We start from the raw sequence: 57,671 nt of genomic DNA, 5'->3' as shown, positions 1-57,671 counted from the left end.
AGATGCAGGCATTTTTTCATAACGATCCAATTCTTTTAAAGCCTTCGCTTCAATACTTTCAGGCATGTTAGCTTCAAGTATTTTATCTTTTAATGACGCTATTTCACCAGTGCGGCCTTCTTTATCGCCTAACTCTTTTTGAATTGCTTTCATTTGCTCTCGAAGGTAGTATTCCTTCTGTGTTTTTTCCATCGATTTTTTAACACGTTGGCCGATTTTTTTCTCAAGACCTAATACTTCTTGTTCATTATTTAAAACCTCGATGATCTTTGTTAAGCGTTCTTTAACAGCGGTCATTTCAAGAAGTTCTTGCTTTTCAGCAATCTTTAATGGCAGGTGCGATGAAATAACATCTGCAAGCCTATCTGCTTCCGTAATGTCAGCAACTGATGCTAACGTTTCATTTGAAATCTTTTTAGATAGTTTGATGTATTGTTCAAATTGATGAAGAGTATTTCGCATTAAAGCTTTTTCTTCGAGCGTGTTATCCATGTGCTCTTCTTCAAGAATTGAAATTTCAACCTCAAACATTTCCGCATTATCAGTAAATCGTTCAATTTTTGCACGGCTAATACCTTCAACAAGAACGCGGATTGTTCCATTCGGAAGCTTTAACATTTGCTTTACTTTTGCTAATGTCCCGATCGAATAAATTTCATCTTCACTCGGTTCATCTATTGAGATTTCTTTCTGGGTAGAAAGTAAAATTTCATGGTCTTCTAACATTACTTTTTCCAGAGCATTGACTGATTTCTCGCGTCCAACATCTAAGTGCAGAACCATTGTTGGAAAGACAAGCAGTCCTCGTAAAGGTAGAAGTGGAATCACTCTTGTATTATTATTTTCAACCATTTTAACAGCACCTCCGACCACCATAGTTAGTTCATCGATACTATGGAGATGTTCACAATGAACGATAGGATTAGTTCCTAACACCTAATTAAATATGTAGAAAAGTTTACCAAGATTTCTTTTATACAATTCTATCCTATTGACCTTTCTTTGTCTAATTTAAGTTCATGAATAGCTTTTTGATAACGAAGAGGATATTGACGACTATCCAATCGCCAAACCCTTTCCGTTTCCATTAGATTAAAACCTTGTCAAAGGAAGTAAGGAGCGAGTCTTATTTGCATCGCTCCTATTTTTAATTCATTATACAGATGCAGCTGGAGAGGAAACTGCCCCGCTTGCAGGGATGACTTCTTCTTCTTCTTTTTCTTGCAATAATGCGATATCAAACACCTCTTGAATAGTTGTTACAGGAATGATATTGACCTCTCCTAATTCTTTTAAGATCGCTTGTTCATTTTCTTTCGGGATAATGACCGTTTCCGCACCCGCTTGGATTGCTGCTTCTACTTTAGCGACGACTCCACCGATAGGTTTTACCGTTCCGTGAATACCAAGCTCACCTGTCATCGCAACTTTATTACTTATTTTAACTTCTCTAATCGCTGAGAAAATCCCTGTAGCGATCGCGATACCTGCTGATGGACCATCAACCGGCGTTCCTCCTGGAAAATTCACATGAATATCGAAGTCACTAGTAGGTATACCCATTTTTCGTAAAACTGTAACTACATTTTCTACCGAACCTTTCGCCATACTTTTTCTTCGTACGGAACGGGCTTGGCTTCCTGAGCTTTCTTCTTCTACGATACCTGTAACGTTGATCGTACCTTTACCTTTTGTTACTGAAATAACATTTACTTCAATTTCCATGAGAGCGCCTAGATTAGGACCGAATACTGCCAGACCATTGACGATACCAATTTGTGGTTCAGGATAAATTTTTCGTTCTGGTCTTGGTGATAATTGACTTGATTGAATCACCCATTCAACGTCTGCAAGGGTGATCGCTTTTCGATCTTCACCTGTTGCTATTCCGGCTGCGATTTGTATAACATTTACTGCTTCCCGTCCGTTCGTTGCATATCCGCCTATTTTTTCTAATACACCTTCATCCGCATCAAAACCAATCTTATCGACAGATTTTTTCGCGATTGTTACGATTTCTTCTTGCGTTAGAGCTCTAAAATATACTTCTAAACAACGTGATCGTAAGGCTGGTGGTAACTCTTGAGGATTACGCGTTGTTGCCCCGATTAAACGAAAGTCTGCTGGCAATCCTTTTTGGAATATTTCATGAATATGTCTAGGGATATTTTGATTATCTTCGTTATAATAAGCACTTTCTAAAAATACTTTTCGGTCTTCAAGTACTTTTAGCAGTTTGTTTAATTGAATTGGGTGTAATTCACCAATCTCGTCAATAAATAGTACCCCGCCGTGCGCTTTCGTTACTGCCCCTTGCTTCGGTTGCGGAATACCAGCTTGTCCCATTGCTCCAGCCCCTTGATAAATCGGATCATGGACAGAACCGATTAAAGGGTCTGCGATACCACGTTCATCAAAACGAGCCGTTGTTCCGTCTAATTCAACGAAGACTGCATCTTGTTTAAATGGTGTTTTTGCGTTTTTCTTTGCTTCTTCTAATACGAGTCGTGCAGCAGCCGTTTTCCCGACACCTGGAGGTCCGTAGACGATGACGTGTTGAGGGTTAGGACCACAAAGGGCAGCGCGTAATGCGCGGATCCCTTCTTTTTGCCCGACGATTTCGTCAAAGTTCCCTGGACGAACACGCTCTGATAAAGGTTCACTTAATGTAATTGATTTAAGCTTCCGGAGATGATCCATTTCTTTACGTGACTCTCTATCAACCGACGTCTTCTGATTGCGCTGGCTCTTTAATAAATTCCAAAAATACAGTCCAATAATTGTCCCGAATACTAATTGTATGAGTAGTGCAATGCCTGTCCAATTCATTCAAGTACCCCCTGTTTGAGTTTATGTATGACATTTTCTTTTAGTATGCTTTGATGTCTTTGGAGGTAAACGCAGAAAAACTTGCCTATTTCTGTTAATAATAAAAAACGCATAGAAGTGGCGGAAAAATGCGAATGAATGAAAGGAAGAAGTAAAATATCTGTGCATTAAGTCAATAGAGCAGTGGATAAGAAGGAGAGCACCATTAATTGCGGCAGCCTCTCTTTTTATTATATTCGTTTAGTTATGCTTATTCCCACATATAGGGGAATTCCTGATCTAAATATTGGTTTAACATTAATATTATCCATTATAAGTAAAATTCCGTGTCTAAAATACAGTTTAATTAAATTGATATCTATAATTAGGAGAATGCAAACATAAGCCTCAACTTAGTCAACTTAGACTTATATTGAAGCGAGTCCAACCCACACCCAAAGTAAATTAGCGGACACACAGGCCCTTATTCCTGTCGAAAGTCTAGCTTTTCCTAATTTAGAGGACTCAGAAGCCCTTATTTACTACTATTCGTAATATTTGTTAATGATTTTGGTTAAATAAAGGCCTGTGAGACCGCGAAATATCTAAATATGAGGCTTTCATTAATATAAAGGCCTCTCAGTCCGTAAAAAAGTTATAAGAAAAAATGATTACAATGAACGTCTTCTTTCCTTCCACCGGAAAGTAAACGCAATCACGGTGACATTTTTAGTAAGCCATACTGACGTATCATAAGAAGGTTGAGCGAAGTGTTGCTAGTCACTCACTAGGGCTGTAACTAGGCAGCTTCGATTTTATAAACTCCTTCTTTCATAAAGAGAACTCGCCGACTGGCGGGCCTTAGGGACGGACAAAGATTAGGCGCAGTTGCCCTTATACTTGGTACTTTAAAATTTTCACCCTCGTCGAGAACCATCTATGTTAAAATTTTTTACTTCTAATGTGTAAAAAAGAAGCTGACGGGGTCAGCTTCTTTAATGTTAGTTTTAGGCGCTTTCTTTTGGTACTTCGATTTCGTCGCCATCTTTTGTGAGCAGTTTTGGCATTTGGTTATCTTCAACTGCTTCTTTTGTGATGACACATTTCGCAATATCTTCTCTTGACGGTAAGTCGAACATTACGTCTAACATGATTCCTTCAATGATAGAACGGAGACCACGTGCACCTGTTTTTCTCTCAATTGCTTTGTTCGCAATTGCACTAAGTGCGTCTTCTGTAAATTCAAGTTCAACATCGTCCATCTCTAATAACTTTACATATTGTTTGACTAGTGCGTTCTTTGGTTTCGTTAAGATTTCAATAAGAGCTCCTTCATCCAAAGGCTCCAAACTTGAAATAACTGGTAAACGACCGATAAATTCCGGAATTAATCCAAAGCGTAATAAGTCTTCTGGAAGAACTTTTGTTAAGTATTCACCTGGCTTTAAGTCTTCTTGTTTCATATCTGAACCGAAACCGATGACCTTTTTACCTAAGCGACGTTTAATAATTTGTTCGATTCCATCAAACGCTCCACCACAAATAAAGAGAATATTTGTCGTATCAATCTGAATGAATTCTTGATGTGGATGCTTTCTGCCGCCTTGTGGAGGTACACTCGCCGTTGTTCCTTCAAGAATTTTAAGTAATGCTTGTTGAACACCTTCACCAGATACATCACGAGTAATCGATGGATTTTCTGATTTACGTGCTACTTTATCAATTTCGTCAATATAAATAATTCCTTTTTCTGCTTTTTCTACGTCGTAGTCAGCAGCTTGAATTAATTTCAAGAGAATGTTTTCAACATCTTCCCCAACATAACCTGCTTCAGTTAAAGAAGTCGCATCTGCAATTGCAAATGGAACATTTAAAATTCTCGCTAACGTTTGAGCTAATAATGTTTTACCACTACCGGTAGGTCCAATTAGTGCAATGTTACTTTTAGCGAGCTCAACATCTTCTGCAGATTTACCAAGAGAATTAATACGCTTATAGTGATTGTACACAGCTACGGATAGTGACTTTTTCGCACTATCTTGACCAATAACATAGTCATCTAAAATTTCACGAATCTCATGGGGTTTAGGAACTTCTTGGAACTCAACTTCTTCTTCTGTTCCCAATTCCTCTTCAACGATCTCTGTACATAACTCGATACATTCATCACATATATAAACGCCTGGTCCCGCTACTAATTTACGAACTTGATCTTGCGTTTTTCCACAAAAAGAACACTTCAACTGTCCCTTTTCATCATTAAATTTAAACATCGTATCACCCCTTACAGAATTGTACCACTCCGATGCATCTTTCCATCATTGGCTTACCGACATCACATCACCAATTTATGAATGAGAATACCTCAATCTTAGAAAGTCACCAATCAAGTGTTTTATTATAGAAACATTCTAATTTGCTCCAATTATGTATAGCATTGTATCACAAAATTGTAACGAAGCGTTAATAGTAAAGCTTATGTAATGAAACAAAAGAAATTGCCTTACAAATTGATGTCAGTAAAAATTTCTATGCTATAGTACATTCAAGATTACTGGTAAAAAATCCTCTTTCTTTTTTACCTTTTAAAATTATGTATCAAACAGAAGACGTTTCTATTCATCTTGTTCAACTAAAGCGAAAATCATACTTGCATTTTCCAGTTCATTACTTTTTTAAGATAAGAATATTCGAAGATGTCTAGCTCCAGCGCCCAACGACTAGCGTGACTTCGTTCATCTCCTTACGATAAGTCAACATCGACTCACTACCAATCGCCGTGTTTCCTTTATCTCATACGATGCCCTCCAGTCCGTACGTCGCTAAACGGGCGCTTCCGCTTTTCCTATATATGTATAACATAACACATTATCTCTTAATATATGTAAAACAAGGCACGATACTTCGCGCCTTGTTCTTTGTTTATTATTCTGCAGTTTTACTATTTTCTACAAGTAGTTCTACTGCTTTTTGTACTTTTAAGTCTTCTTTAATCGCGTCTGTACCGCCTTGAGCAGCAAGTAAAGATTTAATTTCCTCTACAGAACGCTTGTACATTTCAGACATTTTCTCAAGCTCTTTGTCAACATCTTCGTCAGTTACTTCGATATTTTCAGCTTGTGCAATTGCCTCTAATGTTAAGTTAACTTTTACACGCTTCTCAGCGTCTGCTTTGAACTGTTCACGCATACCAGCTTCGTCAGTACCTGTGAATTGAGCATACATTTCAAGGTTCATACCTTGCATTTGCAGGCGTTGTCCAAACTCTTGAAGCATACGGTCTGTTTCCGTCTCAACCATTGCAGCTGGGATGTCAACCGTTGCGTTTTCTGCTGCTTTTTCAACAACAGTATCACGTTTTTGATTTTCTGCTTGTTGAGCTTTAGATGTTTCTAATTTTTCTCTTAAGTTTTTCTTTAAGTCCTCAAGAGTTTCAACTTCTTCATCTACATCTTTAGCAAACTCGTCGTTAAGCTCAGGAAGCTCTTTACGCTTAACTTCGTGAAGTGTTACTTTGAATGTAGCAGCTTTTCCAGCTAAGTCTTCTGAATGATATTCTTCAGGGAAAGAAACTTCAACATCTTTTTCTTCACCAGATTTTAAGCCGATTAATTGCTCTTCAAATCCTGGAATAAATTGACCAGAACCAATTTCTAGTGGATAGTTATCACCTTTTCCACCTTCGAAAGCTTCTCCATCAATAAATCCTTCAAAGTCGATAACTGCTGTATCACCTTCACCAACAGTACCCTCTTCAACAACAACAAGCTCAGCTTGACGCTCTTGAATTTGCTTTAACTCTGCATCTACATCTTCATCAGTAACTGTAGTGTCAACAGCTTCAACTTCTAAGCCTTTGTATTCACCAAGTTCTACCTCCGGTTTTACAACTACTGTCGCTTTGAAAATTAGGCTTGAACCTTTTTCCATTTGCTCGACATCGATGTCAGGACGATCTACAGGCTCAATACCTGTTTCTTGAATTGCAGCCATATAAGCTTCTGGTAATAAAATATCAAGAGCATCCTGGTATAAAGACTCTACACCAAAACGTTGCTCGAATAATGGACGAGGAATTTTCCCTTTACGGAATCCAGGTACATTTACTTTTTGACTAACTTTTTTAAATGCTTCATTTAAAGCTACATCTACTTTTTCAGCGTCAACTTCGATAGTTAAGACACCGTTGTTTCCTTCTAACTTTTCCCATTTAGCAGTCATTAATTATTTCCCTCCAACTTATAAATACATTCATTCCGACTAATATATATACTTGACAACCACTCTATTATAACATACTAGAGAAGCATTTCAAGAAAAGTTCAATACAGATTTACATCTCAACCCCTTGAAATACCTGCTCTTCGACTTCAACGAGTTCATTGGCCGCCTTTACTAACTCTTGTACATTAACATTGTACAGGTCTGAAATTTCATTTTCATCAAATTCGCCACCTAAGCTTTCTATCACTACTAGATGAACAGCCCCTGCCCAAATGTTCTCATCTTGTGGCTGCGGGAGAAAGGGAACTAGTGCAAATAAAAACTGCCACCATAATTGCAACACCATGTCTTTTAAGCTCGGATTGTCTTGTTCTAACTGATATGTAATAATACTAGCCACTTTTTGACCAAAAGGATTTTCAAATAGATCATTTAATTGTTGAGGATTTATGTATTTAATTTGGCCTAGTTTCCTAATTTCAACTGGTTCTTCTATTTTCTTATCTTTTAGACTTTGTAAGATAAATGTTTTAAGGACTAGATCTTTTTCTTCATCTTTAAGGTATTCTAAGTATTTTTCTAAGACATGTGGATGGTTGTATTTCTTCAGCTTTTGAATAGCTGCCCATTGTTTTTTTACATCGGGATCTTCTAGCAAGTTCAAAAGCTCAATTGGCGGCTCCTCCTCTTTTTCTTGGAGGTTGATCACTGTATCCTCTATAATAGGTTCATCTTCACTCATTTGACGACTAAAGTGTAATAATTGGTACAACGTCTCAGCTTGGTTTGAAGGGACTTTTCCTTCAGCTAACACTGCTTCGAGCATCGTCACCACTTCTTCGTAACACGCTAATTGTACTAGTAAAGAGACATGAACTTGTAAAACATCAAAATAATCTCCGATCCCCTCTTGAAGCATTCGCTTACTCTCTGCTACCGCCTCATCAAGCTGACCTAATTCAATATATGTAAGAACAACTCCGTAACGAGCTTGAGGGTGTATTTGATCGTATTTTAATGCTTGTTGAAAATCGTCTAATGCATCATTTAAACGTTTCTCCTTTAGTGAAGCCATTCCTTTCTCAACTAGTTTTTCACCAACTCCAGGGAATGGAATCACATTTTGTTCTTTACTTTTCGTTTCATCATTCATATGAACGCTCCACTCTTGGATTTATTGATCATTTACTAATAAGTCTAACAGGTAGTAACTTGAAATACAAACCTTTATATAGTAGAAACTAGTGTAAAGTCTAGCTTAAAATCTCGAAAAAAATATAGAGAAAATTAAATAACTCTCAACATGTACCCTTTGTATGGAAGCGTTTACAATATACCGTTTTATTTTACCTCCTAAATCGAGGATCTAGAAGGTATTACGCTTATTTTCCCATTTTTTGTTTATTTTATGATCTGCAATAGAACTAAAGAGACTGAAAAGCTGAGGAAATACTCCTCAGCTCTGTCTAAATTAAGCATTTGCTTTTTCGTATTCAGTGATCTTATCTTCATAACGTAATGTTAATCCGATTTCATCCCAGCCGTTTAAAAGCATTTCTTTCCAATATGGATCGATTTCAAAAGAAGCTTCAAATCCTTCAGCATCTGTAATCTTTTGCTCTTTAAGATTTACAGTCAGTTCGTAAATATCTTTGTCTGCTTTTTCAATCAGTTCATAAACTTGATTTTCATCTAAACGAATCGGTAGGATCCCATTTTTGAAACAGTTATTGTAAAAGATATCCGCAAAGCTTGGTGAGATAATTACTTTAAATCCATAGTCTTGCAATGCCCAAGGCGCATGTTCACGAGATGACCCGCACCCAAAGTTATGTGCTGCTACTAGAATCGTTGAACCTTGATTATGAAGCTGGTTTAATTCAAAGTTCGGGTTGTCTGTCCCGTCAGCATTATAACGCCAGTCAAAGAATAAAAACTTTCCAAAACCAGTACGCTCGATACGCTTTAAAAACTGTTTCGGAATGATTTGATCCGTATCTACATTAACACGATTCATTCCTGCCGCTTTTCCTGTATGAACAACGATAGGTTCCATATATTCCACCTTCTTCTACTATTGATAAAGATTGATTTTATTAGAATTACGCCTCAGCGATTTTTAGATAATAAATTAAACTGGGGATTTTTCTAACGTACGAACATCGACAAATTTGCCGTTGATTGCCGCTGCTGCAGCCATCGCTGGACTTACAAGATGCGTTCTTGCCCCTTTACCTTGACGCCCTTCAAAGTTACGGTTTGAAGTAGACGCACAACGCTCTCCTTCAGGAACAAAATCTGGGTTCATACTTAGACACATACTACATCCAGATTCACGCCATTCAAAACCGGCCTCGATAAAGATTTTATCTAATCCTTCATCTTCAGCACGTTGTTTGATTTTTTGTGAACCAGGTACAACAATTGCACGAACACCTTCTGCCACTTTTCTTCCTTTCGCAACTGCTGCTGCTGCTCGAAGGTCACTCATGCGGGAGTTCGTACATGATCCGATAAATACGTGTTGAATAGCAACTTCTGACATTTTTGTTCCAGGCTTTAGCCCCATGTACTCAAGCGCTTGCTCAATTGCTTTTTTCTCTGATGTCGCTTCAACGTCATCTGGACTTGGGATCGGCTGATGGATGCCAATACCTTGTGCTGGGTTTGTACCCCAAGTTACCATTGGTTGAATTTCATCTGCTTCAATCACAACAGATTTATCATAAACTGCACCTTCATCTGTCGCTAAGGCTTTCCATTTTTCAACTGCTTTATCAAACTCTTCACCTTCAGGAACATACTCGCGGCCTTTTAAATAATCATATGTCACTTGGTCAGGACTAATTAAACCAGCCTTTGCTCCAGCTTCAATTGACATATTACAGATCGTCATACGTTCTTCCATCGTCATTCCGTGGATTGCTTCCCCTGTATATTCCATAACATATCCAGTTCCGAAATCTACACCGAACTTAGAGATGATTGCTAAAATCACATCTTTTGCTGTAATTCCTTGTGAAAGACGTCCATTAACACGTACTTCTAACGTTTTCGGTTTACTTTGCCACAACGTTTGCGTTGCTAACACATGCTCTACTTCACTCGTACCAATTCCGAATGCTAATGCACCGAAGGCACCGTGGGTAGCTGTATGACTATCACCACAAACGATCGTTTTTCCTGGTTGTGTCAAGCCGAGCTCTGGTCCAATAACATGAACAATCCCGTTATCAGGACTATCAATACCGGCAACCGTAATACCAAATTCATTACAGTTGTTTTCTAACGTTTCCATTTGCTTTTTCGCAATAGGGTCTGTCACATTAAATCGGTCGACTGTCGGCACGTTGTGATCCATTGTAGCAAACGTTAAATCCGGACGGCGGACTTTTCGACCATTAATTCGAAGACCTTCAAACGCTTGCGGTGAAGTAACTTCATGAACCATATGCAAATCAATATATAATAGATTCGGTTTACCGGGCTCATCTAGAACCGTATGGTTTTCCCAAATCTTTTCGATAATTGTTTTTGGTGTCATTCTCCTCTTCCTCACTTTCATATTTTCCATATAGAGAGGTCCAAAGATCCGAGATCCTCATTTACTCTCGGACCTTCTTCCCTCTGCGGTAAACGAACTTTATACGACTACTTCCCCTTTGATTAACTCTATGACTTTTGCTGTCATTTCTGTCGTTGAAAGAACTTCTTCCCCTGGATTTGCGATATCACCTGTGCGGAAACCGGCTTCTAGTACTTCACTAATTGCTTGATCAATTGTATTTGCTTCTTCAGCCATTCCAAAAGAATATTTAAGCATCATAGCAACCGAAGCGATTGTGGCAAGCGGATTCGCTTTGTTTTGTCCTGCAATGTCAGGAGCTGATCCGTGAATAGGTTCATATAGACCTGGTCCACCGCTTCCGATACTTGCAGAAGGAAGCATCCCTAGTGACCCCGTAAGCATCGAAGCTTCATCACTTAAAATATCTCCAAACATGTTCTCCGTTACCATTACATCAAACTGTTTTGGATTGCGGATTAACTGCATCGCTGCATTATCCACAAGCATATGATCTAACTCAACATCTGGATATTCTTTTCCTACTTCAATAGCAACTTCTCGCCATACACGGCTTGATTCTAAGACATTCGCTTTGTCTACTGAAGTTAACTTCTTATTACGGACTCTTGCTAATTCAAACCCTTGCTTCATAATACGTTCAATCTCACTGCGTTTGTAAGCTAACGTATCTACAACAACTAAATCGTCACCTTCTTCGCGACGTTCACGCGGTTCTCCAAAGTATAAGCCACCTGTTAATTCACGAACGATCATTAAGTCTACACCGTCAATAACTTCCCTCTTTAATGTTGAAGAATCAGCTAGACTGTCATGTGCAGTTACTGGGCGTAAATTAGCAAAAAGGTCTAACTCTTTACGGATACCGAGTAAGCCTTTTTCAGGTCTCATATGACCAGGCAACGTATCCCACTTCGGTCCTCCAACAGCTCCAAGAAGAACCCCATCGCTTGCTTTACAAGCATCAATCGTTTCTTGTGGAAGTGGAGTATCACACTCATCGATTGCAATTCCACCAATTTTAGCGTAAGTATATTCAAATTCATGATTGTATTTGTTTGCTATTGCGTCTAGTACTTGAAGAGCCCCTTGGATGACCTCAGGGCCAATCCCGTCACCAGGTAAAACGGTTATCTTTTTTTTCAATTCACTCATCTCCCACTCATCTCCCACTCATTCATCCATTACAAGTTCACTTGTTCTACTGGATCTAGTTCACGTGATCTTCGATTTAACACACGATTTACAGCATTTATATAAGCTCTAGCAGATGCTTCTAATACGTCATGTGCTGTTCCACGGCCACTTGTTTCTGTACCGTCGAAGCGAACTTTAACGTATACTTCTGCTAATGCATCTCTGCCACCAGTGATTGATTGAATACGATAGTCTAAAAGCTTAACAGGTGATGCAATGATGCGTTCAAGCGTGTTATAAATTGCTTCAACACTTCCCGAACCTGTTGCTGCTTCTTGAACGATTTCACCGTCAGGCATTTTCATTGTAATCGTCGCTGTCGGGATATTTGTAGTACCGTAGTTCACTTGTAAGCTGTCAACCTCATAGTATTGAACAGCTGCACCAATTTTCTCTTCTGTCATAAGAGCGAAAATATCATCTTCTGTGATCTCTTTTTTCTTATCTGCAAGTTCTTTAAATGCTTTAAAGACTTTATTAATTTGTTCGTCAGTCGCTGTGTAACCGAGTTCTCTAATTTTGTCTTTAAACGCATGGCGGCCTGAATGTTTTCCGAGTACCATACGGTTTGATGAAACACCCACTAGTTCTGGTGTGATAATTTCGTAAGTCGTTTTCTCTTTAAGGACACCATCTTGGTGAATACCCGATTCGTGAGCAAATGCATTATTACCGACAACAGCCTTGTTATTAGGTACGACCATACCTGTTAGTTTACTAACTAATGAACTCGTTCGTTTTACTTCTTTTAATGTCAGGCCGGTTGCTGCCTTATAAAAATCATTTCGGATATGAAGAGCTACTGCAACCTCTTCTAAAGAGGCATTTCCAGCTCGTTCACCAATTCCATTGATCGTTCCTTCTACTTGATCTGCACCTGCTTCAATCGCCGCTAGTGAGTTTGCTGTTGCCATCCCTAAATCATCATGGCAGTGCGTGGAAAGTTTGGCTTTGTGCATATTAGGTACGTTTTCTTTTAAATAGCTGAAAATATGCGTAATTTCTTTCGGAGTGATATACCCGACTGTATCTGGGATGTTAATGACGGAAGCACCCGCATCAATTACTTGCTCAATAATGCGAACTAGAAAATCTAGATCAGATCGACAAGCATCTTCAGCAGACCATTGAATTTTAGGGAACCTTTTGGCAGCATATTTTACAGAAGCAACGGCATTTTCGATCACTTGGTCTGGTGTCATCCGCAGTTTATGTGTCATATGAATAGGAGATGTTGCGATAAATACATGAATTCTTGGATCGACTCCACCTTTTAGTGCTTCCCAAGCTGCATCGATATCCGATTGTACACTTCTTGACAATCCAGTTACCGAACTGCCTTTTACAAGGTCTGCAATCGCTTTAACAGACTTAAAATCTCCAGGGGATGAAGCCGGGAACCCGGCTTCAATGATATCGACCCCTAGTCGCTCTAACTGTCTAGCAATCTCCAGTTTTTCTTCAAAGTTTAAATTGACACCTGCGGATTGCTCACCGTCTCTTAAAGTTGTATCGAATACATCAATTTTTCGCACTACCTACCACTCCTTTTGATTTGGCCTTGACGAAAGGCATCATTTCACGAAGCTCGCGACCAACCACTTCAATTGGATGTTTTTTCTCACTTTCATTGATTGCTGTAAACTCTGGACGATTTGCTTGGTTTTCTAAGATCCAGCCTTTAGCAAATTTACCTGTTTGGATATCACTTAAAATCGATTTCATTGCTTTTTTCGTATCTTCTGTTACGATTTGCGGCCCAGCAACAAAGTCACCCCACTGAGCTGTGTCAGAGATTGAATAACGCATGTACTCAAGTCCACCTTCGTACATTAAGTCAACGATAAGCTTTAATTCATGTAAACATTCGAAGTAAGCAACTTCAGGTTGGTAACCTGCTTCTACTAACGTTTCAAAACCAGCTTTTACTAGAGCTGAAGTTCCTCCACAAAGTACTGCTTGCTCACCGAAAAGATCTGTTTCTGTTTCTTCTTGGAATGTCGTTTCAATTACTCCACCGCGTGCAGAACCAATTTGTTTTGCGTAGGCTAATGCAAGCTCTTTAGCTTGACCTGTAGCATCTTGATATACAGCGATTAAACCTGGTACACCAGCACCTTCAGTGTACGTACGACGAACTAGATGTCCTGGACCTTTAGGAGCTGCTAAGAATACATCTACATCAGCAGGTGGTTTAATTTGGTTGAAATGTACGTTAAATCCGTGTGCAAACACTAACGCTTTACCTGCTGTTAATTCTGGTAAGATAGACTCTTTATAAACTTTCGGTTGGTTTTCATCTGGAAGAAGGATCATAACGACTTGAGCTTTCGCTGCTGCTTCTTGAACTGTAAGTACCTCAAACCCGTCACTTACTGCTTGGTCCCAAGATTTACCTGGGCGTAAACCTACAACTACACTTACTCCACTTTCACGTAGGTTTTGTGCATGTGCATGACCTTGAGAACCGTATCCGATAATTGCAACTGTTTTTCCTTGTAATACGCCTTCGTTGATATCTCCGTTATAATAGATGTTTGCCATAATAAATCTCTCCTCTTTTATAGTAAATTTAGTTTTTATAAAATTAATAGTTAATTAATTAGCGTAATTCTGTTGGCATCAAGAGATCTTTTTGTCCCACGCTTAAGGGCAGTAATTCCAGTACGAGCAAGGTCTTGTATTCCATATGGTTTAAGAAGGTCTAACAATGCTTCGACTTTTTCGTGATCTCCAGTAATTTCAATGGTCATATTTTCACGACCAACATCAATGATTGATGCTCTAAATGGATTGACAAGAGCTCCAATTTCAGCTCTTTGTTGTGGTGTTACACCCACTTTTATTAATGCTAATTCTCTAGCAACGGTTTGTTCATCGGTTATGTCTCTTACCTTTAGAACATCTACTTGTTTGTTTAACTGTTTTATTACTTGGTCGATGTTTCCAATCGTATCTACTACTACGACAAACGTCATTCTAGATATCGATGGATTTTCTGTAATTCCTACCGTAATACTTTCAATATTGAAATTACGTCTAGCAAATAACCCCGTAATGCGATTTAGAACACCTGACGTATTATTTACAAGAGCAGTGATTGTACGTTTCATGGTTTAATTCCCTCCATTTCATGCTGTCCTTTACCAGGAGCAATCATTGGATATACGTTCTCTACTTGAGTAACTCTAAAGTCCATTAAGACTGGACCGTCATGTGCAAGTGCCTCTTCTAATGCTCCTTTGACATCCTCAACTTTATCAATTCGCATTCCTTTTACATCATAAGCTTCTGCTAGTTTTACAAAGTTAGGTTGTGTGTTAAATACTGAATTAGAGTAGCGCTCTTCATAGAAAAGCTGCTGCCATTGACGAACCATACCGAGTGAAGAGTTATTTACGATAATGATCTTTACTGGTAAGTTTAAATCTTGCAGGATAGAAAGCTCTTGAGCTGTCATTTGAAACCCTGCGTCTCCTAATATAGAGATAACAGGTGTATGAGGTTCTGCGAATTGTGCACCAATCGCTGCAGGGAAACCAAAGCCCATCGTCCCTAAGCCACCAGATGTGACCCAACGATTTGGTTTATTAAACTTAAAGAACTGTGCAGCCCACATCTGATGCTGGCCTACATCCGTTGTGACAATCGCTTCACCATTTGTTGCTTCATAGATTAACTCCATAAGCTTTTGTGGCTTAATCGTTTCTCCATCTTCTTTGTACCAAAGTGGATATTCAGCTTTCATTTTGTCTAACTCAGCTAACCAAACTCCTGTTTCACCAGCAGATCCATTTTCCTCCAACAACATTTTCAATGCCGCTTTCGCATCTCCAACAACCGGAATGTGTGTTTCCACGTTTTTCCCAATTTCAGCTGGATCGATGTCAATGTGAGCAATTTTTGCATTTGGTGCAAAATGTTGTAATGCTCCGGTTAATCGATCGTCAAAACGTGCACCTATGCTAATAAGTAGATCACTTTGATGTATAGCCATATTTGCCGCGTATGTTCCGTGCATTCCTGCCATTCCTAAAAACAGTTCATTTTCACCTGGAAAAGCCCCAAGCCCAAGTAACGTACTGGCAACCGGAATACGCATTTTTTCAGCATATTCAAATAATTCATCGTAAGCATGTGCATGAAGAACCCCAGCCCCCGATAAAATACATGGCTTTTTCGCTTCTGCAACAGCTTCAGCAAGCTTTCTAATTTGCAATTTATTTGGGACTACCGTCGGTTGATAACCTGGTAAATCTACTTCTTTGTCATAATCAAATATACCTGTAGCCACCGAAACATCCTTAGGTAAATCAATAAGGACTGGACCCGGTCGCCCTGTTGTTGCAATGTGGAATGCTTCCTTCATAATTCTTGGAAGGTCTTCTATCGTTCTTACTTGAAAGTTATGTTTTGTAATTGGCATTGTAATACCAATCATATCTGCTTCTTGAAAGGCATCTGTTCCAATGACCGAAGTAGCAACTTGACCTGTGATCACAACAAGTGGTAAAGAATCAATCATCGCATCGGCAATTCCTGTAACTACATTTGTAGCGCCTGGACCTGATGTTACAATACAGACTCCTGGTTTTCCTGAAACCCTTGCGTACCCTTCTGCAGCGTGAATAGCTCCTTGTTCATGGCGAGCTAGAATATGACGAATACCTGATTTATAGATTTCATCATATGTCGGTAAAATTGCACCACCTGGATAGCCAAAGATAACATCTACACCTTCTTTAGCTAAAGCTTTAATCAACATACTAGACCCTGATACTGGCTGCTTCTCCTCTACTACATTTAGCTCTTTGTTTCTCAACTTGGTACTCACCTTTTCTTCCTCCCTACTACCAGTTGATTTTTTAAGTCATTAAAAAATTTATATATTTTAAGAAAGAAAATACCTTTCTTATTACCAAATAAAAAACACCTTCTCACCCCATCATGAACCCATCGGTTCTAGCAGAAGGGGTGAAAAGATGTTCTCTTTCCACGGTACCACCCTTTTTTATGACACTTTTACAAATGTCACCTCATGGACGTTAGTATGACTTACCGTCCAGTTTTAATAACGAGTGCAGTGAACACCCGACCAACCCTACTAGCTTACGTTCGAATTGGCACTCCGAGGTGAGTTCATCGAAAGGAGCATCGCCGCCTCTCAGCACAAGCGGCTCTCTGTGGATGCTGATCCTTTTCAACTACTTTTCCTCTTCAACGTTTTTATCGATATTTTATCTTAAGTTTATATTTTCATAACTCCACCTGTGTTAGCAGATGTGACAAGCTTAGAATAACGAGCGAGGTAACCTTTTTTAATTTTAGGCTCAGGCTCTTTCCAATTTTCTCTTCTATTGGCTAATTCTTTGTCATCGACATTTAATGTGATAGAACGATTTATTAAATCAAGAGTAATCTTATCTCCATTTTCAACAAATGCAATCGGTCCACCTTCAGCAGCTTCTGGACTAATATGTCCAATTGAAATTCCTCTTGAAGCACCAGAAAAGCGTCCGTCTGTAATGAGAGCAACCTTTGTACCTAGACCGCGTCCAACAATCGATGAAGTCGGCGCTAGCATTTCTGGCATTCCTGGACCACCTTTAGGGCCTTCATAACGAATGACTACGACATGACCAGCTTTTACATCCCCATTATTGATCCCTTCAAGTGCTTCCTCTTGTGAGTTGTAGACAATTGCTTCACCTTCAAACACTTTAATCGAAGGATCAACTGCCCCTACTTTAATTACTCCACCATCTGGAGCGAGGTTCCCAAATAGGACGGATAATCCACCTACAGGACTATAAGGGTTATCTTTTCTGCGAATGACATCATCATTCGTAATTTCAGCATCCTTAACTGTTTCGTAAATCGTTTTACCTGAAATCGTAATACGATCAGGATGAATAGCTCCTTCAATTTCACATAGTTCCTTAATAATTGCACTTACTCCTCCCGCTTTGTGAACGTCGTCCATTGAATAATCTGAGGCAGGACTAATTTTACTTAAATAAGGAACTCTTTCCGCTACTTTGTTAATATCATTTATGTTGTATTCTATTTCAGCTTCATTAGCGATGGCTAATATGTGTAATACTGTATTGGTAGAACCACCCATTGCCATATCTAACGCAAATGCATCATCAATGGTTTCTTTCGTAATAATGTCACGTGGACGAACATCCTTTTCAATCAACGTCATTAAGTGCTTCGCAGCGTCTTTAATTAACTGATGTCTACCTTCAGAAGTTGCAACTAATGTTCCATTTCCAGGTAAGGCAACACCTAGCATTTCCATTAAGGTATTCATTGAATTGGCTGTAAACATTCCTGAACAGGATCCACATGTCGGACAGGCAGATTGTTCAATCTCTAGTAATTCCTCACGCGACATACTTCCTGAAGCAAATGCTCCAACTCCTTCAAATACAGATGCTAATGATAAACTCTTTCCATCTTTCGTTTTACCTGCTTCCATTGGTCCGCCAGAAACGAAGACTGCAGGAACATTCGTACGAACGGCTGCCATCAGCATTCCCGGTGTAATTTTGTCACAGTTTGGAATGTAGAATACTCCATCAAACCAGTGAGCGTTAATGACCGTTTCAGCTGAATCACAGATTATTTCTCTACTTGGTAAGGAGTAACGCATTCCGATGTGTCCCATTGCAATCCCATCGTCAACACCAATCGTATTAAACTCGAATGGGATACCGCCAGCTTCTCGAATAGCTTGCTTTGCTACTTCAGCAAATTTATTCAGATGCATGTGTCCTGGAATGATATCAACGTAGGAATTACAAACACCGATAAACGGTTTATCCATATCTTCTTCTTTTACCCCAGCCGCTCTTAGTAAGCTTCTATGTGGGGCGCGATCTATGCCTTTTTTAATCATATTACTTCTCATATATTGTTCTCTCCCACATCTATTGTATTTTTTGCTAGTATCTTCAACTGTATTTTAGCTGACTTCTACTTGTGATTTCACTGCTGTGTATACTTTTTCCCCATCTTCTACTACCTTTTTACGGAAAGCTTTAAGTAACTTATTAGTCTCTTTACCAGGCTTTCCATCACCAATGACTCTTCCGTCTACCTTTACAACTGCAATAACTTCAGCTGCAGTTCCGGTTAAAAAGACTTCATCCGCTACATAAACATCATGCCTTGTGAATGGCTCCTCTTTCACGTCGTACCCGAGATCTGAAGCGATGTCGATAATCGCATTTCTCGTAATCCCTTCAAGTGCGCCTACATAACCAGGCGGCGTAAGAATTTTATTTCCTTTAACAATGAATACATTATCTGCAGATCCTTCGGCTACGTACCCCTCATTATTGAGCATTAATGCTTCACTAACTCCTGCTAATGAGGCCTCAATTTTTACTAGAATATTATTTAAATAATTTAAAGATTTAACTTTAGGGCTCAATACATCTGGACGATTACGTCTAGTCGGAACAGTAACAATTTCAAGACCATTTTCATATAGTTCTTTCGGGAAAAGGGTTAACTGTTCAGCAATAACTATGACGTTAGGTGTAGGACATGATGCTGGATCTAACCCTAAATTACCTACACCTCTTGAAACAACGAGGCGAATGTAAGCATCTTGTAATTCATTTACTTTTATCGTTTCAACGATGATCTGAGTTAACTCCTCAAGTGTATGAGGAATGTTAAGCATAATTGACTTCGCTGAATTATATAGGCGTTCTAAATGTTCTTTTAATTGGAATATATTACCGTCATAGACACGAATACCCTCAAATACACCATCACCGTATAAAAATCCATGATCGTAAACTGAGATTTTCGCATTATGTTTTTCGACAAATTCCCCGTTTAAATAAATCCATTGCTGACTCATACGAAACACTCCTCTTGATGCTACCAATTGTTAGAAAATTTAGAATTCTTTTTATAGACACGTACACAATTTTGACTTAACCACATGTATAAGTGATTAATTATAAGTGCTTGAAAATTTTCATGCACTGCTTTTGTTAATTTTCTTTTCAAACAATTTTGTATTTGAGGACTATAATACGCCTATTATCAGTGCTGGTCAACCACTTTTTCTAAAATTTTTTGACTATTTTGATTTATGAATATCATTGTATCCGCTTACATCATTACTGCATCTGGATTACGTAATTGGACACATTTTTTTCTCACTAAATTGAAAAGATTTTTTCTACTTTTGTAATAGGAAAAGAAAGAATAGTAAAAACTAGGGTCGGTGATGATTATGTTAAAAATAAAATGGAAAACTCAAAAATTGTTCTTTCTAAAAGTTTCTTTACCGACACTAGCTACGAGAAGAAAAAAACCACCTTTTCTCGTACCTGTAAATTTAGAGGAACATAAGTGTAAAAAAGAATGTGAGCGAAAGTTGTACCAAGCCCTGTTTTCTCAAAATTATTATGTAACACCTTATTTAGAATGTGGCCGGTTTGTCATTAATCTAGCACTTATTCCTTTTCGAATAGCGATCATTGACGAAAAGCAAGCCGGTGATGAAAAATTTGAAAGAGCATTGAAGAAAGATGGTTGGACAGTAATATATTATAACGAGGAAGAATTAAATGAAAATCTAAAGTCTACTCTTTTACGGATCCAACAAGAAGCGAGCAGCTATAGACAATTATTATCCTAGGAAGAAAGAGTAGAGGGTGAGACCGGTTTTCGGACCGGTCTTTTTTTGGTACATGTCTGTCGTTAAATAGCAAGATTGTTTAATAACCCAGGCGCTTGCGCTTTTCTAAATAGGCAATGAATTTTGTTTTAAAGTCTCGTATAGCTAGACATAGAAAAGTCCAAGGTGCCTGTTGATCGGCGACAACGCAGGAGGGCCAGCAATAAGTGTCTGCTCTTTAGACACGCTTGATGGACCGAAGCGACCTCGAGCCGATGGCATCTGGAGCTATACATCTTCAAATTCCTGAATAAATAAAAAACATCCTTATCTTCTGATAAGGATGTACTGAATACGTTATGTAGTGGCGTCCCAGGAGAGATTCGAACTCCCGACCGACGGCTTAGAAGGCCGTTGCTCTATCCTGCTGAGCTACTGGGACAGTTGGAGCGGGTGATGGGAATCGAACCCACGACATCAGCTTGGAAGGCTGAGGTTTTACCATTAAACTACACCCGCAGTTTATTCACTTTATTTGTTATGCCTCTTTCTCTTCTAGGAAGACCTTCCTCGAGGCAACTCGTCGCTTACTGACTGTTTGTAACGACAATTATTAGTATATAACGTTTCGGTATGAGTGTCAACTAATCTGTAGAATTTTTTTTGCATTGGCTGACTTTTTGATTTGGCGCTTCTTCCACTTTATCTAGTATATCATATTTCATAACATTTTATTAGTGTCTCTAAATTTTATCAATTAATCAGCCAATGCTAGCGGTCCATTCTAATCCTTACATGTTATATCGAGTAGATAACTCTTCTACTATATTGCCCTCTACCGAGTAAAACGTTACATCGACTGAGTTCTTATCGATTGTACATAAGCAATACGTATGTTCTTTTCGATTCCGAGGAAGTCTTAAACTCCCTGGGTTAATATAGATAACGTCATTTTCTTTAAAGGTTGTTGCTACATGAGAATGCCCGAAACAAACAATTTGTGCCCCTACTTCCTCCGCTCGATAGCTTAGCGGGACATATGTCATTTTTACATTGTAATGATGACCATGGGTTGTATAAAGTAAAATATCGTCCGTTATTTGGATCATCGCATCTTCAGGAAAATCCTCACCCCAGTCACAATTGCCTCTGACCACATTTACTCCCTCTAGTTGTTTTGCGTCCGCTTCTAATTCGGAGTCGCCACAATGGATCATGTAATTGACTTCATCGCGATGACGATCAATTACATTTGCTAATTCTGTTTTCCAGCCATGACTATCGCTAACAATTAAAATTCTAACCATTAACTCATCTCCCATCATCGCACCACTATTATGAGATCTCTTTCCATTTCTCTTTAAGTTGTTGAAGTGCCTTCGCCCGATGGCTAATCGCATTCTTTTCCTCAGACGTTAGCTGTGCCATCGTTTTTTGTTTTTCCTCTATGTACATGATTGGATCATAGCCGAAACCATGATCTCCCACTGGTTCTTCTGTTATTTTACCTTCACAATTTCCTTCAAAACATTCGGTTCGCCCGTCTGGATAAGCTAGTGCAATTGTGCAATGAAATCTTGCTGTTCTTTCACTTTCAGGGATACCCTTCATTTCTGCTAATACCTTTTTAATATTTTCGGCATCGTTTTTCTCTTCTCCTGCATAGCGGGCTGAATAGATACCAGGTTTTCCATCTAAAGCGTCAACAATCAGTCCTGAATCGTCTGCAACCACAGGCTTTTGAAGAGCGTTTGCGATCGTCACAGCCTTTAACTTTGCATTTTCAGCAAATGTTGTACCTGTTTCCTCAACTTCTGGCAGGCTAGGATAGTCAAAAAGTGAAGTAACCTTGTAGCCTAGTTCACCTAAGATGGCATCGAACTCTTTTACTTTGCCTTTATTTTTGGTTGCTACAATGATCTCCTTCATTCCGTTACTTCCCCTTTTGGAGCTTCTATTTTCTCTGCTAGCTTATTCGTAATTCCATCACCGAGTGCGAGCTTCTGTTTTGCAATTAAATCCTCAATGCCAAGTTCAGCTAAATACAGTAATTTGTCTAATTGACTTCGTGAAAAAGTCGCTTCTTCTCCAGTTCCTTGAAGTTCTACAAATTCACCTTTACCAGTCATTACTACATTCATATCAACGTCAGCACTAGCATCTTCTTTATAACATAAATCTAATATTTCACCATGCTCATGATCGATTCCTACAGAAACAGCAGCTAAAAAGTCGGTAACTGGTAATTCTGTTAGTTTCTTTTTCTCTACATATTTTTGTAATGCAAGTACCATAGCTACATAAGCACCCGTTATTGCTGCTGTACGTGTACCACCGTCTGCTTGGATAACATCACAATCAATCCATACGGTTCTCTCACCAAGCTTTTCTAAATCTATAACTGTTCGTAACGCTCTACCTATTAAACGTTGTATTTCCATCGTCCGTCCAGTAACTTTTCCTTTTGACGATTCACGAATATTTCTCTGCTCTGTAGCACGTGGTAGCATTGAATATTCAGCTGTAATCCACCCTTTGCCTTGATTTCTCATAAAGGGCGGCACACGATCTTCAATCGATGCAGTACAAATTACTTTCGTGTTTCCAAATGAAATAAGTACAGACCCTTCAGGATGCATTAAATAGTCTGTTATAATTTCTACTTTTCTTAATTGATCTTGTTCTCTATTATCAACTCTCATTTGATAAAACCCTCCCTTGAAAAGCCTTACTTATGTAGTATCAACTTTTTCTATCCATTCTATAAGAGAAATGCTCTTTTATAGTAAAAAAGCTTTAGCCACGTAAAAAGGCAGCAAGTTGCTGCCCCTTTTCGTTACTACTTCGTTATTATAGCAAATTTTTCTTCAATCTAATATGATAGTGTATTAAAACTTCCCTGTATTCACATTAACCGGACGTGAAACTGGCTCTGTTAATGGCTCTCCAGATACTTTTAATACTTTTGCTTCACCATTTACTTCGATTGCTACTTTTTCAACGCCAGGTTGTTCTGTTAAAGACAAGACGATTAAGTTTAATACCTCATCTGAAATCGCAGTGTTTTCCATTTGGTTTAAAATGGCTTCATTAAAATTCAGCGTTACAACACCGTTCTCATATTTCGGACTATCGAGCAATTCTGCTCCGTTGCGAATGTCTGTCAGTAAGTTAGAATAAATAGATGGACCCGCTAGTAGTTGATTAACGACTTCCTTAATTGAGTCATCTGTATTCTTTACTCGTCTCGTTACTGGTACATAATAAGTGTTGTCCCCATTTTGGGCAAGGAAGTAAAGGGTTACCCCTTTACTGTTCACCACATCAGCTACTTCGCTTTTTTCAAGATTAATTCCATTCGCTCGACTATATCCTTCTCCAATTGGAGTATTGCCGACTGGCATCGTTTCTTGATCGTACCCATTTATACGAATTTGGACTTTATCTACATTCTCAAATTGAGTCAATGTCCAAGTAATTGATTGAAGAATTTGTAATTCTTGTTCTGGATTATATGACTTAAATTCCTCCGAGAAATCAGCTACTGCTGTACGCTCATCTTCTTTAAAATGAACATCTACTTCAGTTCCTGCAGGTAATACCGCTTGGAACCCACTCGGTAATAGATTGGATACCGGCCCGCCATCAACTAAATACTCTAATGATTGTCTAAGGACCCCTTGAGTCTTTGGTAAATCAAATGTTTTTGAAACCACCATTCCATTTTGATCAATTAAGTATAGTTCTCTTGTTACCGTTTCAACTGGTCCCTCTTCGGTTTCTGCTTGTTCTTCAATTGGCTGTTCCTCAGAACCAATTAATTCTGTTTCCTCATCTAGCGCTTCTCCCTCATCAACATAATTTATTTGAGGAGTATCCATTTCCTGCATCGCTTTATTAGAGCCAAAGGAACATCCAGATACGACTAACGTTAGAAGAAGCAGCGTTGGGACCCCTGTTTTGAACAATTTCCTCATTCTTTTCCCTCCTAAGGTAGTTTGTACTAGTATGTATACGAGCCTTTTCCAAAAATAGACCATCTTTGTCTACAAAATTAAAATAGGTCTATAAACAAACTTGCTAGAATGCGGTTTTCATAAGAGAAACATTAAATTAAGTTTTGCGTTACAGAAGGAAAATTAACTGCAGGTAAAAAGTAGATAAACACAAAATCGCATTGGATTACGCTCCAATGCGATTTTAATTACTTGCGTCTAGGTTCGGTTCGTTAAGATTTTATCCTAAATAGATCGTCTCCACATGATCAAGGTCAATTTTCAGCCAACTACTAGCGATCTTTTTAAATGTTTCATGATCGCCTGTCGTGTAAAAAATATGAGACGGTTTCCGATTTTCTTTATAAAGTAAATCTTGATGATATAAAAGCGCACTTACTTCTCGTGCTGTCTCATCACCAGAACTAATTAACGTAATATCATTTCCTACAACACGTTGAATGACCCCGCGTAATAACGGGTAGTGTGTACATCCAAGTATTAACGTATCAAACTTATTAGTCAGTAATGGTTGTAATGTTTCTGAAACGACCCTCATCGCTTCTTCGCCTTTAAAAATCCCTTGTTCTACTAATGGAACAAAAGGCGGACAGGCCATACTTTCAACTTTAATATTACTATTAATATCTTTTAAAGCTTTATCATAAGCTTTACTTTTAATTGTTCCTGTAGTACCAATAACAGCTACATGATCATTTTTCGTTACTTTAAGAGCTGTAATCGCTCCTGGGTGTACAACCCCAATCACAGGTATGGACAGCTTTTCTTTTACTTCGTCTAGGACGACAGCTGTTGCTGTATTACAAGCGATGACAAGCATCTTAATACGTTCTTTTAATAGACGTTCAATCATTTGCCAGGTAAAAGCTCGCACTTCTTCAGCGGGTCTCGGTCCGTATGGGCAACGAACGGTATCGCCAATATAAACAATTTGTTCTTTCGGTAACTGTCGAAGAATTTCTTTTGCAACGGTTAATCCTCCAAGTCCCGAATCAATAACTCCAATCGGTCTATCCAAAATTCTCCCTCAATTTCTATCTTCTTTTTTCATTAGCTGTTAAGTTCTTTTGCTGAAGATTCCATTTCTTCATGAAGGACATGTAAGTTCTTTTCTAGAAATGCAATATCCTCATCCGAGAAGTTTTGAAGAATATCTTTTAAATAATCCTGTCGTTTCTTAATTACTTCTTGGATAATCGTTTCACCTTTTTCTAATAAATGAATCCGAACAACTCTGCGATCTTTTAAATCTTTCACTCGTTCTACTAATTCATTCTTTTCCATACGATCGACAAGATCTGTTGTTGTACTACAGGCTAAGTGCATTTTATTCGATAGATCACCGATCGTCATATCACCTAATTCATTTAACCATTGTAAGGCAACGAATTGAGGTGGCGTGATCGGAAACTGATTAAGGATTACACGACCCTTTTGTTTAATGATTTGTGCTATTTTTCTTAATGACTTTTCAATATGTTCTACTTGTTCAAATTCTGCCATCATCTTCCCTCCTGCTCGTGAATTCTATATATACTAGGTATTTTTTTTATATTATCTTGTTTATTTTCCCTGTTTTCCTATAGAATTGCAATAGAAAAACGTAAGGAAATGTGAAGAAGAGTTGTCAAAAGACAACTCTTCTTCGAACTATTATAGACTGCCAAACCTATTCTTAACTGATTCCTGGACTTCTTCTGATGTATTTTTCATTAGCATTTCTTTTGCGAAACTTTCTAATTCTTGCTTAGATAATTTAGCCATTTGACTTCTTGCTGGTAAAACAGATGTTGCACTCATACTAAATTCATCAAGCCCTAATCCTAAAAGAATTGGAATTGCAATTTCGTCTCCAGCCATTTCACCACACATACCTGCCCACTTTCCTTCCTTGTGAGCCGCTTCAATCACCATGTTTACGAGACGGAGGATTGCAGGGTGATATGGTTGATATAAGTAAGAAACTTGTTCATTCATTCGGTCTGCTGCCATCGTGTATTGAATTAAGTCATTAGTCCCTACACTGAAGAAATCAACTTCTTTAGCAAAGAGATCAGCAATGACAGCTGTTGAAGGGATTTCTACCATCATCCCTACTTCAATAGAGTCAGATACTTGTTGACCTTCATTTAGAAGATTTTGTTTTTCTTCCTCTAAGATCGCTTTCGCTTGTCGTAATTCTTCAAGCGCAGCAATCATCGGAAACATAATTTTTAAGTTCCCAGATGTACTTGCTCGAAGTAATGCACGAAGTTGCGTACGGAATATGTCCTGATGCTCTAAGCATAGTCTGATCGCACGGAAACCAAGGAATGGATTCATTTCTTTAGGAAGTTCTAAGTATGGAAGTTCTTTATCTCCGCCGATATCAAGAGTACGAATAACGACAGGCTTGCCTTCCATTCTTTCTAATACCGTTTTGTAGGCATTAAACTGTTCTTCTTCTGTTGGCAATTGGTCTCGTCCCATATAAAGAAACTCAGTTCGATATAAGCCGATTCCTTCAGCACCATTATTAATTACGCCTGTAAGATCGTCTGGTGTACCGATATTAGCTGCTAATTCCACATGATGTCCATCAACTGTTTTCGTTGCTTCATTGACAAGTTTAGCCCACTCTAATTTTTGTTGCTCATACGATTCTTTCTTCTGTTCATAAGCTTGCATTGTTTCATTATCTGGTTGAACGATAACGACACCTTCTAGTCCATCAATAATAATAGTATCACCATTTTGGATAGAAGATGTTGCCTCTTTTGTTCCTACAATTGCAGGTATTTCCATCGATCGAGCCATGATTGCTGAATGAGATGTACGTCCACCGATATCAGCAGCAAACCCTTTAACAAATTTCGGATTCAATTGCGCTGTATCTGACGGTGTTAAGTCTTTTGCAATAATGATCGTTTCCTCATCAATCGCAGCTAACGATTTCATTTGGATCCCAAGTAAGTAACCTAACACTCGCTTGGAAACATCTCGGATATCAGCTGCACGTTCTTTCATATATTCATTATCCATCGATTCAAACATTGAAATAAATGTTTGCGAAACGTCATGGACGGCACTTTCTGCATTCACTTTTTCATTATCAATATGAGCTTGCATACCGCCAATGAATTCTGGATCACTTAACACAAGAAGGTGAGCAGCGAAAATCGCTGCTTCTTCTTCTCCTAGATCAACTTCTGCTTTTTCTTTAATCTGAGCTAGATCGGCCTTCGCTTTCCCTAGCGCAGTTTCAAGTCGTTCTTTTTCAGCTGCAGGGTCAGTATCTGTTAATTTCTCAAAGGAATAGTCAGGCTCTTCCAATATATATGCGGTTGCTATTGCAATTCCAGCTGACGCAGCTATCCCTGAAATTTGTTTCATTATTCTCCTAACCCTTCCTTGATTACAGCCTCTAATGCTTGTAATGCATCATTTTCATCTGAACCTTCTGCTTTAATTGTTACTTCTGCTCCTTGTCCAACGCCTAGAGACATTACACCCATAATGGACTTTAAGTTTACTGACTTCCCTTTATATTCTAAGTTAATATCTGAAGAAAATTGTCCTGCTTTATTTACTAGTTGAGTTGCTGGTCTTGCATGAATTCCTGTTTCTGCTGTAATTTTAAATGTTTTTTCTACCATGAGATCTACCTCTTTCTTTAAAATATAATTTATTTATTTTCAATGGAAACTAATCCAGTTTCTCCTAGTTCAACTGCTGCTTTTTCTTGCAGTCTGATTATTTCGTTTTCTTTTAAATTGGTGAATACAATCGGTGTAATCGTTGATGAGGCTTTTTGTTCGATTAAGGCTAAATCCATTGTGACCAGTTTTTGACCTTGTTCAATTTCATCACCTTCTGAAACGAATACCTCAAAGCCTTCACCATTCATTTGAACAGTATCGATACCTATGTGAATTAAAATTTCATGCCCGCTATGAGCTAAAATTCCAACGGCATGCTTTGTTGGGAAAACATTAATAATTTTTCCGGATACAGGTGAGACAACGAGTCCTTCAGTTGGTTCGATCGCAAAGCCATCTCCCATCATCTTTTCTGCAAACACTTTATCAGGAACTTCTGTAATAGGTAACAGCTTTCCTTTTATAGGTGCAGCCACCTGTAATTTATCTACTTGGTCTGCAGACTCACTGTTTGATTGAGGGATGACCTTCGTTTCATCAACTTCTTGATCATCTATGTCCTGCATCACTTCTTTACCATCAATCAAATCTTTAATCTGTCCTTTTAACGCGTCAGATTGTGTTCCAAAGATCGCTTGTATATTATTACCCATTTCAAGGACACCTGAAGCCCCTAATTTTTTTAGTTGGGAGCTATCTACTTCTGCACGGTCTTTTACCGAAACCCGAAGCCTAGTAATACAAGCATCTAAAGCTGTAATATTATTCTTCCCACCTAGAGCAAGTAATACATTTTTAGCTAACTCTGATTTTTTTCCTTTTGAAGGTGTTTCGCTTACTTGTTCCTCTGGTTCTCGTCCTGGCGTTCTTAAGTTCCACTTTCGTATTGCAAAACGGAACCCGAAATAGTATATGAATGCAAATCCAATCCCCACTGGAATGATCATCCAAGAATTTGTTGATAATCCCCAATAAAGAACATAATCAATAAATCCACCAGAGAATGTAAATCCTGCTTTAACACCTAGCAAGTCCATAATAACGAATGAAAAACCTGCAAACACACAGTGGATTAAAAATAGGACCGGTGCAACAAATAGAAATGCAAACTCAATCGGTTCTGTAATACCGGTCAAAAAGCTCGTCAAAGCGGCTGATGCCATAATACCTGCGACTGCTTTCTTTCGCTCTGGTCTTGCTTCGTGATATATCGCTAATGCTGCAGCTGGAAGACCAAACAACATAAACGGGAATAAACCTGCCATAAATGTTCCTGCTGTAGGATCTCCTGCAAAAAAGCGAGTCATATCTCCTCTAACAACATCTCCTGCAGCAGTTGTAAACGTTCCAAACTCGAACCAAAACGGTTGATAAAAGATATGGTGTAAACCGAATGGGATCAGAGCTCTTTGCGTAAAGCCAAATACAAAAGCTGCAGCCGTTGTTCCTGTTTCCGTCGCTAAATGGGAGAACCAATCAATTACCCCTTGAATTGGCGGCCAAATGAATACAAAAGCGATACCTAATAAAACAGCTGTAGCTGCTGTAATTATCGGAACAAATCGTTTACCGGCAAAAAATCCTAAAAACGGTGGCAACTCTATATTATAAAATCGTTTATAAAGAGTTGCAGCTACAAGACCCATTATAATACCACCGAAGACACCTGTTTGTAGTGTCTCAATTCCAAGTACTGTGACTGTTTCGGCACCGTAGTAGCCAGCCATTATACCTAATGTAGTATTCATAACAAGATAACCGATAACAGCCGCTAATCCTGCAACACCATCACCATCTGCTAATCCAATGGCAACCCCAACTGCAAATAAAAGTGCTAAATTACCAAAAATGACGCCACCTGCCTCGGCCATGATTGGAATGTTTAAAACATTTTCATGTCCCAGCCCCAGTAATAAACCGGCTGCAGGTAGTACGGATACAGGTGTCATTAGTGCTCGACCAACACGCTGTAACGTTCCAAATGCTTTTTTGAACATACTCTCACTCCTTTATGTCGTATCTAGTTGTTTGAGATCATCCACACCTAAAGTAATCGTTTTCACTGATCCAACTCATTCTTCTATGTAAAAACAAAAAAGACATGAATAAAAGAAAGCATACGAGCGAGCCAGGGGAATCCTACGGATAGATTGCCCAAGTTCTACTTCATATACACTTCTTTTACTCATGCCTGATCGTATCAGTAACACGTAAATAGAGTGTGTTAAAACTATTTATTTTTGGGTAAGCCTTTGCAAATGCATCGCTAAGTATACTGCTTCCGCATCTGCAACTGGTAATTGATAATGAGTTTGAATGATCTTAATCAACTTCCAAGCAAGATTATAGCATAGTGGATACTCTTGCTTCAATAGTGTCACAAATTTTTCATTTAATTCTACCGTTTCCTGATGAAGCACACGATCTAGGACGTGACGAAGATGAATTACAAGCCGCGAGTATTGAAGAGAATTCTTCTCTATCTGTACTTTTAAACCTGTTTCTATGAGATCTATTAATTTTTTTAAAAGCATTGCATCATCTTTTATTTCGGATAAAGGCTTATTCTCTAACGCACTATGAATATGCAACGTAACAAAACCAATTTCGTCTTTTGGCAATGAAATCTCTAATTGTTCATTAATCAAGTTGATTACTTGTTCTGCAATTTGAAATTCAACTGGGTACATTGACTTCGTTTCATTTAGAAAAGGGTTTGTAATGACAATTCCTTGTTCAAGTCTTCGAATAGCAAATGCAATATGGTCAGTTAACGCGATATGAATACGCTCATTTAACTTTTGATCTAGCTTTTTGCTTATTAAAACGATCGCATCATTGATTGTTTCTATAATGGATTCGTCAATTTGCAATAACAGTTGTTTATATTCTTCTTGTTGTTGTTCATTCACAAGTTGAAAAAGTTGATCGATATTTTGATGGTCAATCAGGTCCCCTTGTTTTTTTCCAAATCCAAGACCTTTCCCGATGATTATCATTTCTTCATTAATTGCATTAAGCGCTATGACTACATTATTGTTTAAAACTTTTTTTATCGTGTACGTTCCCCTCATTTGGCTTTTCCTTTCTAAATAGCTTCGTAAGTCATCGTAATCTGCTACATCTATTTTTTCAAGTATAACGTTTCTAAAAGTGAGACAAAATAGAAAGGAAAATTTTAGCGTGATAGTATTTTATTCCGTTTATTACATTATTTGTGTCTTTTATTATTAGTTTCAGGTTAAAAAGGAGGATTTTCAGTGGAACTAGGTACTGCCAAAGTAGAAACAAATAGAAAAAAGAAAAGTGTCGTCTGGGATTGGCTGACAACGGTTGATCACAAAAAAATCGGGGTCATGTACTTAATTGCCGGGACATTATTTTTTGTGAAAGCAGGCATTATGGCCTTACTCATTCGTATACAGCTGATGTACCCAGAAAGTTTATTTATGAGCGGGCAAACGTACAATGAAATCTTAACGATGCATGGGACATTAATGTTATTTATTGCAGTAACTCCTATTATTTTAGGATTTGCAAATTTTATCGTTCCTCTTCAAATTGGGGCGCGAGATGTTGCATTCCCTTTTGTAAATGCATTAGGATTCTGGGTTTTCTTATCTGGGGCTACTTTGATGAGTCTAACTTGGTTTTTTGGTGGCGGCCCTGATGCTGGTTGGACAGCTTACGTTCCGTTATCGGGAAGGGATTATGCTGGATTGGGACTAGATTTTTATGTACTTGGCTTGCAAGTGAGTGGTATAGGAACACTAGTTTCTGCCATTAACTTCTTAGTTACAATCATTAACATGCGCGCTCCTGGAATGACATTAATGCGTATGCCTTTATTTGTTTGGACTATCTTCGTTATTTCAACTTTAATTTTATTTGCATTTACACCATTAGCTGCCGGTTTACTTTTACTGATGTTAGACCGTCTATTCGGTGCTCAATTTTTCATGCCAGATATGGGCGGGAATGTTGTCATTTGGCAGCATATCTTCTGGATTTTTGGACATCCAGAAGTATATATTCTCGTACTTCCTGCATTTGGAATAATATCAGAAGTTATACCCGCCTTTTCAAGAAAGCGTTTATTCGGTTATACTACGATGGTTTTTGCTACAATTCTAATTGCATTTTTGGGATTTATGGTTTGGGCACACCATATGTTTACAGTAGGGATGGGACCTATTGCAAATTCGATTTTTGCAATATCAACGATGCTTATTGCGGTACCAACTGGGGTTAAAATATTTAACTGGTTATTTACGATGTGGGGCGGCAAAATTACATTTAATACAGCCATGTTGTTTGCTTCTTCATTTGTCCCGACGTTTGTACTTGGTGGGGTTACGGGTGTCATGGTCGCAATGGCTCCTGTTACACTGTTATATCACGACAGTTATTTTGTCGTTGCTCACTTCCACTACATAATTGTTGGAGGTATCGTTTTAGGTCTATTTGCAGGTCTGTTCTATTGGTATCCGAAAATGTTTGGACATCGTTTAAATGAAACATTAGGGAAATTAATGTTTTGGATTTTTTATATAGGTTTTCACTTAACCTTCTTTATCCAGCACATACTTGGATTAATTGGAATGCCTCGCCGTGTATATACTTTTCTCGGTGACCAAGGGTGGGACGGCATGAATTATATTAGTACGATTGGTACATTCTTTATGTCAACAGGGGTGATCATATTAGTCATTAATATCATTTATTCTGCTTATAAAGGAGAGCGTATTAGTAACGGTGATCCGTGGGATGGAAGAACACTTGAATGGTCCACTCCAAACCCGGTGCCAGAATATAACTTTGCGCAAACACCGCAAGTCCGTTCATTAGATCCTTTATTCTATGAGAAAGTACATGGCAACGGAAAGATGAAGCCTGCTGAACCTTTGCAAGACATTCATATGCCAAATGGTTCAATACTGCCGTTCATTATGTCTGTCGGATTATTTTTCATGGGGTTTGGATTTATTATGATCAATATGAATAACCCTTGGGTTAACCCATACCTAGTTGTTGCCTTAGGCTCTGTTCTAACTTTCGGTGCAATGATCGTTCGATCGGTTAAAGAGGACCACGGGTTCTATATCCCTAAAGAAGAAATTAAAGAAGAAGAAATGGGTTAATATTTACCCCCACTTCCTACACAAAAAGTGAGGGTTGTGTATCCATTACGGTACAGGGAACAACGGTAAAAACTAATATTCCCTGTAAAATAAAGAAGCTGACTCGAGCAAGTGTCTAATTATTAGCTTTAGCTCTATAGCAATATAGCCTGCTCTTTAAGCAGGCTATATATTGAGTAGCTATGACACTTAAGAGTCAGCTTCATTTCAATTAAATCTCAAGTTCACCTAGTCGTACTAACTCGATCACTGCCTGGGAGCGCCCCTTAACCCCAAGCTTCTGCATCGTGTTTGAAATGTGATTGCGAACTGTCTTTTCACTAATGAAAAGCTGCTGAGCAATTTCTTTCGTCGTTTTGTCTTGAACCAATAGCTCAAATACTTCTCGTTCCCTTTTTGTAAGTAAAGGTTTTGGTCCGTATTCTGCTCCTTTCAATGAATTCACCCCTTCTTGCTCAGGCTGTACACCAAAGAGGCTTCAAATAAGAGAAATCCAAACGCGATTAGGTTCAGGTAGACTCTTACAGAAGGTATTTAGTCAAAATATTATATGTACTGTACATTGACCTTGTGAATTCAATATAAGCTTAAATTGTTATTAAACCTCTATTTTTTTTCGAGCCGACTTCATTTTTTCAATCATTTGGTCTGTCCATTCCACAGGTTTTCCAGTTTGTTTGGAAATTTGAACAATTCTACCTCTTCCCGTAATACAGATATCATCTTTTTCATTCTTAACCATATAATGCAAATCAACTGAAGTGTTTCCAATATGATGAGCTGTGACGTAAACCTTTAATTGTTCATCAAAAAATACTTGTTTAATATAATTACATTGAAGATCCGCGGTGACGATAATACAATCATTTTCTTTTTTCATCCATTCACTCATTAAACCTAATGATTTAAAATATTCTATTCTTGCTTCTTCAAAATAAACAAACACTCTTGTATTGTTTAAATGACCGAAGGCATCTGTCTCAGAGAAACGAACTTTAATAGGACAGTAGTATGAAAATGTTTGTTCCCACTCTTTGATATTTTCAATATAAGGAATACTTGCCATTTGATTTACCTCAACTTTCTATTTAACCTTTTTATTTTTTTAATATATCTTTATTTTTCTGCTATAAGGAATTTTAGCATAATTATGCAAAAACACAAAGTAACAAACATAAGATGATACATAAAAAAAGGCTCTCCTGTAGGTAAGGAGAGCCTTCTTGGTGTTATTAATAGCTTCCGAAGAAGTTTTTGAATGATTGGATCGTTGTTGAGCGATTAAGAGCTGCAATAGAAGTTGTTAATGGAATACCTTTAGGACAAGACTGAACACAGTTTTGTGAGTTACCGCAGTTAGCAAGTCCGCCATCTCCCATAATTGTTTCTAAACGCTCTTCTTTGTTCATCTCCCCTGTTGGGTGAGCATTGAATAATCGAACTTGAGATAATGGTGCAGGTCCGATGAAATCTGATTTGCTGTTGACATTCGGACAAGACTCTAAACATACACCACAAGTCATACATTTTGAAAGTTCATACGCCCATTGACGTTTTGTTTCTGGCATACGTGGTCCAGGACCTAAATCGTACGTTCCATCGATTGGAATCCATGCTTTTACTTTTTTAAGTGAATCGAACATACGACTACGATCAATCACTAAGTCACGAACGACAGGGAATGTTTTCATCGGCTCAACACGAATCGGTTGTTCTAGTTGATCAACAAGAGCTGTACACGATTGGCGCGGCTTTCCGTTGATGACCATTGAACATGCTCCACAAACTTCTTCTAAGCAGTTCATTTCCCAGTTTACTGGTGTCGTATTTTCCCCTTTTGAATTTACTGGATTACGACGAATTTCCATAAGAGCCGAAATCACGTTCATATTTGGACGATATGGAACTTCAAATTCCTCTTTATAAGGGGCGCTGTTAGGATCTTCTTGACGAGTTACAATAAATTTTATATTTTTGTTTTCACTCATGATTTAGCAGCTCCTTGTTTTTTCGACGTATAGTCACGTTTACGTGGTGGAATTAAAGAAACGTCAATATCTTCGTAATGGAATTCAGGGTTACCAGTAGAAGCATTGTATTTAGCCATTGTTGTTTTCATGAATTCTTCGTCATTACGCTCTGGGAACTCAGGTTTATAGTGCGCTCCACGACTTTCGTTACGGTTGTAAGCACCTAGTGTAATAACACGAGCTAGGTTTAACATACCTTTTAATTGACGTGTAAATGAAGCACCTTGGTTACTCCACTTCGCTGTATCAACAATATTAATGTTATTGTAACGTTCCATTAATTCTTGGATTTTCTCATCTGTTTTTAATAGCTTTTCATTGGTACGAACAACTGTTACGTTATCAGTCATCCACTCACCAAGCTCTTTATGAAGAACATACGCGTTTTCTTTACCATCCATTTTTAGAATGTTATCGTAACGCTCTTGTTCTTTCTTCTTCTCATCTTCGAATACGCTTGAAGAAACTGCATCAGCAGACTTTTCTAAGCCTTTGATATACTCAACTGCATTAGGACCTGCAACCATACCGCCATAAATTGCTGATAGTAATGAGTTAGCACCTAAACGGTTGGCACCATGTTGTGAATAATCACACTCACCCGCTGCAAATAGACCCGGGATATTTGTCATTTGGTTGTAATCCACCCACATACCACCCATTGAATAGTGAACCGCAGGGAAAATTTTCATTGGTACTTTACGAGGGTCATCACCCATGAACTTTTCATAAATCTCGATGATCCCACCAAGTTTAATATCAAGTTCCTTTGGATCTTTATGAGAAAGATCTAAATAAACCATGTTTTCGCCGTTAATACCTAGTTTTTGCTCAACACAAACATCGAAGATTTCACGTGTTGCGATATCACGTGGTACTAGGTTACCGTATGCTGGATATTTCTCTTCTAGGAAATACCAAGGTTTACCATCTTTATATGTCCAAACACGTCCACCTTCTCCACGTGCTGACTCACTCATTAATCGAAGTTTGTCATCACCAGGGATTGCTGTTGGGTGGATTTGAATAAACTCACCATTTGCATAATATACGCCTTGCTCATATAAAGAAGCAGCAGCATATCCAGTGTTAATAACTGAGTTAGTAGATTTACCAAAGATAATACCAGGACCACCAGTAGCCATGATTACTGCATCAGCTGCAAAGTGATGGATTTCCATCGTCTTTAAGTCTTGTGCAGTAATCCCGCGACAGACGCCTTCGTCATCCTTAATAGCAGATAAGAATTCCCAGCCTTCATATTTTGTTACAAGACCAGCAACTTCCCAACGACGTACTTGCTCATCTAGTGCATATAATAACTGTTGTCCAGTCGTTGCACCTGAGAACGCTGTACGGTGATGCTGAGTACCACCAAAACGACGGAAATCTAGTAATCCTTCTGGTGTACGGTTAAACATTACACCCATACGGTCCATTAAGTGAATAATTCCAGGAGCCGCTTCACACATCGCTTTTACTGGAGGTTGGTTTGCTAAGAAGTCTCCTCCGTAAACTGTATCATCAAAGTGTTCCCAAGGTGAGTCACCTTCACCCTTTGTATTTACAGCACCATTAATTCCACCTTGCGCACATACTGAGTGAGAACGTTTAACTGGAACTAATGAAAATAAATCGACTGGTACGCCTGCTTCTGCAGCTTTAATAGTTGCCATTAATCCGGCTAATCCACCACCGACAACAATAACTCTTCCTTTACTCATAATCGCTCACTCCTTAAATGTTTGCTAGTTCTGGATTAATAAATGCTAAAATTGCACGAACACCTACCCAAGTAAGGGCTACAAAAATACCGATAGTTACGTAAGTAGAGATAACTTGCGAACGTGGAGTAACTGTAATACCCCAAGAAACAGCAAATGACCATAATCCATTGGCAAAATGGAAGATTGTAGCGATAACACCAACAAAGTAGAACACTAGCATAAACGGACTACTTAAGATATCCGCCATCATATTATAATTAACTTCAGCGCCAAACGCTGCTTGAATACGAGTTTCGTAAACATGCCATACAACGAAGACTAACGTAATGACCCCCGTCCAACGTTGTAAAACAAACATCCAGTTACGGAAAAATCCGTAATTATTTACATTATTTCTAGCTTGAAAAGCAATATAAAGTCCATAAATTGCATGATAAAGTAATGGGATAAAGATTAAGAAAATCTCTAAAAAATAACGAAATGGAAGATTTTCCATGAAGTGTGCTACTTCGTTGAAAGCACTAGCACCTCTAGTAGCAAAATGGTTAATAACTAAGTGTTGAACTAAGAATAATCCAACTGGAATGACACCCAATAACGAGTGTAGCTTCCGATTCATAAACTCTCGATTTCCAGCCATACAAATGTCCCCCCACAAATTTTTTTGACTTTTAGCACTTGTTCTCTAGTTATCTCTTTTCTTTTCGCTTATAATGCTGTACCTCCCTATCCTGTTTTCGTAAAGCATTAATAAGATAAAATATGAAACTTTAATAAAGTTTCTGTGAATATATTGCGACAAATTCATTTTACTCCCATCGACTTATATCGTCAAGAAAACGTATACAGGATATATTCAAAAAATTCAAATTTAACCCTAGTTTAACTAGAATATATAATATAAATGAATTATTTAGTAGAAAATACACATCGTTCCATTAACTATTATAGGTGTTTCTTTTAATATTTTCTCATATTTTGCGTGAATTGTAATGAAAAATATGAAAATAGTCTTAAATTTCATAACCTACTAAGTTAAGGAAACTTTTTTGTTTCTCTTTATTTTGCAGTTGAACCGTCACTACGCTAATGCTGTACTTTCAGCTAGCTAAAAAACAGGCAATATGCGCAGTTCACACAACAAAACTTATAGAAAACAACCCAAAAAAGAGCCAAGCAATGCCTGGCTCTCAATTTCTTCCTACTTCTATACAACGTAAACTATTCAGTTGTAAAATAATAACCCCATTCTATTAACCGATAATAATCCGCTCAGTTGGATATTTATAATGACTTTTAGTTTCCTTTCGACGGATAGAAAATAAGAACGCTACTAAACCTACCCTACCGATAAACATTAAAATCATTAGAATAAATTGACTGGCAAGATTTAAGTCAGCGGTTATTCCCATCGATAAACCGCACGTACCGAACGCAGAGGCTGTTTCAAAAATAATTGCCATTAATGGGACTTTACCACCTTCAAATGCTGAGATTAGAATAACTGCGCTAAACAATAACAGTATAAAAACACTTAGCACAATGAAAGCTTTTTGACGGTCTTCAGGATGAATTTCTCTCCCAAATACCTTTACATCTGATTTACCTAAAGCAAAGCTCCAAATCGTCAAGAACATAACGGCAAGAGTCGTCGTCCGAATTCCACCGCCTACAGAAGAAGGACTTGCTCCTATAATCATTAGACCGGAAATAAATAAGAGCGTGGCGATACTTAATTCTGATACATCCATTGTCGCTAGACCACCACTACGTGATGTTGCTGAGTTAAATAAAGAATAAAATAATTGTTGATGCCATGCGAGCCCTTCATAAAAATGACCTAACTCAAGCAGCCAAATGCCTATAACACCAACAATAAACACCGCAAAATAGGTTGTTGTCGTGATTTTCGTAAATAAACTAAATTTGAAGTTTGGATTTTCTTTTGAAAAGTATTCTTTTACTTCTAACAAGACCGGGAACCCAATAGCCCCTGCGAAAATTAATAAAATCGTTACAAGCTGAACATAATAGTCATTCGCAAAAGGAATTAAAGATTGACCTGTAATATCGAAACCAGCATTTGTAAATGCACTTAGTGCTGCAAACGCTCCTTGATAATACGCTTCCCCAACCGTGTCAAAGTATCGTATATAATATGTACCAAGAATAAGGGCACCGATTAACTCAATGATTAAAGCTACAAATAGGATCCCTCTCATTAAACTTACAAGACCCGAGAATGTATTTTGATTTTGATCGACCATGATGAGCATACGCTGGGATAAGATAATTTTTCTCCCAAATAACATCCATACGAATGTTCCTAACGTCATGATCCCTATTCCACCTAATTGGATCGCTAGCGCTAAGAAAAAAATTCCGATATAACTGTACGTTTCTGAAACATTGACGACGGTTAACCCTGTTACACTAACAGCGCTAACAGATGTGAACAGTGCCTCGGAAAATTTAAGAGATACACCTTCCTGATGAGATATAGGAAGATACAAAAGGATGCTGAACAGCATCATTGCAATAACATACGATAATAAGATAATTCGAAAAGGTGTTAGAAACTGATTAAGCGCTAATTTCATAAATTTACCTCCGCTTCGTTCGCGGTTTAGTATACAACATTAATTTTATAAAGTAAATTTAAAATCCAACAAATTGAACATAGAGAAAAACAAAATGTGTGATTATAATAAATGATAAGAGAGGAGTTACATAGATGAAGAAAACCGAGCAAACTTTACAAAAGAGCGAACAGGCGATTCCTCTATTTGGACACCATTTAATTCGAAATGTTCTCATGTCTGATTTGTTGGGCAAAGATCACGAAAATATCTTATATTGGGCTGGGAAAAATATTGCAAGACAATATCCAAAAGAAAATATGGACGATGTTATTGAGTTCTTCTCTACCATTGGTTGGGGAAGCATAATTCTCATTAAAGAAAAAAAGGATGAACTCATTTTAGAACTTGTTTCCCCTTTTCATCTGGAGAGAGTTCCTGTTACTTATCAATTAGAAGCAGGCTTTTTAGCGGAACAAATCGAAAGTCAAAAGAAACATATCACAGAAGCGATTGTTCAAGAAAAAAAAGATAAGGCACTCATAACATTAAAATGGGACTTAAAGGACCCTATATAGGAAAGGGGTAGCGGCCCTTTTGGCGTCGTTTCAAAGTTGAGCCTTTAAATTGTTTCGAGTGTAGCGTTTTTGAATGCAGTGTTTTGTATGCAGCGCTTTGAAATTTAATTTAGCGGACTCACAGGCCCTTATTCCTGTTGAAAGTGTAGTATTTTTTTGTTTAGAGGACTCAGAAGCCCTTATTTACTAATATTTGTGATATGTATCAGTGATTTTGATTAGATAAGGGCCTATGAGTCCGGGAAATATCCATACATGACGGTTTCCGCTAAAATAAGGGCCTCTCAGTCCGCAAAAATTAAGCACTATTAAAAGTCCCCACTTTCTGTCATAAAGACGATCAAAAGTGGGGACTCTTTATAAGGAAACCGTTTATACAGTTACTTCTTGCTCCTCTAACTGAAAGGCTCTATGAAGTGCCTCTACAGCAGGAACCATAATTTCTTCTTCAACTAAGGCTGAAACCTTAATTTCTGATGTACTAACCATCTTAATAAGAATTTCATTTTCAGCTAAAATTTTAAACATTTGCGCTGCAACCCCCGGGTTGGAAACCATACCCGATCCGATAATGGATACTTTCGCCAGATCACCTTCATGTGTTAATTCTGTAAACTGAAGTTTCTCTTTATGGTTATTTAAAACATCCAATGCCTCCTCTAATGAAGAACGACTTGTTGAAAAAGAAATGCTTGTTTTTTCTTCAGCTGTTTGGTTTTGAATAATAATATCTACATTAATACCGTGCTCTGATAATAAGCTAAATACATTTGACAGCGTTTCGATCTGATTAGGCAACCCTGAAACAGTGACTTTCGTTACATCATTTTCAAAGGCAATCCCACGTACAATTAAATTTTGTTCCATTGAAACTTCCTCCTCAATTAACGTACCAACTTCCTCAACCATACTTGAGGCAACCATTAATTTCACTTGATAATTTTTTGCAAATTCCACAGCTCTAGGATGTAAAACACCTGCTCCTAAATTAGCCATTTCTAACATTTCATCATAAGAAATCGAATGCAGCTTTCTCGCCCCGCTAATGAACCGCGGATCTGTCGTATACACCCCGGTCACATCTGTATAAATATCGCACCGGTCTGCTTTTAATGCAGCTGCAAGCGCAACAGCAGTTGTATCCGAGCCGCCTCTCCCTAGCGTTGTAATTTCGCCGTCATGTGTCGCACCTTGAAAACCTGCTACAATCACAACATTTCCTAAAGATAACTGCGCTTGAATTTTTTCTGTTTGAATGTCGAGTATTCGTGCATTACTATGACTTTCTTCCGTCACGATACCAGCTTGCCATCCAGTGTAAGATGTCGCTCCTAGACCTCTTTTTTGAAGTGCCATAGCAAGTAAAGAAATGGTTACTTGCTCACCAGTTGTAAGAAGCATATCCATTTCACGTTTGCTTGGTTTATCCGATATTTCACTTGCTAGCTTAACGAGTTGGTCTGTTGTTTTCCCCATCGCTGAGACGACAACAACTACTTGATGTCCTTGCTCTACTGTTTTAGCAACACGTCCTGCAACGTGTTCAATTCTTTCGACTGACCCTACAGAGGTGCCGCCGTATTTTTGTACTATGATCGCCACTTTTTTCATCCTTTCTTGTAAAGGAGAAAGAAAACAAAAAAAGCAACAGAAAGGAAAAGTCCTCACTGTTGCTTGGAATACCAAAAAAGGTAATAGTTGTTCCCTTGCTCCGTGAGATAGTTCTCCACACAACTTTTGGGTTGGTTGCGTGACAGCCTTGTACTTATTCAATACAAGTCCAGCATTAAGAGAGATGAGACTCTCAACACTTCGGCGAATTCCCCTTTCAGCAAAAGTCTACGGAACCCATCTTCCTCACTTTGCCTACTCTTGGTTTTCGCTCCTCTACCACCACTTCAAATTAGAAGTTCGGTATATTAAGTTGTTTTCATTTTAACAGAACATCTTGAGACTGACAATTACTTTTTATCTTCATCGCTATTTAATACACGTAAAATTTCTGCTGCCACTTTTTCTGGAATAGCAATCTTTCTAAAGTCTTCGATGTTTGCTTCTTTCATTTTTTTAATTGACCCGAAATGTTTGAGAAGTTTCCGACGTCTCTTCTCTCCTATTCCAGGAATGTCATCTAAAATAGAAGAAAACATCGTTTTGCTTCGTGCCTGCCTGTGAAAAGTGATCGCAAACCGGTGAACCTCATCTTGAATCCTTTGCAATAGATAAAATTCATGGCTGTCTCTTTGTAATGGGACTACTTTAGGTGGATCTCCCATGAGAAGTTGTGATGTACGATGCTTTTCATCTTTAGCTAAACCACAGACCGGAATGGAGAGGCCAAGTTGATCCTCTAGGACGCTTTGAGCAGCCGCTATTTGTCCTTTTCCTCCATCGATGACAATTAAATCTGGAAATGGACCATTCTCTTTTAACAGCCTTGAATAACGACGGTAAACAACCTCTCGCATCGATGCGTAATCATCGGGTCCTTCAACATCTTTTACTTTATACTTTCGGTAATCCTTTTTACTAGGCTTGCCATCTAGAAATGAAATCATCGCTGAGACTGGATCAGTTCCTTGAATGTTCGAGTTATCAAATGCCTCAATCCGGTATGGGGTAGAAATACCTAATGCTTTTCCTAAGTTTTCAACCGCTTTTATTGTCCGTTCTTCATTTCGTTCAATAATCGCAAATTTCTCTTTTAATGCTGCTTCTGCATTCTTTTGAGCCAGGTTCAGAAGGTCTTTTTTATTACCTCTTTTCGGTTGAAGGACTTTGACCGACAGTAGTTGCTCCACTAAATCGGCCTCGATTTCTTCGGGTACTAGAATTTCTGACGGTTTAACATGTTCTTTTTTTAAATAAAATTGACCGATAAATGTTAAGACATCGTCGAGAGGCTCTTGATAGAATGGAAAAATGGAGACATCCCGCTCAATCAATTTTCCTTGTCTCACAAAAAACACTTGAACACACATCCAACCTTTATCGTAAGCATAAGCAAATACGTCTCGGTCGATTCTATCGTTAATCGACATCTTTTGTTTTTCCATGACCGTTTGCATTTGCTGAATTAAATCTCGCAATTCTTTAGCACGCTCAAAATTCAAGTCTTCTGCAGCTTTAGTCATTTTATCTAGTAATTGATTTTTCACATCTTCATGCCCATACTTTAAAAATTTCGTAATTTCCTGTACCATCTCTTGGTTTTGCTCTTTAGTTACTTCTTGAACACATGGAGCTAAACACTGACCAATGTGATAATACAGGCAGACACGGTCAGGAAGGGTATTGCACTTTCTTAATGGATAAAGTCGATCGAGCAGTTTTTTCGTTTCAGTTGCTGCTCCTGCATTTGGATAAGGACCAAAATACTTTCCACCGTCTTTTTTTACATTTCGTGTTGTTATTAAACGCGGGTGTTCTTCTGATGTTATTTTTAAAAACGGATATGATTTATCATCTTTTAGCATGACATTGTATTTCGGGTCATGCTTTTTAATTAAATTCATCTCTAAGATAAGTGCTTCAAGATTTGAAGATGTAATAATATATTCGAAATCGGCTATTTCACTGACAAGTCTTTGTGTTTTTGCATCGTGCGTTCCAGTAAAATAGGATCGTACTCGATTTTTTAGTATTTTAGCTTTTCCTACATAGATGATCGTTCCTTGCCGATCTTTCATCAAATAACAGCCTGGTTGATCAGGAAGTACTGCTAATTTTTCTTTCAGAGTAGACATACTTTTTCCTCCCTCCTCTCTATTGTTCTCAAAAGGAAGGAAATTTGCAACTAAAAGGTACAATCTTTTAAAAACTGGCAAATGAGGAAAGTGCAAGATGTACGGTGAGAAAAAGCACTCCAGGAGGACTTTTCCCCCGCGCTGGATCTAGAGCAGTGAAGTAGCTCATCCAGGGTTTCTATTTTTTTGTGGAACTGAGAGGACCTTATTTGCTTAAATTCGACTCTATTACAGTTGTTAGGGCACTGAGAAGTCGCTATTTGCTTAAAATCACTGATATTTTTTATGAAAACTTGTAAATAAGGGTATTTGAGTGCTCTAATTATGAAAAACAGCAGGACTTGATTGAAATAAGGGCCTGTGAGTGCTCTAATTTCCTTCTGCATCTAAAAAGAATATATTCCTCACTCGATGCCAAGTGCTGAAACTAATCAAATCTAATATCGGTAAAGTCAAATAACATTTTAAAACAACCACTGGCAGTATAGCTATAAATAATAAAAGACCCCGTCATGAACGGAGTCAATTACATTTTTATCTATTAAAGATGTTTATTTAATAGCTCAACTAATGCTTCTTTCGGTTGGAAACCAACCACTTGGTCAACTTTCTCACCGTTTTTGAATACCATTAATGTAGGAATACTCATTACACCGAATTTTCCAGCTGTTTCTTGGTTTTCATCAACGTCTAATTTAACGATCTTCACTTTGTCGCCCATTTCTTCATCAAGTTCTGTTAAAACAGGAGCGATCATTTTACAAGGTCCGCACCACGGAGCCCAAAAGTCCGCTAATACTACACCTTCTCCAGTTTCAGTTGCAAAGTTTTGATCAGTTGCGTTTACAATTGCCATTATTAAAATCCTCCTTATAATCCAACTTTTTCTACAAATGCATTATACCATTACGGTATTATGATTGCTATAAAGTTGCTCACACAAGTATGATACCCTTTCCTATATAAAATAACGCTTTTTTATGTATATCCTTGTTATTGTAGTGTAATTTATATTGCTGCATTTTATACTGATTGTGTTGAACGATCATTAATGAGCGTAATTCAACTACGTATATTAACGTTAACATATCTTTAGAAAAGATTGCTAAAAAACCGCTTCATGTAGAAGCGGTTTCTCATTAATTTATTAAGATACAACTACTTTTTTAAGTTCTTCAGTTAATAGAGGAACAACATCGAATAAGTCGCCTACGATACCGTAGTCTGCTACTTCAAAGATCGGTGCTTCTGGATCTTTATTAACTGCAACGATAACTTTAGAGTTAGACATACCCGCTAAATGTTGAATTGCTCCTGAAATACCAAATGCAAAGTAAAGGTCTGGTGTTACAACTTTACCTGTTTGACCAATTTGTAATGCGTAATCGCAATATTCTGCGTCACACGCACCACGAGATGCACCTACTGCAGCACCTAATACGTCAGCAAGTTCTTGAAGCGGTTTGAAACCGTCAGCACTTTTCACTCCACGTCCACCAGAAACGATGATTTTCGCTTCTGAAAGATCGACTCCACCAGTTGCTTTACGTACAACTTCTTTAACAATTGTACGAAGGTCTTTAATTTCTACAGAAACACTTCCAACATCTCCAGAACGAGACTCATCCTTCTCTAATGGAGTAATGTTATTCGGACGAATTGTTACTAAAACAGTACCTTCTTCAACTTGCTTCTTCTCAAATGCCTTACCTGAGTAGATTGGACGAGTGAATACAGCCTCACCGCCGTCAACTTCAACGTTTACTACGTCAGAAACTAAACCAGCGTTTAATTTCGCAGCAATACGAGGAGACACGTCTTTACCTATTGAAGTATGTCCCATAACAACGCCTTCTGGTTGTTCAACGTCCATAACTTGTAGAATAGCTTGTTGGTAAGCATCTGTTGTATATGCTTTTAAGTCAGCATGTTCAACTTTAACTACACGATCAGCACCAGCATGGATCATAGCGTTTGCTAGATCGCCTACTGATTCACCTAATAACGCAGCAACTACTTCTCCACCGTCTGCGATTAGTTTAGCAGCTGCAACTGCTTCAAACGAAACATTACGAAGTTCACCTTCACGAATTTCACCTAAAACTAGTACTTTCTTTGCCATGTTGATCCCCCCAATTATATGACTTTCGCTTCAGACTTTAATAATGAAACAAGTTCTTTTACTTGAGCATCCGTTTCGCCTTCAAGAATTTTACCTGCTTGTTTTTGTGGTGGTAGGAAGATTTCTACCGTTTTTGTTTTTGCTTCTACATCTTCTTCTTCTAAATCTAGGTCATCTAAATCAAGTGTTTCTAATGGCTTCTTCTTCGCCTTCATAATTCCAGGAAGAGATGGGTAACGAGGCTCATTTAAGCCTTGTGTAGCTGTTACAAGTACTGGTAATGATACTTCAACCGTTTCCTCATCACCTTCAACATCACGTACGATTGTAGCTTTACTTCCATCGATTGTTAATTTAGTAATTGTAGTTACTGAAGGCATACCTAGCATTTCAGCAACGCGAGGTCCAACTTGTCCAGAACCACCGTCTACTGCTACGTTTCCTCCTAAGATAATATCAATCTCTTGGTCTTTTAAGTATGTTGCTAGTAAAGTAGCAGTTGTGAATTGGTCCGTTTCTTCAACGTCTTCACTGTCAATTAGAACTGCTTTATCAGCACCCATTGCTAGAGCTGTACGAAGTTCTTTTTCAGCGTCTTCTGTTCCTACTGTAACAACAGTTACTTCTCCACCGTGCTCGTCACGAAGAACGATTGCTTCTTCAATTGCATACTCATCGTATGGGTTGATGATGAACTCAGCTCCGCTGTCATCAATTTGCCCGCCACTTACAGTGATTTTCTCTTCTGTATCAAAGGTGCGTTTCATAATAACGAAAATATTCATTATAGTCCCTCCCTAAAATAGTTAACTTATTTATTTTTGAATTCTGGTTTACGCTTTTCTATAAATGCTTGGATACCTTCTTTACTATCATGAGACTCTCCAGCAGCACCAAAGAGCTCCGCTTCTTTTTCTAAACCTGCAGTAAAGTTTGCATCCTTCGCATAAGTTAATGCTTCTAATGCAAGTTTCATAGTAAAGCTACTTTTCTTTGCAATCTTACCTGCTAGTTTATAAGCTTCTTCCATCATGAGCGCTTGCTCAGAATGTACTGAATTAATAAGACCTAAAGATAAAGCTTCAGATCCGGAAATCGGTTCACTCGTTAAGATTAACTCTGTTGCCTTTGCTTGGCCAACAATACGCGGTAAGCGTTGTGTACCCGCAAAACCAGGAATTAGTCCTAATTGAAGTTCAGGCAAACCAAGTTTCGTATCTTCAGTAGCAAGACGCATATGGCACGCCATCGCTAACTCTAAACCACCACCAAGTGCTGCCCCGTGAATAGCTGCAATCACCGGCTTAGGAAAAGCTTCAATACGGTTCATTAATCGCTGACCCTCAGTTGCTGACTCAGCAAACTTGGCACCGCTTTCAAGCGTAGTAAACTCTTTTATGTCTGCTCCTGCAGCAAAAAAGCGCCCTTCTCCATGAAGAATGATAACACTCACATCTTCATTATGCTCAACCTCATCAAAAGCCTGTGCCAACTCTTGAAGCAATTGAGAAGATAAGGCGTTTGCTGGAGGTCGATTTAAAGTGATTGTGGCTATTTGTTGTTCCACTTTTACAGATAAAGTTTCCATCTGTCTTTACTCACTCCTCTCATGGTAAGCATCCTCTTTTTCTATTTATCTACTGCAAAGGCCACCCACCAGTAATTGATGCATTGGCTTTGCAAGTGAGACCAGATCATATTTACAATCTTTCATTACCCAGTTTGTAACTACCTCATCTAGTGTACCAAAAATCATTTGTCTTGCTAACCGGAAATCTAAATCTTCTGAGAAGTAACCGCTTTCTTTCCCTTCTGTTAGAACGGTGTCCATTAAATCTAAATATTTCTTTAACACTTCATTTATTCTCCACCTTAGCTCTGGATTAGACTGGCGAAGTTCTAATTGCGTAACAATAGCAAGTGGTCGATTTTCTGCCAGTTGTTTGAAGTGCATTTCAATTAAGATAAAAAGTTTGTCTTTTGCAGTTAAACTTCCTTCGATCTGTTCCTGAATTTTATCAACAAATCTCCCCATTTTTTCTTCAAATAAAGATATAAGTATATCTTCTTTGTTTTTAAAATAGAGGTAGATTGTTCCATCAGCAACCCCAGCTTCTTTTGCAATTTTTGATACTTGAGCGTGATGATAGCCATTTTCAGCGATTACTTTCACCGCTGCCTCAATAATTTGATCGTATTTAGGTCCTCTTTTCTTACCCATGGCATTCTTCCTTTCAGAGCAACTTTCATTAGAGTGCTCATTAAAATGAATGACCATTCATTCATATTTCATATTCTATGGTAAGGACCGTTATTTGTCAATGGAATTATTTAAGTTGTGAGAATTTTTGAAAACAAAACTCTTTTTATACAACTCTAAAATATAAGATAACACCTTATACATTAGTTCTATCATATAATGAAACGTATAGTAAAGCAATGTATGAAACCTTTATGAACAATACGCCAAAAAAACACGGTCGCCAAACTCCTTTAGTTATAGCCTTCATAACACTTTATTTACCAATAGTTTCCGTCAACAAATATGAAAGCGCAATCTTTTTGTATGCTGTAACAATGTAATAAGCTCTTTTAGCCAGATAAAAAGACTGACACAATGTCAGTCTTTTTTTGTTTATTAGCTAGATTTTTTCTCGTTCATTTTTTGTTCTTCTTCCTCGACTAGAACGCGACGCAATACCTTACCTACCATTGTCTTAGGTAGTTCTTTACGGAATTCATATTGACGAGGGACTTTATACGCTGCTAAACGAGCTCTACAGAACTTATCGAGTTCTTTATCAGTAACAGAAGCGCCTTCTTTTGTAACGATAAAGGCTTTAACTGTTTCCCCGCGGTACGGATCCGGTACACCAATGATGACTGCTTCTTGGATCGCTTCATGCTCAAATAGTACTTCTTCAATTTCACGTGGATAGATATTAAATCCACCTGCTATGATCATGTCTTTTTTACGGTCAACGATGAAGAAGTAGCCATCTTCGTCCATATAACCCATATCCCCTGTTAACAGCCAATCCTCATAGAACGTAGCTTGTGTATCTTCAGGACGATTCCAATAGCCTTTCATAACTTGAGGAGCACGGACAGCAAGCTCTCCTACTTCACCTGGTTTAGCCACTTCTCCCGGTTCCACAAATATAACTGCTTCAGTGTCAGGCCATGGCAAACCGATACTTGCTCCACGTCTTTCTTCCCAAATCGGATTACAGTGTGTAACTGGAGAAGCTTCAGTTAATCCATAACCCTCTACTAATTTTCCGCCTGTCAGTTCCTCAAACTTAACCTGAACTTCAGCAGGTAATGAAGAAGATCCACTAATACACGCCTCAATCGATGACAAATCATACTTCCCGATATCCGGATGGTTAATTAAACCGATGTACATCGTTGGCGCACCAGGGAATATTGTAATTTTGTGTTTATCAATAATTTGTAGGATTTCTTTTGGATCAAATTTAGGAACAATAAACATTTGCGAGCCAGTCATAATCGACAAGTTCATTGACACTGTCATTCCATAAACATGGAAAAACGGTAAAGCTGCAAGCGTACGATTTTCTTTATTGTTCAGTTTATACATCCAATGAAAACATTGTGTCGTATTTGCAACTAAGTTACGGTGTGTAAGCATTACACCTTTTGCTAAGCCTGTAGTTCCACCTGTATATTGAAGTAAAGCTAGATCTTCTTTAGGATCTACTTTGACTTCTGGTACTTTCTCTTTACCTTGTGAAAGAAAAGAAACAAACTTCACCGTAGTACTATTATACTCGACTTCTGGTTTAAATCCGTAATTCTTCTTTTGAATAAATGGATAGATTAAACTTTTTGGGAATGGTAAGTAATCCTTGATAGCGGTTACAATTACTTTTTCAATTTGCGTGTTCTTCTTTACTGTCATTACACGTGAATAAAGAAGATCTAAACAAAGTATAAATTTTGCTCCAGAATCTGCAAGTTGATGCTCTAACTCTCTTTCCACATATAATGGATTCGTTTGAACGACAACACCACCAGCCATTAACGTACCATAATAAGCAATAACAGCTTGCGGACAGTTAGGAAGCATGATCGAAACGCGGTCACCCTTTTGCAAACCAGCATCCATAAGAGCATTGGCAAACTTACACGATGACTGATACAGTTCCGCATACGTCATTTGTTTGCCAAAAAAGTATGTAGCATATTTTGATGGCGACTTTTCATACGTATCTTTCAGAAGACCATGTAGTGTCTGATCTTCATAGTTAATAGATTGAGGGACTTCTTTAGGATATTTATTATGCCAATTCATTTCTGTAACAGTTGCCAAGGTAATTCCTCCTTAAGTCTCTCCTATTTCTACAATTCATTCTCTCCTAACGTCTATTGTACTGAATGTTTGTTCATTTTAAAACAGATTTTTGAAAATTTTTTTAATTTTTTTATATATAGATATAATAAGTCTTAATTTAAGTACAATTGGTAGATATATAAAATTGTTAATAAAACTACAATACACGCCAAAAATTTACATCTTTATTATGTATACGCTTACATATGGGCAACATAATGACATATATCTCCCTCGTCACGATAACAATTTTACAGTTAATAATATATTAGTCTAACTTTTGATTATGAGAACGAAGTCAAGGTGTAACCGTTCAATGGTATATAGTTTAGGAAAAACGATCAATGATGTGACTTCCTTTGCACCAAAAAGCAGCTGCCAAATGGCAGCTGCCTTTTATCCTATGAACTTTGTTTAGTATCCTCATTTGCTTTATCCGCGTACTTCGCTTTCTCTTCGTCGACGAGTACACGTCTTAAGATTTTTCCAATTAACGTTTTCGGTAATTCCTTTCTAAACTCATAAAGCTTAGGAACTTTATAGGCAGCTAAATTCTCACGGCAGTATTTGTCTAGTTCTTCTTCTGTTAAACTAGTACCCTCTTTAAGCACAACAAATGCTTTAACAGTCTCACCACGATATGGATCTGGCACACCGATAACAACCGCTTCTTGAATTTTATCATGCTCATATAAAACTTCCTCAATCTCACGTGGATATATGTTAAATCCACCTGCGATGATCATATCTTTTTTACGGTCAACAATATAGAAATAACCGTCTTCGTCCATGTACCCCATATCTCCTGTTAAGAACCAGTCGTCTTTGAACGTTGCAGCCGTCGCTTCAGGACGGTTCCAATATCCCTTCATAACTTGCGGCCCACGAATGATAATTTCACCAACTTCTCCTGGCTCACAAAATTCACCGGTTTCAGCTGATAAAACAGCGGCCTCCGTATCCGGCCAAGGTACACCGATACTTCCTTCTTTACGTTTACCCCATATTGGAGTCGAAATCGCTACTGGAGACGTTTCAGTTAAACCGTATCCCTCAACAAGTTTTCCACCTGTTAACTTTTCAAACGATTGTTGAACTTCAAGCGGTAATGGAGCAGCACCGCTCAGGCAAGCTTCGATTGATGATAAGTCGTAATTTTTAATCTCAGGATGATTAATCAATGCCACATACATCGTTGGTGCCCCTGGGAAAATCGTAACTTTTTGCTTATCAATCGTCTTTAATACATCTTTTGGTTCAAACTTAGGAACAACGATCATTTTAGACTGATACATAATTGAAACATTCATAATAACCGTCATTCCATAAACATGGAAGAAAGGTAATGCCGCAAGAACACGTCCTTCGCCTTTCTCCATCTTATACATCCAATGTAAACATTGGGTTGTATTAGTGACTAAGTTATGGTGAGTGAGCATAACACCTTTCGCTACACCCGTTGTCCCACCCGTATATTGTAAAAGTGCTAAATCTTCTTTAGGCGATACTTTAACATCAAGTTCCTTTTCAGATCCCGCTTTAAGAAATTCAGCAAAGTTTAATGTTTTTGCATCATACGTAATATTTACGGTAATTCCTGTGTTTTTCTTTTGAATAAATGGATAAATTAAATTTTTAGGAAAAGGTAAATAGTCCTTTATGCCTGTGACAATAACATGTTCAAGATTCGTTTTATTACGAACTTTTGCCACACGCGGGTATACTAAGTCAAGACACACGATGACTTTTGCACCAGAGTCATTCATCTGATGTTCAATTTCTCGCTCAACATATAGTGGATTGGTCTGCACTACGATAGCTCCTGCCATGAGTGCTCCATAATAGCAGATAACAGACTGAGGAGTGTTTGCTAGCATTATAGCTACTCGATCACCCTTCTTTACTCCAATTCCTTGTAATTGGTTCGCAAATTTTTTCGATAACGTGTACAGCTCCTGGTACGATAATTCTTTTCCTAAAAAGTGAATCGCCTTCTTATCTGGTACCTGTTCTGCAGCTTCTTTTAAGAACGATTGAAGGCTCCTTTCAGGATATTGAATCGATGTAGGTATTTCTTCTGGGTAATGCTTCAGCCAACGCTTTTCAACCGTAGTAGTCACAGTTAAAAACCTCCCTTTTATATTCGTCTCCTTTCCAATCCATTCCCTCTCTCTACTCTATTGTAGTGTAAACGGTTACAAATTTAAACTAATTTTTAAAAATTTTTAGAAAAAAGCGACAAAAACATCTAAAAATGTTTCTATCGCTTCTTTTTTACTCTCTTTATATTATTATTCTATAAGTTAAACGCCATAAAAATGACCCCTATTAGTATAAAAACTCCACATAAAATATAAAGTACTTTCCAAAGTGTTTCCAATTCTTTTCCTCCTACTCCATTTACGCAGACATAATACTAGCCCCAATGATATATGAAAGAGCTATAGAAATGGTCATCGCAATAAATCCTACAGCACGGTTATCATTAGCAATTTCATCGTCAACCTTAAAACTCGGCGTTAAAAATTCAAACATAAAATAACACAATAAGAGTAAAATGAACCCAACGATTCCCCAGCCGAGCATTTCTAGTAATGAATCGTTATGAAGGATCGAATACCGAAAAATATTAGCAACACCAAATATTTTTCCTCCTGTTGCAAGGGCAACCGCAATATTCCCCTTCTTAATTTCCACCCAATTGTTATATTTCGTTACGAGTTCAAACACCGTTAAAAATACAATAATTGCAAGTACGGACACACTGTAGTAAGCTGCGGTTTGAATATAAACATTTTCAAATAGATTCCCCATCAATATAACCGCCTTTTATCTACTTAAATTCAACAACTGTATTTCCGAGACCACCTTCATTCATGCCGCCATCTCGTGAGGATTTAACATGCCGATGTTTTTTGAGATATTCTTTAACTCCTTTTCGAAGAGCCATCGTACCTTTCCCGTGAATAATTGAAACTTGGTGATACCCAGCAAGCAGGGCATCGTCTAGGTATTTTTCTAGTTTTAATAACGCTTCTTCATATCTTTGTCCTCTTAAGTCGAGTTCTGGTTTTACATGATGGTCATTTCCTTTTATAGTCGCTAATGGTTTAGTTTCAACAGGCTTTGGTCGATCTAAATATTGAATGTCCTCGATGTGCACTTTCATTTTCATGATGCCTAGTTGTACTTGGTACTCTTTTTCATTCACTTTTTCAACGATATGACCTTTTTGCCCGAAGCTAATGACTTTCACTTCATCTCCAGGCTTTAATTCTTGTTGTTTCGCTGCCTTCTTTATCTTTTGTTGCTTCTTCTTATTTTTTAACGAAGGCGTTGCTTCTTCTAATCTCTTTTTCGCTTCGATGAGTTGATGTTCTTTTATTACATTTGCATCTTTTTGCAGTCTACGAAGTTCTTTTATGACATCCTCTGCTTCTTGACGCGCTTTACTTACAGCTTCTTCTGCTTTCTTCTCAGCTTCAGCCAACACTTGATCTTTTTCATCTTCTAGCAACTCTAGCTTCTCAATAAGGTCATTTCGTAATTTTTCAGCTTCTTCCCTAAGCTTAATGGTTTCTTCCCATTCAGCTCGTGAAGACTTTTTACTCTCCTCAAGTGAAGCAATCATGTTTTCAATCTGACTGTTTTCCGTATTAATTTGTGCTTTGGCCAAATCAATAATTTCTTCTGATAGACCTAGTCTTCTTGAAATCGCAAACGCATTACTTCGGCCGGGCACACCAATTAATAAGCGGTACGTCGGACGTAGTGTTTCAACATCAAATTCCACGCTGGCGTTCATTGCGCCTTCACGGTTATAAGCATAACCTTTCAATTCACTATAGTGGGTTGTGGCAACAACTCTCGTACCACAACGATACACATGATCTAATATAGCAATCGCTAGAGCCGCTCCTTCTGTCGGATCGGTTCCAGCTCCAAGCTCATCAAATAAGACGAGGCTTTCATGATCAACTTTCTTTAAGATATCGACAATATTGACCATATGAGAGGAAAATGTACTTAAGCTTTGTTCGATCGATTGCTCATCACCGATATCAGCAAATACCGTTTGGAACACTGCCATTTCCGACCCTTCTTCTGCTGGTATATGCAAACCGGACTGTGCCATGAGCGTAAGTAAACCAATTGTTTTCAATGTAACTGTTTTCCCGCCGGTATTCGGCCCTGTAATAATTAGTGAAGAAAAGGTTTTACCTAACTCCACATCAATCGGAACAACTTCTTCATTCGGAATGAGCGGATGTCTTGCTTGAAACAGCTGTACTTGTCCGTCCGTATTTAACTTAGGCTGAACCGCTTTAAGACGTTTACTATAGTGAGCTTTAGCAAAAATAAAATCAACGTCTCCTAAAATATCGACATACACAAGTAACTCTTCGGTATGTTCACCGACATGAGCTGATAGTTCAGCTAGAATGCGTTCAATTTCTTTCGTTTCTTTTGCCTTCGCTTCCCTAAGCTGGTTATTCATTGTTACGACAGCTTGAGGTTCAATGAATAATGTGGCTCCTGATGCAGATTGATCGTGAACAATTCCGCCAAATGACCCGCGGTACTCTTGTTTTACAGGTACAACGAAGCGGTCATTACGGATTGTAATTAAGGCATCTGATAACATTTTTTGCGTCGATGAAGAACGTATTATATTTTCTAACTTGGAACGAATTCCCGATTCAAAGCTACGAATTTGATGGCGGATCGTTCGTAAAGCTGGGCTTGCTGAGTCCAACACTTCACCATAGTCATCGATACATTGTTTAATAGCGCGTTCAAGATCAGTTAACGGAACAATATTCTCTGCTAACTGTTGTAATAACGGAATTTCAACTCCATCTTCCGCTAAGTCTTCTATAAAATGTTTAAATCTACGACCACCATATATCGTACTGCTAATTTCGATGAGTTCAGATGGCGATAAGGAACCGCCAATGCCTGCTCGCTTTACACTTGCTCTTATATCAAATATTCCACCTAAAGGAGCTTGTCCTTTCAAACGTAAAACCTTTGTTCCTTCAAATGTTTCATTTTGTCTTTGCGAAATTTCTTCAATCGAAGTAGAGGGTTTCAGCTGTTCTACTTTCGACCTTCCTAATGATGACGAAACGTGTTCTAAAAGTTGTTTCTTCATTTTTTCATATTCTAAAACTCTAATAACTCTTTCTTGCACGAGCAATTGCTCCTTTCTAGTTCACTATACGTATTAGTGATGTCGGTTAATAAATCGCTCAAACTCTTCTCTTGTAAACGTATTAATAACCGTTTCCTTCTTTATCATTCCTTTTCTAGCAACACCTACACCAATTTCCATAAAATCAAAATGATCCGAGTGGTGAGCATCCGTATTTATAGACAGTTTGACCCCTGCATCTTGTGCCTTTTTGAGCCACTCGGCTGATAAGTCTAGTCGATGCGGGTTTGCATTTAGCTCGAGGGCTGTGTCCGTTTCTTTCGCTAATTGAATGAGCATTTCAATATCTACATCATACCCACTGCGACGTCCAATTAAGCGACCCGTTGGATGAGCGATTAAGTCTACATGATTATTACGTAATGCTGTTGTCAATCGTTTCATAATCATTTCACGGTCTTGTGAAAAGGAAGAGTGGATCGAGCCGATAACAAAATCGACTTGTTCTAATAATTCATCTGAGAAATCAAGTGTACTATTCGGTAATATATCCATCTCTATTCCTGTAAAAATTTTAAAGTCATCGTATTCTTCGTTTACTCGTTTAATTTCTTTCATTTGTTCTATTAGACGTTCTTCGGTTAACCCATTTGCGACTTTTAAATACTGTGAATGGTCGGTTATCGCAATGTACGAATATCCTTTAGCACGAGCGGCTTCAGCCATTTCTTTAATAGAGTAAGCCCCGTCACTCCATGTCGTGTGCATGTGTAAATCAGATTTAATATCTTTTAGGTCAATAAGATCTAACGTCTCCCTCGATGTTTCTACTTCTCCCTGATCTTCACGAGCTTCCGGCGGGATAAAGCATAGGTTAAAATAGTTGAAAAACTGCTCTTCGGTTTCAAACGTCTTTACTTCACCTGTTTCTACGTTCTCAACCCCATACTCGCTGATTTTCTCTCCACGCTCTTTTGCAAGCTGTCTCATTTTCACATTATGATCTTTTGAACCTGTAAAATGATGAAGTGTCGTTGCAAATTCATGTGGTTTTACAAGACGAAAGTCAACTCCTACAGGATAGTCGTATCCTAACTCTACTGATACTTTCGTGCTTCCCGCTGCAATTACGTTTACAATGCGAGGAAGGCTTAACAGCTGTTCTTTTACTTTCTCAGGGTCGTTTGTGCTGATGATAAAATCAAGATCTTTTACTGTTTCCCTTAATCTTCGCAGACTGCCTGCTCTTGAGTATCGTTCAATATACTCGAATTGTTCTAACTGTTTCTCAATTTCAACTGCAATTGGCAGAACGTAAGCGATCGGAAAGCGTTCGGGACGCTTTTCCACTTCTTCAATCGCAGCGAGAATTTTTTCTTCTGTCTTTTTACCGAATCCAGCTAGTACTTGAACTTTTTTCGACTCACAAGCTTCTCGCAGACTCTCAAGATCCGTTACATTTAATTCCTGATAAAGCTTCCCGATTTTTTTACCGCCTAAGCCAGGTAATTTTAATAATGGAATTAAGCCCGAAGGTAACTCAGCTTGCAATTCTTCCAATAAGGAAGACGTACCGTTTTCTTTTAACTCTAAGATTACTTCACTTGTTCCTTTACCGATTCCTTTCAATTTCGAAGGATCTTCAATTTCAGCCATAGTGCGCTCATCACTTTCTAACGCTTGAGCCGCTTTACGGTATGCTGAAACCTTAAAAGAGTTCTCGCCTTTGATTTCCATATATATCGCAATAAGTTCGAGTACTTTTATGACTTCTTTCTTATTCACATTCCTCGTCCTCTCTATAATTTCTATTTAGTTAACTGTGCAGCTTAAATTTCATGCTAAAACTCAATTATTGAGCATCGTTTGGGAGGTTTATTGTCCGATTCGACTACTTTATTGTCTGATTTCTGATTTTATTGTCCAAATTCTTATTTTATTGTCCGTTTTTCATTTTTATTGTCCGGTTCGGATTTTTTATTAGCCGAATTGTGTCCGGTTTATATATTATTAAAATTACTATCTTAATGATCATACAAATAATAGTCTGTAAAAATCAAATAAAAAACTGAGCATTTATAGGACGCCCAGTTTTTACAACTTATTATTAATCCAAATTT

The 57,671-nt window shown here is 38.1% G+C and carries 46 protein-coding genes, 2 tRNA genes, 1 riboswitch and 1 other annotated feature (1 of these 50 running past the window's edge); of the genes, 4 read left to right on the top strand and 44 right to left on the bottom strand.

Annotated features, from left to right (window positions below; all coding sequences use genetic code 11):
- From lon to ilvE, 14 genes are all read right to left on the bottom strand, one after another.
- Positions 1 to 852, bottom strand: partial view of an endopeptidase La gene (gene lon, locus AC2VNP_RS12055; protein WP_486917565.1) — the start only. Its footprint begins 1,482 nt before the window's first position; only the first 852 of its 2,334 coding nucleotides appear in the window; its start codon is at positions 850 to 852; its stop codon lies beyond the left edge, outside the window.
- Positions 853 to 1,155: 303 nt separating this feature from the next.
- Positions 1,156 to 2,829 (bottom strand): ATP-dependent protease LonB, encoded by a 1,674-nt coding sequence (gene lonB / locus AC2VNP_RS12050; RefSeq protein WP_486917555.1) that lies wholly within the window; start codon positions 2,827 to 2,829, stop codon positions 1,156 to 1,158.
- A gap of 986 nt (positions 2,830 to 3,815) precedes the next feature.
- Positions 3,816 to 5,081, bottom strand: coding sequence for an ATP-dependent protease ATP-binding subunit ClpX (gene clpX, locus AC2VNP_RS12045; RefSeq protein WP_275117043.1), 1,266 nt, complete (start codon positions 5,079 to 5,081; stop codon positions 3,816 to 3,818).
- Positions 5,082 to 5,733: 652 nt separating this feature from the next.
- Positions 5,734 to 7,029, bottom strand: coding sequence for a trigger factor (tig, locus tag AC2VNP_RS12040; protein ID WP_486917554.1), 1,296 nt, complete (start codon positions 7,027 to 7,029; stop codon positions 5,734 to 5,736).
- Positions 7,030 to 7,141: 112 nt separating this feature from the next.
- Positions 7,142 to 8,185 carry a tetratricopeptide repeat protein gene (locus AC2VNP_RS12035; protein ID WP_486917553.1) on the bottom strand — a complete coding sequence of 348 codons (1,044 nt, stop codon included), beginning with the start codon at positions 8,183 to 8,185 and terminating at the stop codon, positions 7,142 to 7,144.
- Between the two features lie 318 nt (positions 8,186 to 8,503).
- Positions 8,504 to 9,088, bottom strand: coding sequence for a 3-isopropylmalate dehydratase small subunit (leuD, locus tag AC2VNP_RS12030; protein ID WP_486917552.1), 585 nt, complete (start codon positions 9,086 to 9,088; stop codon positions 8,504 to 8,506).
- A gap of 75 nt (positions 9,089 to 9,163) precedes the next feature.
- Positions 9,164 to 10,576, bottom strand: coding sequence for a 3-isopropylmalate dehydratase large subunit (leuC, locus tag AC2VNP_RS12025; RefSeq protein WP_486917551.1), 1,413 nt, complete (start codon positions 10,574 to 10,576; stop codon positions 9,164 to 9,166).
- 99 nt (positions 10,577 to 10,675) lie between these two features.
- Positions 10,676 to 11,764, bottom strand: a complete 1,089-nt coding sequence (gene leuB / locus AC2VNP_RS12020; RefSeq protein WP_486917564.1) for a 3-isopropylmalate dehydrogenase — start codon at positions 11,762 to 11,764, stop codon at positions 10,676 to 10,678.
- A 38-nt stretch (positions 11,765 to 11,802) separates the two neighbouring features.
- Positions 11,803 to 13,350, bottom strand: a complete 1,548-nt coding sequence (locus tag AC2VNP_RS12015) for a 2-isopropylmalate synthase (protein ID WP_486917550.1) — start codon at positions 13,348 to 13,350, stop codon at positions 11,803 to 11,805.
- The gene (gene ilvC / locus AC2VNP_RS12010) at positions 13,337 to 14,359 is read right to left on the bottom strand and encodes a ketol-acid reductoisomerase (protein ID WP_486917549.1); all 1,023 of its coding nucleotides are present in this window, start codon (positions 14,357 to 14,359) and stop codon (positions 13,337 to 13,339) included. Before ilvC ends, AC2VNP_RS12015 begins: the two co-directional genes overlap by 14 nt.
- A gap of 50 nt (positions 14,360 to 14,409) precedes the next feature.
- Entirely contained in the window at positions 14,410 to 14,928 is a 519-nt protein-coding gene (gene ilvN / locus AC2VNP_RS12005) for an acetolactate synthase small subunit (protein ID WP_216828844.1), read from the bottom strand.
- The gene (ilvB, locus tag AC2VNP_RS12000) at positions 14,925 to 16,649 is read right to left on the bottom strand and encodes an acetolactate synthase large subunit (RefSeq protein WP_486917548.1); all 1,725 of its coding nucleotides are present in this window, start codon (positions 16,647 to 16,649) and stop codon (positions 14,925 to 14,927) included. Before ilvB ends, ilvN begins: the two co-directional genes overlap by 4 nt.
- Before the next feature lie 133 nt (positions 16,650 to 16,782).
- Positions 16,783 to 17,045, bottom strand: a binding site (T-box leader).
- An 18-nt stretch (positions 17,046 to 17,063) separates the two neighbouring features.
- The gene (ilvD, locus tag AC2VNP_RS11995; RefSeq protein WP_486917547.1) at positions 17,064 to 18,731 is read right to left on the bottom strand and encodes a dihydroxy-acid dehydratase; all 1,668 of its coding nucleotides are present in this window, start codon (positions 18,729 to 18,731) and stop codon (positions 17,064 to 17,066) included.
- A 54-nt stretch (positions 18,732 to 18,785) separates the two neighbouring features.
- Positions 18,786 to 19,694: a branched-chain-amino-acid transaminase gene (gene ilvE, locus AC2VNP_RS11990; protein WP_486917546.1), complete on the bottom strand. Its 909-nt coding sequence runs from the start codon at positions 19,692 to 19,694 to the stop codon at positions 18,786 to 18,788.
- 411 nt (positions 19,695 to 20,105) lie between these two features.
- Here ilvE and AC2VNP_RS11985 point away from each other — a divergent pair, with 411 nt between their 5' ends.
- Entirely contained in the window at positions 20,106 to 20,483 is a 378-nt protein-coding gene (locus AC2VNP_RS11985) for a hypothetical protein (protein WP_486917545.1), read from the top strand.
- A 344-nt stretch (positions 20,484 to 20,827) separates the two neighbouring features.
- On the opposite strand, the gene AC2VNP_RS11980 is transcribed toward AC2VNP_RS11985, so the two are convergent.
- The 12 genes from AC2VNP_RS11980 to glcT form a co-directional block, all read right to left on the bottom strand.
- Positions 20,828 to 20,904 (bottom strand) — tRNA-Arg (locus AC2VNP_RS11980).
- Between the two features lie 3 nt (positions 20,905 to 20,907).
- Positions 20,908 to 20,981, bottom strand: a tRNA-Gly gene (locus AC2VNP_RS11975).
- Between the two features lie 272 nt (positions 20,982 to 21,253).
- Positions 21,254 to 21,769, bottom strand: coding sequence for a metallophosphoesterase family protein (locus AC2VNP_RS11970; protein ID WP_486917544.1), 516 nt, complete (start codon positions 21,767 to 21,769; stop codon positions 21,254 to 21,256).
- A 28-nt stretch (positions 21,770 to 21,797) separates the two neighbouring features.
- Entirely contained in the window at positions 21,798 to 22,391 is a 594-nt protein-coding gene (locus AC2VNP_RS11965) for an XTP/dITP diphosphatase (RefSeq protein ID WP_486917543.1), read from the bottom strand.
- On the bottom strand, positions 22,388 to 23,164 hold the full coding sequence (rph, locus tag AC2VNP_RS11960) for a ribonuclease PH (protein WP_486917542.1): 777 nt from the start codon (positions 23,162 to 23,164) through the stop codon (positions 22,388 to 22,390). The genes AC2VNP_RS11965 and rph overlap by 4 nt, the downstream gene beginning before the upstream one ends.
- A gap of 186 nt (positions 23,165 to 23,350) precedes the next feature.
- Positions 23,351 to 24,439: a GerMN domain-containing protein gene (locus AC2VNP_RS11955; RefSeq protein ID WP_275117028.1), complete on the bottom strand. Its 1,089-nt coding sequence runs from the start codon at positions 24,437 to 24,439 to the stop codon at positions 23,351 to 23,353.
- Between the two features lie 259 nt (positions 24,440 to 24,698).
- Positions 24,699 to 25,496, bottom strand: coding sequence for a glutamate racemase (gene racE / locus AC2VNP_RS11950; protein WP_486917541.1), 798 nt, complete (start codon positions 25,494 to 25,496; stop codon positions 24,699 to 24,701).
- A 32-nt stretch (positions 25,497 to 25,528) separates the two neighbouring features.
- A complete protein-coding gene (locus AC2VNP_RS11945; RefSeq protein WP_275117026.1) occupies positions 25,529 to 25,984 on the bottom strand; it encodes a MarR family winged helix-turn-helix transcriptional regulator in 456 nt (151 codons plus the stop codon).
- 147 nt (positions 25,985 to 26,131) lie between these two features.
- Positions 26,132 to 27,850, bottom strand: a complete 1,719-nt coding sequence (gene ptsP / locus AC2VNP_RS11940; RefSeq protein ID WP_486917540.1) for a phosphoenolpyruvate--protein phosphotransferase — start codon at positions 27,848 to 27,850, stop codon at positions 26,132 to 26,134.
- A complete protein-coding gene (locus tag AC2VNP_RS11935) occupies positions 27,850 to 28,113 on the bottom strand; it encodes a phosphocarrier protein HPr (RefSeq protein WP_275117023.1) in 264 nt (87 codons plus the stop codon). The genes ptsP and AC2VNP_RS11935 overlap by 1 nt, the downstream gene beginning before the upstream one ends.
- 29 nt (positions 28,114 to 28,142) lie before the next feature.
- A complete protein-coding gene (ptsG, locus tag AC2VNP_RS11930; RefSeq protein ID WP_486917539.1) occupies positions 28,143 to 30,113 on the bottom strand; it encodes a glucose-specific PTS transporter subunit IIBC in 1,971 nt (656 codons plus the stop codon).
- A gap of 237 nt (positions 30,114 to 30,350) precedes the next feature.
- Positions 30,351 to 31,190, bottom strand: coding sequence for a glucose PTS transporter transcription antiterminator GlcT (gene glcT / locus AC2VNP_RS11925; RefSeq protein ID WP_486917538.1), 840 nt, complete (start codon positions 31,188 to 31,190; stop codon positions 30,351 to 30,353).
- Between the two features lie 186 nt (positions 31,191 to 31,376).
- Between glcT and ctaD the strand changes: the two genes are divergently transcribed.
- Positions 31,377 to 33,257: a cytochrome c oxidase subunit I gene (gene ctaD, locus AC2VNP_RS11920; protein WP_486917537.1), complete on the top strand. Its 1,881-nt coding sequence runs from the start codon at positions 31,377 to 31,379 to the stop codon at positions 33,255 to 33,257.
- Between the two features lie 211 nt (positions 33,258 to 33,468).
- On the opposite strand, the gene AC2VNP_RS11915 is transcribed toward ctaD, so the two are convergent.
- From AC2VNP_RS11915 to AC2VNP_RS11890, 6 genes are all read right to left on the bottom strand, one after another.
- Positions 33,469 to 33,693 (bottom strand): helix-turn-helix domain-containing protein, encoded by a 225-nt coding sequence (locus AC2VNP_RS11915; RefSeq protein WP_216828860.1) that lies wholly within the window; start codon positions 33,691 to 33,693, stop codon positions 33,469 to 33,471.
- Positions 33,694 to 33,855: 162 nt separating this feature from the next.
- Positions 33,856 to 34,323 carry an acyl-CoA thioesterase gene (locus tag AC2VNP_RS11910; protein WP_486917536.1) on the bottom strand — a complete coding sequence of 156 codons (468 nt, stop codon included), beginning with the start codon at positions 34,321 to 34,323 and terminating at the stop codon, positions 33,856 to 33,858.
- 166 nt (positions 34,324 to 34,489) lie between these two features.
- A complete protein-coding gene (gene sdhB, locus AC2VNP_RS11905) occupies positions 34,490 to 35,245 on the bottom strand; it encodes a succinate dehydrogenase iron-sulfur subunit (protein WP_486917535.1) in 756 nt (251 codons plus the stop codon).
- A complete protein-coding gene (sdhA, locus tag AC2VNP_RS11900) occupies positions 35,242 to 37,011 on the bottom strand; it encodes a succinate dehydrogenase flavoprotein subunit (RefSeq protein ID WP_486917534.1) in 1,770 nt (589 codons plus the stop codon). Before sdhA ends, sdhB begins: the two co-directional genes overlap by 4 nt.
- A 13-nt stretch (positions 37,012 to 37,024) precedes the next feature.
- Complete coding sequence (locus tag AC2VNP_RS11895) at positions 37,025 to 37,654, bottom strand: succinate dehydrogenase cytochrome b558 subunit (RefSeq protein WP_275117016.1); 630 nt, start codon at positions 37,652 to 37,654, stop codon at positions 37,025 to 37,027.
- Positions 37,655 to 38,267: 613 nt separating this feature from the next.
- Positions 38,268 to 39,614: a TrkH family potassium uptake protein gene (locus tag AC2VNP_RS11890; protein WP_486917533.1), complete on the bottom strand. Its 1,347-nt coding sequence runs from the start codon at positions 39,612 to 39,614 to the stop codon at positions 38,268 to 38,270.
- Between the two features lie 134 nt (positions 39,615 to 39,748).
- Here AC2VNP_RS11890 and AC2VNP_RS11885 point away from each other — a divergent pair, with 134 nt between their 5' ends.
- The gene (locus tag AC2VNP_RS11885) at positions 39,749 to 40,171 is read left to right on the top strand and encodes a YslB family protein (RefSeq protein WP_486917532.1); all 423 of its coding nucleotides are present in this window, start codon (positions 39,749 to 39,751) and stop codon (positions 40,169 to 40,171) included.
- Positions 40,172 to 40,543: 372 nt separating this feature from the next.
- On the opposite strand, the gene AC2VNP_RS11880 is transcribed toward AC2VNP_RS11885, so the two are convergent.
- The 8 genes from AC2VNP_RS11880 to AC2VNP_RS11845 form a co-directional block, all read right to left on the bottom strand.
- Positions 40,544 to 41,773, bottom strand: coding sequence for an aspartate kinase (locus tag AC2VNP_RS11880; protein WP_486917563.1), 1,230 nt, complete (start codon positions 41,771 to 41,773; stop codon positions 40,544 to 40,546).
- 109 nt (positions 41,774 to 41,882) lie between these two features.
- A riboswitch (Lysine riboswitch) is annotated at positions 41,883 to 42,069 on the bottom strand.
- 63 nt (positions 42,070 to 42,132) lie between these two features.
- On the bottom strand, positions 42,133 to 43,917 hold the full coding sequence (gene uvrC, locus AC2VNP_RS11875; RefSeq protein WP_486917531.1) for an excinuclease ABC subunit UvrC: 1,785 nt from the start codon (positions 43,915 to 43,917) through the stop codon (positions 42,133 to 42,135).
- A 541-nt stretch (positions 43,918 to 44,458) separates the two neighbouring features.
- Positions 44,459 to 44,773: a thioredoxin gene (trxA, locus tag AC2VNP_RS11870; protein WP_275117011.1), complete on the bottom strand. Its 315-nt coding sequence runs from the start codon at positions 44,771 to 44,773 to the stop codon at positions 44,459 to 44,461.
- A 291-nt stretch (positions 44,774 to 45,064) separates the two neighbouring features.
- Positions 45,065 to 46,039: an electron transfer flavoprotein subunit alpha/FixB family protein gene (locus tag AC2VNP_RS11865; protein WP_486917530.1), complete on the bottom strand. Its 975-nt coding sequence runs from the start codon at positions 46,037 to 46,039 to the stop codon at positions 45,065 to 45,067.
- Positions 46,040 to 46,053: 14 nt separating this feature from the next.
- Positions 46,054 to 46,824 carry an electron transfer flavoprotein subunit beta/FixA family protein gene (locus tag AC2VNP_RS11860; RefSeq protein WP_486917529.1) on the bottom strand — a complete coding sequence of 257 codons (771 nt, stop codon included), beginning with the start codon at positions 46,822 to 46,824 and terminating at the stop codon, positions 46,054 to 46,056.
- Positions 46,825 to 46,850: 26 nt separating this feature from the next.
- Positions 46,851 to 47,627, bottom strand: a complete 777-nt coding sequence (locus tag AC2VNP_RS11855; RefSeq protein ID WP_486917528.1) for an enoyl-CoA hydratase — start codon at positions 47,625 to 47,627, stop codon at positions 46,851 to 46,853.
- Positions 47,628 to 47,672: 45 nt separating this feature from the next.
- A complete protein-coding gene (gene fadR / locus AC2VNP_RS11850) occupies positions 47,673 to 48,260 on the bottom strand; it encodes a fatty acid metabolism transcriptional regulator FadR (RefSeq protein ID WP_486917527.1) in 588 nt (195 codons plus the stop codon).
- 417 nt (positions 48,261 to 48,677) lie between these two features.
- On the bottom strand, positions 48,678 to 50,375 hold the full coding sequence (locus tag AC2VNP_RS11845; protein ID WP_486917526.1) for an AMP-binding protein: 1,698 nt from the start codon (positions 50,373 to 50,375) through the stop codon (positions 48,678 to 48,680).
- A gap of 307 nt (positions 50,376 to 50,682) precedes the next feature.
- Here AC2VNP_RS11845 and AC2VNP_RS11840 point away from each other — a divergent pair, with 307 nt between their 5' ends.
- Positions 50,683 to 50,814 (top strand): hypothetical protein, encoded by a 132-nt coding sequence (locus AC2VNP_RS11840; protein WP_486917525.1) that lies wholly within the window; start codon positions 50,683 to 50,685, stop codon positions 50,812 to 50,814.
- On the opposite strand, the gene AC2VNP_RS11835 is transcribed toward AC2VNP_RS11840, so the two are convergent.
- The 4 genes from AC2VNP_RS11835 to polX all read right to left on the bottom strand — a co-directional run bounded on the left by AC2VNP_RS11835 (position 50,798) and on the right by polX (position 57,336).
- Positions 50,798 to 52,516 carry a long-chain-fatty-acid--CoA ligase gene (locus AC2VNP_RS11835; RefSeq protein WP_486917524.1) on the bottom strand — a complete coding sequence of 573 codons (1,719 nt, stop codon included), beginning with the start codon at positions 52,514 to 52,516 and terminating at the stop codon, positions 50,798 to 50,800. The two genes, AC2VNP_RS11840 and AC2VNP_RS11835, sit on opposite strands and share 17 nt — an antisense overlap.
- A 280-nt stretch (positions 52,517 to 52,796) precedes the next feature.
- A complete protein-coding gene (locus AC2VNP_RS11830; protein ID WP_486917523.1) occupies positions 52,797 to 53,210 on the bottom strand; it encodes a DUF350 domain-containing protein in 414 nt (137 codons plus the stop codon).
- Between the two features lie 19 nt (positions 53,211 to 53,229).
- Entirely contained in the window at positions 53,230 to 55,590 is a 2,361-nt protein-coding gene (locus AC2VNP_RS11825) for an endonuclease MutS2 (RefSeq protein WP_486917522.1), read from the bottom strand.
- Between the two features lie 33 nt (positions 55,591 to 55,623).
- Positions 55,624 to 57,336: a DNA polymerase/3'-5' exonuclease PolX gene (gene polX, locus AC2VNP_RS11820; protein WP_486917521.1), complete on the bottom strand. Its 1,713-nt coding sequence runs from the start codon at positions 57,334 to 57,336 to the stop codon at positions 55,624 to 55,626.
- Positions 57,337 to 57,671 lie beyond the last annotated feature (335 nt).

It is taken from the genome of Alkalihalobacterium sp. TH-98 (assembly GCF_057473385.1).
This window is presented reverse-complemented; position numbering and strand designations above follow the sequence as displayed.

Coding starts and splice junctions, on each gene's coding strand:
- lonB (WP_486917555.1), bottom strand. CDS start 2,829: ATGAATTGGACAGGCATTGCACTACTCATACAATTAGTATTCGGGACA.
- clpX (WP_275117043.1), bottom strand. CDS start 5,081: ATGTTTAAATTTAATGATGAAAAGGGACAGTTGAAGTGTTCTTTTTGT.
- tig (WP_486917554.1), bottom strand. CDS start 7,029: ATGACTGCTAAATGGGAAAAGTTAGAAGGAAACAACGGTGTCTTAACT.
- AC2VNP_RS12035 (WP_486917553.1), bottom strand. CDS start 8,185: ATGAATGATGAAACGAAAAGTAAAGAACAAAATGTGATTCCATTCCCT.
- leuD (WP_486917552.1), bottom strand. CDS start 9,088: ATGGAACCTATCGTTGTTCATACAGGAAAAGCGGCAGGAATGAATCGT.
- leuC (WP_486917551.1), bottom strand. CDS start 10,576: ATGACACCAAAAACAATTATCGAAAAGATTTGGGAAAACCATACGGTT.
- ilvC (WP_486917549.1), bottom strand. CDS start 14,359: ATGGCAAACATCTATTATAACGGAGATATCAACGAAGGCGTATTACAA.
- ilvN (WP_216828844.1), bottom strand. CDS start 14,928: ATGAAACGTACAATCACTGCTCTTGTAAATAATACGTCAGGTGTTCTA.
- ilvD (WP_486917547.1), bottom strand. CDS start 18,731: ATGAGAAGTAATATGATTAAAAAAGGCATAGATCGCGCCCCACATAGA.
- ilvE (WP_486917546.1), bottom strand. CDS start 19,694: ATGAGTCAGCAATGGATTTATTTAAACGGGGAATTTGTCGAAAAACAT.
- AC2VNP_RS11970 (WP_486917544.1), bottom strand. CDS start 21,769: ATGGTTAGAATTTTAATTGTTAGCGATAGTCATGGCTGGAAAACAGAA.
- AC2VNP_RS11965 (WP_486917543.1), bottom strand. CDS start 22,391: ATGAAGGAGATCATTGTAGCAACCAAAAATAAAGGCAAAGTAAAAGAG.
- rph (WP_486917542.1), bottom strand. CDS start 23,164: ATGAGAGTTGATAATAGAGAACAAGATCAATTAAGAAAAGTAGAAATT.
- AC2VNP_RS11955 (WP_275117028.1), bottom strand. CDS start 24,439: ATGAGGAAATTGTTCAAAACAGGGGTCCCAACGCTGCTTCTTCTAACG.
- AC2VNP_RS11945 (WP_275117026.1), bottom strand. CDS start 25,984: ATGATGGCAGAATTTGAACAAGTAGAACATATTGAAAAGTCATTAAGA.
- ptsP (WP_486917540.1), bottom strand. CDS start 27,850: ATGAAACAAATTTCAGGGATAGCTGCGTCAGCTGGAATTGCAATAGCA.
- AC2VNP_RS11935 (WP_275117023.1), bottom strand. CDS start 28,113: ATGGTAGAAAAAACATTTAAAATTACAGCAGAAACAGGAATTCATGCA.
- ptsG (WP_486917539.1), bottom strand. CDS start 30,113: ATGTTCAAAAAAGCATTTGGAACGTTACAGCGTGTTGGTCGAGCACTA.
- glcT (WP_486917538.1), bottom strand. CDS start 31,190: ATGAGGGGAACGTACACGATAAAAAAAGTTTTAAACAATAATGTAGTC.
- AC2VNP_RS11910 (WP_486917536.1), bottom strand. CDS start 34,323: ATGGCAAGTATTCCTTATATTGAAAATATCAAAGAGTGGGAACAAACA.
- sdhB (WP_486917535.1), bottom strand. CDS start 35,245: ATGAGTGAAAACAAAAATATAAAATTTATTGTAACTCGTCAAGAAGAT.
- sdhA (WP_486917534.1), bottom strand. CDS start 37,011: ATGAGTAAAGGAAGAGTTATTGTTGTCGGTGGTGGATTAGCCGGATTA.
- AC2VNP_RS11895 (WP_275117016.1), bottom strand. CDS start 37,654: ATGGCTGGAAATCGAGAGTTTATGAATCGGAAGCTACACTCGTTATTG.
- AC2VNP_RS11890 (WP_486917533.1), bottom strand. CDS start 39,614: ATGAAATTAGCGCTTAATCAGTTTCTAACACCTTTTCGAATTATCTTA.
- AC2VNP_RS11885 (WP_486917532.1), top strand. CDS start 39,749: ATGAAGAAAACCGAGCAAACTTTACAAAAGAGCGAACAGGCGATTCCT.
- uvrC (WP_486917531.1), bottom strand. CDS start 43,917: ATGTCTACTCTGAAAGAAAAATTAGCAGTACTTCCTGATCAACCAGGC.
- trxA (WP_275117011.1), bottom strand. CDS start 44,773: ATGGCAATTGTAAACGCAACTGATCAAAACTTTGCAACTGAAACTGGA.
- AC2VNP_RS11865 (WP_486917530.1), bottom strand. CDS start 46,039: ATGGCAAAGAAAGTACTAGTTTTAGGTGAAATTCGTGAAGGTGAACTT.
- AC2VNP_RS11860 (WP_486917529.1), bottom strand. CDS start 46,824: ATGAATATTTTCGTTATTATGAAACGCACCTTTGATACAGAAGAGAAA.
- AC2VNP_RS11855 (WP_486917528.1), bottom strand. CDS start 47,627: ATGGAAACTTTATCTGTAAAAGTGGAACAACAAATAGCCACAATCACT.
- fadR (WP_486917527.1), bottom strand. CDS start 48,260: ATGGGTAAGAAAAGAGGACCTAAATACGATCAAATTATTGAGGCAGCG.
- AC2VNP_RS11840 (WP_486917525.1), top strand. CDS start 50,683: ATGAGAACGAAGTCAAGGTGTAACCGTTCAATGGTATATAGTTTAGGA.
- AC2VNP_RS11830 (WP_486917523.1), bottom strand. CDS start 53,210: ATGGGGAATCTATTTGAAAATGTTTATATTCAAACCGCAGCTTACTAC.